We start from the raw sequence: 56607 nt of genomic DNA on the forward strand, positions 1-56607 counted from the left end.
CACCGGCTACCAGACCCCCGCCGCCCTGCGCCGCATCGGCGTCAGTCGGCTCACCACCTGGCTGCGCAACCGCAAGGTCCGCGGCGCCGAAAGCCTCGCCAAGGCCGCCGTCGAGGCCGCCGAGCGGCAGCACACCGCCGTGGCCGGCGAGAAGGCCATCGCGAAGATGGTGCACACCCTCGCCAGGGAGGTGATGGCCCTCAACGAGAAGATCGCCGAGATCGACAAACTCATCGAGGGCCGGTTTCGCGAGCACGAACTCGCCGAGGTGATCCTGAGCATGCCGGGCATGGGGCCCAAGCTCGGTGCCGAGTTCCTGGTCGCCGTCGGCGGCAGCCTGGCCGGCTTCCCCACCGCGGACCGCCTCGCGGCCTTCGGCGGCGTCGCTCCCGCCCCGCACGACTCCGGCAAGACCAGCGGAAACCTGCGGCGCCCGCAGCGCTACCACCGGCGCCTGCAACGCGTCTTCTACACCTCCGCGCTGGTCAGCTCCTGGAGCGATCCCAACTCCAAGCGGTTCTACGACCGCAAGAGAGCCGAGGGCAAGAGCCACGTCCAGGCCGTCCTCGCCCTCGCCCGCCGACGCGTCAACGTTCTGTGGGCCCTCATCCGTGACCGACGGTGCTACCAAGTCACACCGCCCGTCACGCTTGCCGCTTGACAACAGCATTAGGAAGCCCCCCTGACGTGCTCGACGACGGGCGCGCCCCGGTCCGGCAGCACCACGCCCACCAAGTCGATCCGCACGCCGTCCGGCGGCGCGCCGCCACGACGCTGCAGCCAGCACTCGGCCAGTCGTCGCAGCCGCTCCCTCTTGCCGTGGGTGAGGGCCTCCATCGGGTGCTCGTACCCGTGTGACCTGCGGGTCTTGACCTCACAGACGACGAGGGTGTCGCCCTCGCGGGCGACGATGTCCAGCTCGCCCTCCCGGCACCGCCAGTTGCGCGCCAGCACCGTCATCCCGGCCTCGGTCAGCCGTCGGGCGGCCAGGTCCTCCCCGTACCGCCCGAGCGCTCGACGGGCCGCGTCCCGGCCGGGCGCGGGCGGCCTCGCCGAGCCTGTCGACCCCACCGTCCCCGGGCCCCGCGTCTCCCCCGGGCCCACCGTCGTACCCGAGCCCTGAGTCGTCCTCCCCGGGCCCACCACCGCCCCCGAGCCCTGAGTCGTCCTCCTTGGGCCCGGGGTCGTCTCCGCTCCCGCGCACCGCCGCGTTCGCGACATCGGCACCACCTCCGGCACCGACTGTGACGCCCCCGCCCCACCTTGTTGGATCTTGGTGGACAACCGGGCGGATGTGGAAAACCCGGTCACTCGAACGGGTGGTCATACTCGGCGGCGGGGCCCGGGCGCGGGGCTTGACCGTGCGCCCCCGGACCGCGGGATCAGCCGCCCGGAAGGTCGAGGTCGCTCTTGTTCAGCTCCTCGATGTTCACGTCCTTGAAGGTGAGCACCCGCACCTGCTTGACGAAGCGGGCCGGCCGGTACATGTCCCAGACCCAGGCATCGGCCATCGACACCTCGAAGAACACCTCTCCCTGGACCGAGTGCACCTGCATCTCGTAGTCGTTGGTGAGGTAGAACCGCCGCTCGGTCTCGATCACGTATTTGAACAGTCCGACGACGTCGCGGTACTCCCGGTAGAGCTTCAGCTCCATCTCGGTCTCGTACTTTTCGAGGTCCTCGGCGCTCATGGCATGTTCCCCTTCAGCCGTGCGTCCCCCCATTGTGCGTCAGACACGCTCAGTCTCCAGGATCACCGGTGAGGCCGGGGGTCCCTCGTCCAGCAGCGTACGCAGGAGTCCGGCGAGCCTGGTCGGGTACACGGTCTCATGGGTGGCGGCCAGTTCCTCGTACGTCCACCATCGCAGCCCGGTGACGCTACGCCGCTCCAGGTCCGTATGGCCGCCCATCTCGGTGGCGGTCCGCTCGGTGCGCCCCAGGTAGTACCACTCGTCCTGATCCCAGCGCCGGCCGTCGAAGGGGAAGGAGCACACCCGCCGCCAGAGCACGGGCCCCAGCTCCACGTCCGTGATGCCCGTCTCCTCGGCCAGCTCCCGGCGCGCCGCCTGCTCCCGGCTCTCGTCGCCCTCCAGCCCGCCACCCGGCGTGAACCACCAGGTCGACGAGGGGTCGTCCGGCTCGAAGCCGTGCAGCAGCAGGATCCGGTCCTGCCGGTCCAACAGCACGACCCGAGCGACCCTGCGCAACTCCTGCCCGCCCCCGGCCATCGCCGGGGTCCCCGTGTCCGTGTCCGTGTCCGCGTTCGCGTCCGTGCTCGTGTCCGCGTCCGCGTCCGGCATCGTCTCAGCCACCGACCGTCGCCGCCTTTCGTTCGCCCTTCTCCCGACGCCGCGCCACGATCTTGGCGATCGGGCCGTACGCCGCACCTCCCAGGATGAGCACGGCGCCGATGGTGACGGCGTAGGTGAGCGGCGTGACCGGGCCCGGCTCGGAGATCCCGCCGGGGAGGGCGGCGAAACCGGTCGGCCGCTCCAGCATCCCCATGGCGTCCTGCGGCCAGACGACGGCGTCGACGCGGGCCTGCACCGTGTCCCGGGGCACCGTGCCGTGGGCGCCGTCGGCCAGGTGCTCGGGCGAGTCCACGGAGTCGACCCGGTGGTCGCCGAGCAGGAACAGCTCGTCCTTCGGCACGGTGGCGGAGAAGAAGCTGCTCGTGCTCGTGGCCTTGGTGTCGGGCAGATACGGTTCCTCGATCGGCTTGCCGTTGACCATCAGCCGGCCTCGCCGGTCGCAGCACTCGACCTTGTCGCCGTCGACGCCGACGACCCGCTTCACCATCGGCGTGTTGCCCCACACCTTGTCCTGGAAGACGACGACGTCGCCGCGGCGCACCTCGTCGCCGTCTATTCGCTCGGCCAGCACCCGCGCGCCCTGCTTGATCGACGGCGCCATCGAGTTGGTCGGGACGGTGTACGGCTTGTAGAGCAACGCTCCCCAGGCGAATCCGCCGAGGAACAGCACGCAGCCGAGGGCCACGGCCACACCGGAGAGCACGCTGCCCCGGGTGCGCCCGCCGCCATCCGTGCTTCTGGCCCCGCTCATGCCCACTCCCACCCCGCGGAGGCGATGCCACGTTCCGCGTAGAACATCCGGTTCCGTATGCCCTTCGGCATGGAATCGCACCCTACCCGGCAGTATCGACGGCCGTCAGCCGTCGTACCTGGACGCACCGGCCGTCACGCCCCGGCTTCGGCCATCGTGCCGCGCGCGGGTGCCGGCCGACGCCGCCCGCACGCCGGCCCGCGCTCCCGCGCGCCCCCCAACGCTTCTCAGGTGCCGACCGACCTCGTCCGCGCGTCGGCCGGCGCCCCGCGCGTCAGCCCTCGCGCCCGTGCCCGTCGCCGTTCCCTCCGCCGTCCTTGGCCAGGAGCCGGCGGCGGCGCCACAGCACGATCGGCAGCGCGCCCGCCAAACCGAGGGCGGAGGGGGCCGCCGCCATCGCGGTGCTCAGCGCCGGCTGGTCGAAGGTGTCCGGCACCGGCAGCGTGGACCAGCGGTTGATCGGCCAGGCGACGACGATCGCGCGGCCCACGACCCCGTCCACCGAGATCGTGCCCTTGTCCAGATCCTGGTGGTAGCGCGAGTCGAGCGAGTCCTGGCGGTGGTCGCCCATCACCCACAGCCGACCCTCCGGGACCTTCACCGGCCCGAACGGCTTGTCGTCGCAGGCGGTGTCGCCGGGGAAGATGTACGGCTCGTCGAGGGCCTTGCCGTTGACCTTGACCGGGCCGCCCTTCTTGCACTCCACCGTGTCGCCGCCGACCGCGATAACCCGCTTGATCAGGTCCTTCTCCTCAGCCGAAGGCATCAGCCCGATGAAGCTGAGCACCTTCTGGACGCCCTCCACGATCGGGCCCGAGTCCTGCGGCTCGGTCTCCCCGAGCCAGCCGCCCGGATCGTGGAAGACCACGACCTCGCCGCGCTCCGGCTCGGCCCCGAACCACGGGGTGAGCTTGTCCACCAGCACCCGGTCGCCGCGCTGGAGGGTGTTCTGCATCGAGTCGGACGGGATCGAGAACGCCTGCAGGAGGAAGGTCTTGATCAGGAGCGCCAGCAGCAGCGCGATACCGATCAGCAGCGGCAGCTCCTTCCAGAAGGAGCGCTGCTTCGGCTTCGGCTTCCTGTCGTCGGCGCCGTCGCCCCCGGGGGCCGTGCCGCTCCGGTCCTCGCCGTCACCATCGGAGCCGGCAGAGTCGGAGGAGTCAGCGGTACCGGCGGAGTCAGCAGTACCGGCAGAGTCGGCGGAGGATCCGGATGAACCGGCGGAGTCGGCAGAGCCCGCGCGGGCGTCACCGCCGCGGTCGTCACCCTCGCCTCGCCCGGCCGTGGGACCGCCCACGCCCTCGGCGTCCTCCCGGGCCGCCACCCCGGCCTGCGCTCCCTTACCCGTGGGCTGCATGCCCGCGGGCGTCGCTTCGATGCCGGCCGTCGCGCCGCCTCCCGCAAGCGCACCGCGCTCGGCCCGCGCGTCGTTCTCGTGCCGCGGGGAACGTTCGGATGAGGGTGGCACGGTCCCCGGAGCGCCGCCTGCCGGAGCCGCGGCGCCCGGAGGGACGGCCCCCGGTACCCCGGCCCGTTCAGCCGTCTCCTCGACGGACGCGCCCTCCGGCGGCCCGGGCTGCCGCTCGGGCTCCTCGTGACCGGATCGCGCGCCGACCGCCAAATCCCCCACATCCACTCCTCTTGCCGCACTGCCGCCTGAGCCACGAACGGCGCAGGCCCACCACTCCCATAACGAGCGGGAGTTCCGCAGGGGTCGGGAGCTGGACCATTCCGTGCTGGTCCATGGGGGCAAGCCTATGCTCCGAGCCGCCCTCCGCCCGTGTCGTGGCCGTCGGCGCGTCCCGCACGGAGGCGTATGTTTCGGGCTCCTCCAGTCGCCGCCAGTGTCCGAACGGCCACGCGATGACCATGGCCCGGCCGACCACCAGGTCCTCGGAGATCGTGCCCTGCCCCTCCTCGTCGAGGTGGTAGCGCGAGTCCGCGGAGTCCTCGCGGTGGTCACCCATCACGAAGAGCCGCCCCTTGGGCACGGTGACCTTGAACTTGACCTCCGAGGGCCGGTTGCCCGGATGCAGATAGGACTCGTTCAGGGGGGTTCCGTTGACGGTGACCCGACCGTCCTTGTCGCAGCACTCCACCGTGTCGCCACCGACGCCGATGACACGCTTGATGAGGTCCTGCTCGTCGTCGGAGGGCAGCAGCCCGATGAAGGTCAGGAACTGCTTGCCCTGCTTGATGACGACCGGATCCTCCTTGGGGGGCTTGCGCTCGTCTTTCAGCCAGTCGCCCGGATCCTTGAAGACCACCACGTCCCCGCGCTCCGGCTTGGCGCCGAACCACGGGGTCAGCTTGTCCACCAGCACCCGGTCGCCGATCCGGATCGTCTGCTCCATCGAGCCGGACGGGATCACGAACGCCTGCACCAGGAAGGTTTTGAGCACCAGCGCGATCAGCAGCGCCACGCCGACCAGGATCGGTATCTCCTTGACGGCCGAGCGGCGCCGCCGACGCTTGATACGGCGCAGAGTCTTCCGCCGCTCCGCGCGCCCGACCGGCGCACGCCTCGGCGCGCGCCCCGGCGGGCGCGCCTCCTCGCCCGCGCCCGTATCCGTGCCTGCATCCGCGCCCGTGCCCGTATCCGTGCCCGGAACCGCGCCCCGCGCGGGGCCCGATGCCCGGCGGCTGCCGTAGCGGGGGCGCCCACGGCTACCCATGCGCGCCTCCGGTCGCTCCGGCGCCCGCCCGCTCGCTCGGCGCGTCACCACCGCTCGCACCGCCATGGGTGCCCCCATGCGCCCCAATCGGCTCCGGCACCCGATCGAACGCCCGGGGCCGGTCCACCGACGTCCAGCGGCCGATCGGCCAGCCGATCCAGTCGACCCTGCCGATCACCTTGTCGAGCGGGACGCCGCCGCCGCCCGGCGCACCGAGGCGGTCGCGGGAGTCGCGGGAGTCCGAGCGGTGGTCGCCCATGACCCACAGCCGCCCGCGCGGCACCACGATGTCGAAACGCACCTGAGAGGGGGCGTCCCCCGGATACAGGTAGCCCTCCTCGTCCACGGATTCCCCGTTCACGCTGATTCTCCCCCGTCTGTCGCAGCAGGTGACGCGGTCACCGCCGACGCCGATCACGCGCTTGATGTAGTCGGTCTCGGCCGGCTCGGCCAGTCCGACGGCCGCCCCGACCTTGCGCAGGAGCCCGGTCACCGGATTCTCCTCGGGCCCCTCCGGCGCGAAGGAGCCCGCGCCGTCGAAGACCACCACATCGCCGCGACGCGGCTCATCCCCGAAACGGTACGCCAGCTTGTTGACCATTACACGGTCTCCGGGCCGGAAGGTGTTCTCCATCGAGCCGCTGGGGATCAGGAAGGGCTGCACGACAAAGCTGCTCAGCAGCAGCACCACGGTGCAGCAGACCGCCGTGATCAGGACGTACGTCCGCCAGCTCCGCCACCGGGAGCCGCCCTGGGACGGGTCGCCCGGGGCGGAGGCATCCGCCGAGTCGAGGGCGTCCCCCGGTTCGAAGGCGTCCCCCGACTCTGAGACGTCGCCCCCATGGCGACCGCCGTCTGGCGACTCGGCCGCGGTCACAGCCTCACGGCCACCCCGCGACTCGGCCGCGGTCACAGCCTCACGGTCACCCCGCGACTCGGCTGCGGTCACAGCCTCACGACCGTCTCCCGAGCCCGAGTCAGTCGCCGCGTCACGACCATCCCCCGAACCCGAGTCGGTCCCCGCGTCACGGCCGTCCCCCGAGCCGGAGTCAGTCGCTCTCTCCGAGACCTCCCGCTTGTCCGAGAGGGCCCGCGAACGCGAAGAGCGCGACCCCTCCTCCATCCCCTCATCGGGTGCGGAAGAGCGGTCGCGCTCTGAGCGCTTCGCGAGCTGTGCCTCGGTGCCGGTCTCGGTGTCCATCGGGCCCAGAGCCTATCCGGCCGGGCCCGCCGGACCCCCGGCGCCTGCTCAGTTCTCGCGCTTCTCCTTGATCTTCGCGGCCTTGCCGCGCAGCTCACGCAGGTAGTACAGCTTGGCGCGACGCACGTCACCGCGGGTCACGACCTCGATCTTCTCGACGATCGGGGTGTGCACCGGGAAGGTGCGCTCGACGCCGACGCTGAAGCTGACCTTGCGGACGGTGAAGGTCTCGCGGACGCCCGAGCCCTGGCGGCGGATCACGACGCCCTTGAACTGCTGCACACGGGAGCGGTTGCCCTCGATGACGCGGACGTGGACGTTGACCGTGTCACCGGGGCGGAAGCCCGGGATGTCGCTGCGCAGCGACGCGGAGTCGACGGTGTCGAGCACGTGAGACATGATCGTCTGCTTTCCTCGCTGATGCCACAGGTCATCAGCGGTACGTTGGGAGTTGTCAGTTGCCGCGCCCCGGGCCGAAGGGCCGTTCGCGGCTCTGTGCCCGGCGGCGTCGTGTCCCCCTGTGGCAGGGGCGCGCGCCGGACGCACAGCAGCTGCCTATTGTTCCACGGACTCGCCCGGGCGCCCAAATCGACCGTCCGGAAGCTGCTCCCAGCCCAGCTCGGCCAGCAGCCTGCGGTCGTGCTTGTCCAGCGCCGCCGGGTCGCACCGCTCGATCAGATCGGGCCGGTTGCGGCTGGTGCGGCGGAACGCCTCGTCCCGCCGCCAGCGGGCGATCTTCCCGTGGTGCCCGCTCACCAGCACCTCGGGGATGCCGCGGCCGCGCCACTCGGGCGGCTTGGTGTAGACGGGGCCCTCCAGCAGGTCCGCCATGGCACCGGGCGCGAAGGAGTCGTCGCGGTGGGACTCGGCGTTGCCCAGCACACCGGGCAGCAGCCGCGCCACCGCCTCGGTGATCACCAGGACCGCCGCCTCGCCGCCGGCCAGGACGTAGTCGCCGATGGAGACCTCGTAGACATCGAGGCTCTCGCCGTACGCCTCGATGACGCGTCGGTCGATGCCCTCGTAACGGGCGGGTGCGAAGATCAGCCACGGGCGCTCGGAGAGCTCGACGGCCAGCGTCTGGGTGAACGGGACGCCGCTGGGCGTGGGTACGACCAGCACCGGCTTCCCGGCCGCCGCGCCACCCCCGGCGGAGTCCTCCCGCTCCTCGCCGACGGAACCCGCGTCCGCGCCCGACGCGATGATCTCGTCCAGCGCCTCGCCCCACGGCTCGGGCTTCATCACCATGCCGGGGCCACCGCCGTACGGCGTGTCGTCGACCGTGTGGTGCCGGTCGTGGGTCCAGGCGCGCAGGTCGTGCACGCGCACGTCGAGCTGGCCGCGGGCGCGCGCCTTGCCGACCAGCGAGACGTTCAGCGGCTCCAGGTACTCGGGGAAGATCGTGACGACGTCGAGCCGCATCAGGACTCGTCCCGGTTGGAGGCGATCTCGGCCTGGGCCTCGTCCAGCAGTCCCGGCGGCGGGTCGATGACCGCCCGCTGCTCCTCCAGGTCGATCTCCGGCACGATCTCGGAGACGAAGGGCACCATGACCTCGCTGCCGTCGGGGCGCTCCACGACCAGCAGGTCCTGGTACGGCAGATGCGAGATCTCGGAGATCCGGCCGACCTCGGTGCCGTCCACGGTGACCACGTCCAGGTCGATCAGCTGGTGGTCGTAGAACTCCTCGGGGTCCTCCGGGGTCTCCTCGGGGTCGACGTCCGCGATCAGCAGCACGTTCCGCAGCGCCTCCGCGGCCGTACGGTCCGCGACCCCGGCGAAGCGCAGCAGCAGCCGTCCGCTGTGCACCCGGCCGGTCTCGATGGTCAGCGGGCCCACCGAGGCGGGCTCGGTGGCCAGCCGGGCGCCCGGCCCGAGCCGCTGCTCCGGCTCGTCCGTCCGCACCTCCACCGTGACCTCGCCCTTGATGCCGTGGGCGCGGCCGATCCGCGCGACTACCAACTGCACTTAGCTCAAGTCCTTCTGCACTCAGCTCACGTCCCTTCGCCCGCGCCGTCTCGCGCCAGCCGGGTCTGTCGCCCGCGCCGCGCCCCCCGAACGGGCCTGTCACCGCACCGTCGGCGCGGACCCGGGCCTGCCGCCCGTATCACGCACACGGGCCGGGAACGGCAACTGCCGCCCCCGGCCCGTGCCGGTACTCCTTGCCGCTGCTCAGCGGACCTGGTCCACGTCGACGAGGTCGACACGGATACCCCGGCCGCCGATCGCGCCCACGACGGTCCGCAGGGCGCGCGCGGTGCGGCCGTTACGGCCGATCACCTTGCCGAGGTCGTCGGGGTGCACCCGGACCTCCAGCACGCGCCCACGGCGCAGGTTGCGCGAGGCGACCTGCACGTCGTCGGGGTTGTCGACAATGCCCTTCACCAGATGCTCAAGGGCTTCCTCAAGCATGCTGCTCAGGCTTCGGTCGACTCGGTGGACTCGGCCTCGGCAGCCTCGTCCGCCTTCTTGTCAGCCTTCTTGGCCTTCGGGGTGATGGCCTCACCCTTGGCCTCGTCGCCCTCGAGCGCCTTGGCGAAGGCGTCGAAGGAGGCGCGCTTGTCTTCCTTGGTCGCCGGGGCCAGCAGCGGCTTCTCCGGGGCCGGCAGGCCCTTGTGCTTCTGCCAGTCGCCGGTGAGCTTCAGGATGGCCAGAACCGGCTCGGTCGGCTGGGCGCCGACGGACAGCCAGTACTGGGCACGCTCCGAGTTCACCTCGATGCGCGACGGGTTGTACGTCGGGTGGTACAGACCGATCTCCTCGATGGCCCGGCCGTCACGGCGGGTGCGGGAGTCGGCGACGACGATGCGGTAGTGAGGCGAACGGATCTTGCCCAGACGCTTCAGCTTGATCTTGACTGCCACGGGAGTGGTGTCTCCTGGTCTTGACGTGGTGGGGCACAACGAGATGCCACGTGGGGTTGCGGTACCCGAGATGCCCGATGGACGCGTCAGCCGGAGGAGAGAGGGGTCCTATGCGACTGTCGAGTACAGCTGACCATTGTGCCACACCGCGGCGGCGACACCGCACGCTGGTCGCGCCGCCGCGGTCGCCCGGACCCCCGCCCCGATGACCGCCGTGGCCTCATGGCCGGACACGGAGTCCGGCCGCTCAGGCGGCGGCGGCCTCGGGGATCCGGAACGGCTGGCCACACCCTCCGCACATGATCGGCGCCTGCGCCAGGACCGAGGGGACGACCCTGACGTTGCGCCCGCAGTCGCAGACTGCCTTCACCCGGACCCCTCCGCCGGAGGAGCCGTGCCGCGCGGCCGGACCCCGGAACGTCCGGGTGGTGTCGGCGGCGGTGGCGACGGTGTGCGCCTTGAGTGCGCGCTGCAACCGGTCGATCGTCGGCCGATACCGCTTTCTCGCCTCGGGGCTGAGGCTGACCAGGGAGAAGCCGCTACTGGGGTGTGGCTCCTCACCGTGCTCAAGCCCCAACTCCTCGGCGATCGCCAGGAACCGGCGATTGTGATAGCGGCCGGCGCGGGAGGTGTCCCGGATGCCGCGGGCGGCGGCGATGCCGTGGACTGCCTCGTGCAGCAGCCTCTCGAAGGAGAGCTCGGCTCCGCAGGCGGACGACGACTCTCCGATCAACGATTCGGGCGCGGCGAGATCCGGCAGCTCGGGGTGGTGCCGTTGAATGTCGGCCCACGCCTGCGCCAGCTCCGCGGCGAGAACAGGTGGTGTCGTGCTCACGTCGTGACAACGAGTCGGGACCGCCTGGTGTTCCGATTCCGGGCCATCCCAAATAATTTGCACGTACCAGTCAGTTCACGCTGATGCGACCCGACGAGGGCGGGTGCGCCAATGTGTGGACGAGCCCGCGCAGCTCCCACCAAGGCGGTACGTACCCGCGCGTACGCCCCGGCGCGTAGGCAATGCCCACGCGCCGGGACAACACCACGTCGTCGGACCACTTGTCCGTGACCGAGCGACCCCGATCAGTAAGCGCGCGCGACGATGGCGACGTTACCGGGTGCGTCATCGGCGTCCGGCACCGACCCGTCCTCGGCCACCAGGCAGCGCACCGACACCGCCTCGCCGGCCAGCACCGCCTCGCCCTCCGGGCCCAGGTCGACCCACGGGATGCGGGCCCAGCCGCCGGCGGCCGCCACCTCGGCGGCCTCCGCCACGGTGCGCACGTCCTTGGTGCGGGCCTCGCGGCGCTCGCGCGACTGGCGCAGCAGCGTCGCCTGGTCCTCCTCCAGGATCTTCGGCAGCAGGTCGGTCAGCGCCTCGATCTGCACCGGCTCCTTGCCGCCCGGGATCCGGCGGGCGACCATCGCGGTGCCGTTCTCCAGGTCGCGGGGGCCGACCTCGATGCGGACCGGGACGCCCTTGAGCTCCCAGTCGACGGCGCGCCGGCCGAACGGGGTGTCGGTGCGGTCGTCGACCTGCACCCGCACGCCCGCCGCGCGCAGCCGGTCGCCCAGCTCGCGGACCTTGGCGATCACCGCGTCATCGCCCTTGATCGCCAGCACGACGGCCTGCACCGGCGCCAGGCGCGGCGGCACACGCAGCCCGTTGTCGTCGCCGTGCGACATGATCAGACCGCCGACCATACGGGTCGACACGCCCCAGGAGGTCTGCCAGACCAGCTCCTGCTTGCCGTCCTTGGACAGGTAGGAGGTGTTGAACGCCTTGGCGAAGTTCTGGCCGAGCTCGTGGCTGGTGCCCATCTGCAGCGCCTTGCCGTCGCCCATCATGCCCTCGAGGGTGAGGGTGTTGATCGCGCCGGCGAAGCGCTCCTTGGGGGTCTTGCGGCCCAGCACCACGTCGATGCCCAGCACGTTGACCATGAAGTCGTAGTAGACGTCCCGGTGGATGCGGGCGGCGTAGTCGCGGGCGTCCTCGTACGAGGCGTGCGCGGTGTGACCCTCCTGCCAGAGGAACTCGCTGGTGCGCAGGAAGACGCGGGGGCGCATCTCCCAGCGGACCACGTTCGCCCACTGGTTGATCAGCAGGGGCAGGTCGCGGTAGCTCTGCACCCACTTCGAGAAGTACTCGTTGATGATCGTCTCGGAGGTGGGCCGGACCACGACCGGCTCTTCCAGCTCCTTGCCGCCGCCGTGCGTGACGACCGCCAGCTCGGGGGCGAAGCCCTCGACGTGCTCGGCTTCCCTCGTCAGGTACGACTGCGGGATGAACAGGGGGAAGTACGCGTTGGAGGCGCCCACGGCCTTGATGCGGGCGTCCATCTCCTGCTGCATCCGCTCCCAGAGCCCGTACCCGTACGGTCGGATGACCATGGTGCCGCGCACGGGGCCGTTGTCGGCCAGCTCGGCCTTGTTGATCAGATCCTGGTACCAGCGCGGGAAATCTTCCGCCTGGGGGGTGAGTACGGGAGCCTTTGCCATGCCGCAGATCGTACGGCGCTGGCGCGCGGAATCGTGAATCGGGCCGCGACCGCGACGGCCGCGCGACCTTCGCGCGGGGCGTGGCGGCGCGACGCGCACACGGGGGCGCATCGGGGCGTACCGAGGCGCACGTAGGGGGCATGCAAGCACGGCCGTCGCAACTCTGGACGCGCGCGCGGAAGCGCTGTTGGCTGGCATGAGGGGCCGCCGCGAGCTGAACCGGGCGGCGGTTCCGGCACGGCCGGGGGGCCACACATCACGGGCAGCACCACGCGCACACTTCACGGGCACGTACCTGGGGGGCGGACCTCGACACGGCACGCTCACGGCGGATTGAGGCGCTTTCGATGACACCGAGGACACCGACGCTCGCACAGCCGCACCACCGGAACCCGCACCCGTACGACTCCACCGACGCGACCGCGGTCGGCCCGGCCGAGGCGACCGGCGGGACGGGCCCGGCGGGCCGCCCGGCCGACGCCGGCTCCCTCGTCGGCCGCCCCACCGGCACCGGCTCGGGCACCCTGCGGCCCGCCGCGGACGCCCGCGGCCGCGCCGTCGACTGGGCCGAGATCCAGGAGAGGATGCTGGCCCCGCTCTACGAGGCGGTCTACGACCGGCTCTCGGTGGGTGCCGAAACGCATCTGCTGGCCCTGCGCTGCGGCGCCGGCCTGTCCCTGCTGATGGCCGCCGCCCGAGGTGCCGCGGTGTACGGGGTCGAGGCCGACCCGGAGCGGCGGGCGCTGGCCGGGGAGCGGCTGGCGCGGCGCACCGGCGAGATGCGGGAACCGGGGGCACGAGAGCCCGGTGGCGCAACGGAGCACGGCGGGCGCACCCCGCGGACGGCCCGCGCCCTGCCCGCCCCGGAGCCGGACGGCCCGCGCTTCTCGGTGGTGACCGCCTTCGAGGTGCCTCCGCCCTTGGGCGGCGACGCGACCGGGGCGCTGGTCGAGGAGGTGCGGTCGGCCGCCGCCCGCACCGAGCACGGCGGCGCCGTCGTCCTGGCCGGCTGGGGACCGCCCGAGCGGTGCGCGACCTCCGCGGTGCTGCGGGTGGCCGCGCGGCTGGCGGATCCGATGTGCGCCGCCGCGCGGTGGCGCCCCTGCGGCCGCGACGATCTGGAGCGCATCGCCGACCGCGCGGGCCTGCGCCCGGACGGCTCCGGCCGGGTGGCCTGCCCCTTCGGCTACGCCGACCCGGACAGCGCGGTCCGCGGCCTGCTGTCCACCGGGCTCTTCGACGCGGCGGAGCGGGCGACCGACCTCACCCAGGTGGCCAAGGAGATCGCGGAGGCGGTGCATCCACACCAGCGCCAGGACGGCACGGTGTGGATGCCCAACGTCTTCCGCTACCTCATCGCGCGGGTCTGAAGAGATACGCGCGACGCCGTAGCGCGTCGATCGCGCATGCGTCGTCCCTTGCGGCGCCCGGTCGTCTCGAGCTCTCCGCCCTCGCGGAGTCGGCCCGGGCTATCAGCGGAGCGGGAGCCCGCTGAAACGGTGCTCCCCGCATCCGCGCGGTTCACGGGGCGGTGCGTTTCGTGCGCCCGCCCCGAGGCCCGTTACTTGCCGCCCAGCATGTTCTTGAACTCTGCCGGCAGTTCGAAGTCCGCCGCGCTCTGGCCGGCGCCCGGCAGCCCGAACGCGCCGCCGTCCTCGCCCTCCGCCCTGCGCTGCGCGGCGGCGGCCTCCTCGGCCTTCCGCTTCATCGGGTTGCCGCTGCGCTGCTTCCCCTTGGCCTGCTTCTGCTTCTTCTTCTGCCGGCCCGGGCCGCCGCCCATGCCCGGCACGCCCGGCAGCCCCGGCATGCCGCCGCCCTGGGCCATCCGCGACATCATCTTGCGCGCCTCGAAGAAGCGCTCGACGAGGTTCTTCACCGCGCTCACGTCGACGCCGGAACCGCGGGCGATACGGGCGCGACGGGAGCCGTTGATGATGGTCGGGTCGTGGCGCTCGCCCGGCGTCATCGACTTGATGATCGCGGCGGTGCGGTCCACGTCCCGCTCGTCGAGGTTGTTGATCTGCTCCTTGATCTGCCCCATGCCGGGCAGCATGCCGAGCAGCTTGGAGATGGAGCCCATCTTCCGGACCTGCTCCATCTGGGCCAGGAAGTCGTCGAGCGTGAACTCCTTGGGGCCCTTCGCCAGCTTGGCCGCCATCTTCTCGGCCTCTTGCTGGCTGAAGGTCTGCTCGGCCTTCTCGATGAGCGAGAGCATGTCGCCCATGCCGAGGATGCGGGACGCCATGCGGTCCGGGTGGAACGCGTCGAAGTCGTCCAGCTTCTCGCCGTTGGAGGCGAACATGATCTGCTTGCCGGTGATGTGCGCGATGGAGAGCGCGGCACCACCGCGGGCGTCGCCGTCGAGCTTGGAGAGCACCACGCCGTCGAAGCCGACGCCGTCGCGGAACGCCTCGGCGGTGTTGACCGCGTCCTGACCGATCATGGCGTCGACGACGAAGAGGACCTCGTCGGGCTGGACCGCGTCGCGGATGTCCGCGGCCTGCTGCATCATCTCGGCGTCGATGCCGAGGCGGCCGGCGGTGTCGACGATGACGATGTCGTGGACCTTGGACTTCGCGTGGCCGATCGAGTCCTTGGCGACCTGGACCGGGTCGCCCACGCCGTTGCCCGGCTCCGGCGCGTACACCGCGACGCCGGCGCGCTCGGCGACGACGCTCAGCTGGTTGACGGCGTTCGGCCGCTGGAGGTCACAGGCGACCAGCAGCGGGCTGTGCCCCTGCCCCTTGAGCCACGAGGCCAGCTTTCCGGCGAGGGTGGTCTTACCGGCACCCTGCAGACCGGCGAGCATGATGACGGTCGGCGACTGCTTGGCGAAGCGGAGGCGCCGGGTCTCGCCGCCCAGGATCTTGATCAGCTCGTCGTTGACGATCTTGATGACCTGCTGCGCCGGGTTCAGCGCCTGGGAGACCTCGACGCCGAGGGCGCGCTCCTTGACCTGCTTGATGAAGGCCCGGACGACGGGGAGCGCGACATCCGCTTCCAGCAGGGCGATGCGGATCTCACGCGCCGTGGCGTCGATGTCCGCCTCGGAGAGGCGGCCCTTGCCCCGGAGGTTCTTGAACGTAGCTGCGAGGCGGTCGGAAAGGGTATCGAACACGGTGGTCGCGAATCCTTCTGGTCGGATGTCGGGTCGGTGGTCGGCCTCCAAGGGTATCCGCACGCTGCGGGAACGGTCTGCCCCCGTGCCGCCGGCAGCGACGGCGGAATCCGCGGCCGGGGCGCGTGCGGCGGCTCCGCCCCCGCTCCGCCGGTGCCCGCGAACCGGGACCGGCACCCAGCGTCCCTGGTCGGCGGGGGTGCGCTAGTCGGCGAGGGCCCGCTCGATCCTCCGGGCCAGCTCCGCGGCCTCCGCGTCCGGCAGCGGCGCCCCGGCCGGCCCCGTCACGTAGAACGCGTCCACCGCGTTGGATCCCAGCGTGCTCACGTGCGCGCTGCGCACCCGCGCCCCGGCGCCCTCCAGGGCCCGGCCGATGCGGTGCAGCAGACCGGGGGCGTCCTGGGCGCGCACCTCGATCACCGTGGCGTGCTGGGAGCCGCCGGGGGCGACGGTGACCCGCGGCGGCGGGGCCTGCGGCCCGCGGCGGCGCGGGTATCGCGCGTACGCGGCCTCCCGCTCGGCGAGCCGGGCGGCGATGTCGAGCGAGCCGTCGAGCGCCCGCAGCAGGTCCTTGCGCAGCCGTACGGGCTGCGGCAGCGAGCCGTACTCGGCGGCGACCCGCCAGCTCAGCACCAGCGCGCAGCCGGGCGCGGCCTCCGCGGACGCCGCGTCCGGAGCCGTCAGCTCGGCCGGCAGCTCCACGGAGCGCAGATCCGCCGCGCGAACCGTCAGCCGATGCAGGGCCAGCACCCCGGCGGCCGCCGGGAGCACCCCGGGCTGGTCCGGCACGGCGATGAGGAGCTCCACCCCGATCGGCTCGGTCCCGGTCGGCCCGGTTCCGGTCGGCTCGGTTCCGGTCGGCCCGACGTCCGTGGGCGGGTGGTGCGGCGGCTCCGCGGAGCCCGCGGACGCCGTAGCCCCCTCCGGGCAGGCGTGCAGGGCCAGCACCGGGCCGCCGGTGCGCCATGCCTCGACGGCGAGCCGTTCCTGCTGGGCGGTGGTCCGCGGCGCGGGCGCACGGGCCGGCTGCGGCTCGCCGTCGAGCCGCGCGGAGACGCGGCCGACCAGGTCGGCGACGAGGGAGGCACGCCAGGCGCTCCAGGCGGCGGGGCCGGTGGCGAGCGCGTCGGCCTCGGTCAGCGCGTGCAGCAGCTCCAGCGTGGAACGGCTGCCGACGGCCTCGGCGACCGTCCGTACGGTCGCCGGGTCGTCCAGGTCGCGCCGGGTGGCGGTCTCGACCAGAAGCAGGTGGTGGCGGGCGAGAGCGGCCAGGACGGCCGTGTCGGCGGCGTCGAAGCCGACCCGGGCGGCGATCTCGCGGACGACGGCCGCGCCGGCCTCCGAGTGGTCGCCCGGCCAGCCCTTGCCGATGTCGTGCAGCAGCGCCCCGACCAGCAGCAGGTCCGGGCGGTCCACCCGGCGGGTGAACGCGGTGGCCCGCACCGCCGTCTCGACCAGGTGCCGGTCCACGGTCCAGCGGTGCACGGGGTTGCGCTGCGGCCGGAAGCGGACCCGTTCCCACTGCGGCAGCAGCGCGGTGATCAGGCCCTCGGCCTCCAACGCCTCCCACACCGGCACCGTCGAGTCGCCCGCCCCCAGCAGGGTCACCAGCTGGTCGCGGGCCTCGGCGGGCCACGGCACCGGCAGCGGGTGCTCGGCGGCGACCGCGGCCAACCGACGGACCGCGTGCGGCGACAGCGGCAGCCCGGCCTGGGCCGCGGCCGCGGCGGCGCGCAGCGGGAGCACCGGGTCCCGCTCGGGGCGCGCGCTGCGGGCCAGCACCACCTCGCCGTCCTGCTCGACGACGCCCTCGGCCAGCGGGCGGCGGCCGACGGCCGCGTCACCGCCCGGCACCCGCCCGCCGCGCCCGGCCAGCAGTCCGCGCAGCCGCGGCCGGGCCGACCGCGCGCGCAGCACCCGACCGACCTCGCGCCAGGTGACGTCGGCGGCGTAGGCGACCGTACGCGCCGCCGCGTAGACCTGCCGCAGCAGCGCGTCGGCGTCCGCCAGCCCCAGACCGGCGGCCACCTGGGCCTGCTCCTGAAGCGCGAGCCGGTCGGTGGCCCGCCCGGTGGCCAGATGCAGCGCGTCGCGGGTGTCCAGGAGCCGCCCGCGCGCCTCCTCCAGCCCCTCGCGCGGGGCGTCGGCGAGCCAGGAGGCGGCGATGGCGCGCAGGGCGGTGGCGTCGCGCAGCCCGCCGCGCGCCTCCTTGAGATCGGGTTCGAGCAGGAAGGGGAGCTCACCGTGGCGGCGGGCGCGCTCCTGGCACATCTCCCGCAGCTCGGGCAGCCGCTTGGGGGCCCGGGCACGCCAGTCGGCGAGCAGGGTCGTGCGCAGCGCGGCGGTGAGTGCGGGGTCGCCCGCGATGTGCCGGGCGTCCAGCAGCCCCAGGTGGGCCTTGAGGTCCTCGGCCGCGGTTCTGCGGGCCTGGGCCGGGGTGCGCACCGAGTGGTCGAGGTCCAGGCCCATGTCCCACACCGGGTACCAGACGCGGTCGGCGAGCGCCGCGACGGCGGCCGGGTCCGCCCTGTCCTCGTGCAGCAGCAGCACATCGAGGTCGCTGCGCGGGGACAGCTCCCCGCGTCCGTAGCCGCCCACGGCGACCAGCGCCACGCCGGGCGCGTCCCCCAGCAGCGTGGCCAGCCAGGCGTCGGTCAGCCGGGCCAGCGCCGCACGGCGCGGGGCGCCCGTGCGCGGATCCTCCTGGAGGAGCCGCAGCCGGGCCCCCGCGTAGCCGCCGGGCACCGGGCCGCTGGTGTCGGTCATGGTGACCCTTTCCGTCAACTCGGGCTCCTTCGTGACGTCAGCTGTACGCCGGCGGGTCGGGCCCACCGGCTTTCGCACCGCCCTTCGGCGAGCGCCGAGCCGAACGGCTCGGACCCTCCGGGGCCACCGGCCCCCGGAAGGTGCCGGGGGCGCCGGAGACCACCGGACGGCGCCGGAGGGCGCCGGAGGGCGCCGGAGGGCGCCGGAGGGCGCCGGAGGGCGCCGGAGGGCGCCGGAGGGCGCCGGAGGGCGCCGGAGGGCGCCGGAGGGCGCCGGAGGGCGCCGGAGGGCGCCGCCCCGGCCCGGCGGGCCCGGGTCCGCCGGACCGTCCACCGGACGTCCCCCTCCTGAGCCGGCAGCCCGGGACACCCGGGCCCCGAACCACCGCCCCACCACGCCCCGAGGAGCGCCCGCCCCACCGCCTCGGGGAGCTCGGAACGACCGGCCCCCGGATCCCGCCAAGCCGAACCACTCAACCGACCCGGCTCCCTCGAACCGGACCGCCTTCGCCAGACACCGAGCCGAACGGGTCGGAACGTCCGGGTCCACCGGACCGCCCCGGAGGGCGCCGGAGACCACCGGACGGCGCGGAGGGCGCCGCCCCCGGCCCGGCGGGTCCGGGTCCGTCGGACCGTCCGCTGGACGTCCCCCTCCTGAGCCGGCAGCCCGGGACACCCGGGCCCCGAACCACCGCCCCACCACGCCCCGAGGAGCGCCCGCCCCACCGCCTCGGGGAGCTCGGAACGACCGGCCCCCCCCGGATCCCGCCAAGCCGAACCACTCAACCGACCCGGCTCCCTCGAACCGGACCGCCTTCGCCAGACACCGAGCCGAACGGGTCGGAACGTCCGGGTCCACCGGACCGCCCCGAAAGGCGCCGGAGGGCGCCGACCCCGACCCTGCGGGCCCGGCTCCGTCGGTCCGCACGGTCGCCCGCCTTCCCCGGGGTAGCCCCGGAGGACCGCGGCGCGCTGTCGGTGGCATCCGGCCCCTCCGGGCTCCCCCTCCTCTCCCGGATGCCCGGCGAGCCAAGGCACCTGGGCGGTGTGGGCGCCGTCCGGTGTCGACGCGTTCGCCGACGGCCGGCCGACGGCGAGGCACCGCCCCGCGCCACACGCGGTGTCCCGCGGTGTCCCGCGGTCCCGGTTGGCCGAGGCCCGCGACGCCTGCCGGCGGTGCGCACCGATGGCGGGCCCACGCTGGTTCCCCGACGGGGCCGCCGCTCCCCCGCGAGGCCAGGCCCGAGAGACCGTGTCCAAAAGCCCCCCATCCCCGGCGTGACGGCTCCCGGCGGGAAGCTGTCGCCGGCCATTCGCCCCCGGCCTCGGCTCGCCCTGTCGGCCGCCGCGCGGCCCGCCCGATGGCCGGACCCACGCGGCGGCCGGCGCCGGCGACCGGTGGTCCCGCCCCCCCCTGCCGGGACCTCCCACGAGCCGCCGGCCGTCCGGCCCCGGGTCGCCCGACCCCGACGGGCGATCCGACGGGCCGAGGTACAGGCCCCGTGGACCGGGGCCACTCGGCCGTCTGAGAGGGCCGGTCACGGTAGGCCCACGCACCGGCCCCGCGGGACCCCGACCGGGAGGCCGCCGACCGGAAGGCCGCACGCCCCGCCAGACCGATCACGGTAGGCGCCGCGCACCGGCCCCGCGGGACCCCGACCGGGAGGCCGCCGACCAGAGGGCGGCACGCCCCGCCAGACATCCACCACGGACCCCCGGCCCGCCGGAGCCCCTGCCACCGAGCCACCGGCCCTCCGGAACTCACGGGCGGCCGGACCGGGCCCGGTCGGCCCGGTCGGGCCCGCTCACGTGGGGCGGCTACAGGGCCTCGGGGCCGCGCTCGCCGGTGCGGACGCGGACCACCGTGTCCACGGGGATGCTCCACACCTTCCCGTCGCCGATCTTGCCGGTGTGGGCGGCCCGGACCAGGACGTCGATGACGTCGTCGGCGTCGTCGTCCTCGACGAGTACCTCTATGCGCACCTTCGGCACCAGGTCGATCTTGTACTCGGCGCCTCGGTAGACCTCGGTGTGGCCGCGCTGCCGTCCGTAGCCGCTGGCCTCACTGATGGTCAGGCCCTTGACCCCGAACGCCTGGAGGGCCTCCTTGATCTCGTCGGACTTGAACGGCTTCACAACCGCGGTGATGAGCTTCATGCGTCCACCTTCTTGCTGATCGGGGCGGCGACGGCCTCGGCCGGTCGGGGTGCCGCGGTGCGGCCGGTCGGCGCGCCGCCCACCGCGCTGAAGTCGTACGCCGTCTCGGCGTGGAACGCCTGGTCGACGCCGCCGACCTCGTCGTCCTCGCTGGCTCGGAAGCCGATGGTGGAGTCGACGAGCTTGGCCAGGAGGTAGGAGACGACGAAGGAGAACGCCATCACCGAGAAGGCACCGACCGCCTGCCTGCCCAGCTGCTCCAGGCCGCCGACACCGTCGATGGCGAGCACGCCGACCAGCAGCGTACCGATCACACCGCCGACCAGGTGGACGCCGACGACGTCCAGCGAGTCGTCGAAGCCCAGCTTGAACTTCCAGCTGACCGCCCAGGAGCAGGCGACGCCGGCGACCAGGCCGATGAGGATCGCGCCGAAGGCGTTGACCGCGGCGCCGGAGGGGGTGATGGCGACCAGGCCGGCGACCGCGCCGGAGGCCGCGCCCAGGGTGGTGAACGCGCCGTGCCGGATGCGCTCGTAGGCCAGCCAGCCGAGCATCGCGGCGCCGGTGGCGACCTGGGTGTTGAACGCCATGGTAGCGGCGGTGCCGTTGGCGGCCAGCGCGGAGCCGGCGTTGAAGCCGAACCAGCCGAACCACAGCAGCGCGGCGCCGAGCATCACCAGGGGCAGGCTGTGCGGTCGCATCGGGTCCTTCTTGAAACCGATCCGCTTGCCGACCACCAGCACCGCGGCGAGCGCGCCGACGCCGGCGTTGATGTGCACCGCCGTACCGCCCGCGAAGTCGATCACCTTGAGCTGGAACAGCCAGCCGTCGGCCTGCCAGACCCAGTGCGCGACCGGGAAGTAGACGACGCTCACCCACAGCGTGATGAACAGCGCCCAGGCGCTGAACTTCACCCGGTCCGCGAGCGCGCCGCTCATCAGGGCGGGCGTGATGATCGCGAACATCAGCTGGAAGAGCGCGAAGGCGAGGACCGGGATGCCCTCCTTGCCACCGGTCAGCGTCTCCGGGTCGATGCCCTTGAGGCCGATGTGGCTGAAGTCGCCCAGCAGCCCGCCCCCGATGTCGTCACCGAAGGTGAGCGAGTACCCGTACAGCACCCACAGCACGCTGACGATGCCGAGCGAGATGAAGGACATCATCAGCATGTTGAGGGCGCTTTTCACCCGCACCATGCCGCCGTAGAAGAAAGCCAGGCCGGGCGTCATCAGCATCACGAGCGCGGCACTGATCAAGACGAATGCCGTATCTGCACCATTCAATGTCGACGTCTCCCTCGAAGCGGCGGCCCGTGCGGGATGTGGAGAAAGGGATGGGCCGGTTTTCGCCATGAGGTTGGCGCAGGGCGGTTTCAGTCGATGCCCGACGGTGTTTCGCGGCAGTGACGAAGGCGCACGGCGTGTTACGCCCGCGTGAACCCGCCGTATGGCGGGCGGGCTCGCCCGGTGGCTGAAAGCGGTCGGTCAGACCGCGCGGGCCGCGCCCTCGCCGGAGTCGGGCAGCTGGACCATGAGCTGCTCGTGCAGCTGCGCCACCGCGGGCACGTCGCCGAAGTCCCGCACGGCGGTGTCCACCGTCTTGCGGAGCCGGTTGTTCACCCGCTCCGAGCGCACCCGCTTGGCGAAGGGCAGCGCCTTCTCGGCGAGCTGCGCGGACTGCTCCGGCTCGCGCTGGAGCAGATGGACGGTGGCCATGCCGATCAGATTGAGGGCGTACGACCGGGTGTGCCCGTCCTCCTGCTCGGCCTCCTTGGCGAACAGCTCCACGGCCCTGCGCATGTACGGGGTGGCGCGCTCGGCGTAGGTGGGGCTTCGCCCGGCCACATAGGCCAGGTCGCGGTAGGAGTGGGCGTTCTCCGCGTTGAGCTCGGCCTCGGAGAAGAACCGGATCCAGTCCGGGTCGCCGTCGCCCCGGGCGCAGTCGCTGAAGGCGTCCTCGGCCAGCCGCACCGCGCGGTGGCACTTGTTGGGCTGGCCCATATTGGCGTAGGCCCGCGCCTCCATCGCATACAGCATGGCCTGGGTGCGCGGGGTGGCGCTCTGCTGGCTGCCGTACTGCGCCAGGTGGATCAGCTCCAGGGCGTCGTCCGGGCGCCCCAGGTGGATCATCTGTCGGCTCATGCTGGAGAGGATGTACGACCCCAGGGGCCGATCACCGGCCTCCTTGGCGGCGTGCAGCGCGAGCACGAAGTACTTCTGGGCGGTGGGGTGCATCCCGATGTCGTAGCTCATCCACCCGGCCAGCTCGGCGAGCTCGGCGGCGACGGTGAACAGCCGCTTCCCGCTGGCCTCCGAGTGGTTCTCCTGGAGCAGGTCGGTGACCTCGTGCAGCTGGCCGACGACGGCCTTGCGGCGCAGCCCGCCGCCGCACTGGGCGTCCCACTTGCGGAACATGACCGCGGTGGCCTCCAACAGCTCGAGCTCCGGCCTGGAGAGCCGGGACGGCCGGCGCGAGCGGTCGCCGTCGGACTGCGGCGGCTGCCCGCCGGCCGGCAGCGGGGTGAGCCACCGCTGCATCGGCTCGATCAGGGCGGGGCCGGCGGCCAGCGCCAGCGAGGTGCCGAGGAAGCCCCGACGGGCGAGCATCAGATCGCTGCGCGAGAACTCGCTGAGCAGCGAGACCGTCTGCGGGCCGGCCCAGGGCAGGTCGACGCCGGAGACCGAGGGCGACTGGTGCACCGGGCGCAGTCCCAGGTCCTCGACGCCCACCACGCATCCGAAGCGCTCCGAGAAGAGCTCGGAGAGGATCCGCGGGATCGGCTCGCGCGGCTGCTCGCCGTCCAGCCAGCGCCGCACCCGGGAGGTGTCGGTGCTGATGTGGTGCGCGCCGATCTGCCGCGCCCTGCGGTTCACCTGGCGCGCCAGCTCGCCCTTGGACCAGCCGCTGCGCACGAACCACGATCCCAGCTGCTCGTTGGGGCGCTTGTCAGCGCTTCCGCCGGTGCCGCTCACAGGAAGGCCCCCATCCCACGAAACCTTTCGAACCGCCATCAGAATGCCGTCGTCGGAGCCCAGTCGGCCTCTTGGAGGAGGACCGTAACGCGCCGAACGAGCCACTCCGGACGGGCCGCCGTGTCATCGGCATACCCCGCGGCGGGCGAAGACACCCAGGGCTCATGCACCGAAAGTAATCCTACGATCACGCTCCTGGCGAGGCCGTTTACTTAAACGCCACCATTCGCCACCCCTTCGACTGAACTGCTGCGCGGCTTCGCGCGATTCACTTGACTCAGGACGATCAGGCAGTGGGTGCGACGGCGCACACAGGGGCGCAAGCGGCGCTGCACGCCACCGCGCCTCGCCTCCGTGCGCTGCCGCCACGCCCGACGGCGACACCATGTGAGCGCGAGACTCCGGGTCGTAACCATCGATGAGCGCGACCCGTTGGAGGGGGCATGGGCTTCACGATCGGCGGCATCCGGGACCACCGGAACAAGGGGGCCGGCCCACGGCGCCGCGGCCGCACGCCCGAGTGCACCACGGTGGCGGAGTACACCGGGCTGTGGGGCTGGGACGTGGTGCCCGGAGCCCGCGCGGCCGTCCGCGGCTCGGGCGGCAGGGCGGAGTGCTCCTGCGGCGCGGCCGGATGCCCGGCACCGGGCGCACACCCGCTCTCCTTCGCCCCGACGGTGCCCGCCGGGGCCACCCTCGACGACGCCGCGGCGGCATGGGGCGAGGTGCCCGGAGCCGCCGTGCTGCTCCCGGTGGGCGGCGCCTTCGACGTCCTGGACGTCGCCGAGCAGGCCGGCCAGCACGCCCTGGTACGACTCGAGCGGATGGGCCTGCCACTGGGCCCGGTGGCCGCCACCCCGCACGGGCGGGCGCAGTTCTTCGTCGCCCCGGGTGCCGCCGCCGAGTTGCCGCGGCTGCTCTACCGGATGGGTTGGGACGACGCGGACCTCGATCTGCGCTGCCTGGGCCCCGGCGACCACGTCACCGCCCCGCCCTCCGACCTCGGCGGGCTCGGCCCGGTCCGCTGGCTGCGCCCGCCGACGCTGGAGACGGCCGGCCGGCCGCCGGAGGCCCGGCTGCTGCTGGGGACGCTGGCGTACGCCTGCAACCGCGCCCCCTTCTGCGGCTGAGCGACCGGCCGCGGCCGAGCCGCCCCCGGGGGAACCACCCGCCCGGACCTCCTGGGCAGACGCCGCACGCCCGGGTCGGCACACACCCAGGACCCAGGGGAAGACGCGCGCGCCCAGAAGCCCTGGGGACTCGCTCGCCCACGGGACCGGGTAAGGCCACACGCCGGAGGCTGGGGAAGGGCCACACGCCCGGAAGGCTCGGGGGAAGGGCAGCAACACGCCCAGGGGATCGTGGCAGGCCACACGTCCGGGGCCCGGGGAACAAGGCCACACCCTGAGAGACGACGCCGGGAGAAACGGACGGGCCCGCCGACTCGCTGGAGTCGGCGGGCCCGTGGTGCGGACCGTGGCGCGGGCGCCGCGGCGTCGCTCGGTCGGATCAGTCCCCGTTGCCGATCAGGGCGTCGACGAACGCCTCCGGCTCGAAGGGGGCCAGGTCGTCCGCGCCCTCGCCCAGGCCGACCAGCTTGACCGGGACGCTCAGCTCACGCTGGACGGCGATCACGATGCCGCCCTTGGCGGTGCCGTCCAGCTTGGTGAGGACGATGCCGGTGATGTCCACGACCTCGGCGAAGACCCGCGCCTGCACCAGGCCGTTCTGACCCGTGGTGGCGTCGAGGACGAGCAGCACCTCGTCCACCTCGCCGTGCTTCTCCACGACCCGCTTGACCTTGCCCAGCTCGTCCATGAGCCCGGTCTTGGTGTGCAGTCGGCCGGCGGTGTCGACGAGGACGACGTCCGCGCCCTCGGCGATGCCCTCCTTGACCGCGTCGAAGGCGATGGACGCGGGGTCGCCGCCCTCGGGGCCGCGGACGGTGCGGGCACCGACCCGCTCGCCCCAGGTCTGCAGCTGGTCGGCGGCGGCGGCGCGGAAGGTGTCGGCGGCGCCGAGGACGACGGACTTGCCGTCGGCGACCAGCACCCGGGCCAGCTTGCCGGTGGTGGTGGTCTTGCCGGTGCCGTTGACGCCGACGACCAGGACGACGCCCGGCTTCTCCCGGCCGTCCTCGGTCATGCCGCTCTCGGTGTGCACGGAGCGATCGGCTTCGGTGCCGATGAGCAGCAGCAGCTCCTCGCGCAGCAGGCCGCGCAGCTCCTCGGGGGTGCGGGTGCCGAGCACCTTGACCCGCTCGCGCAGCCGGTCGACGAGCTCCTGAGTGGGCTTCACGCCGACGTCGGCGGTCAGCAGCGTGTCCTCGATCTCCTCCCAGGTGTCCTCGTCGAGGTGCTCACGGGACAGCAGCGTCAGCAGACCCTTGCCCAGGGAGTTCTGGGAGCGGGACAGCCGGGCGCGCAGCCGCACCAGGCGACCGGCGGTGGGCTCGGGGACCTCGATGGCGGGGGCGGCCGGCAGGGCCTCCTCCGGTGCGACCTCGGTCGGCGCCGGAGCCTCGGGCTCGGCGACCGGGAGGTCGACCTCCTCGATGGTGCGGCGCGGTTCGGCGCGTGGGGTTTCGGCCTCCTCGCCGACGTGCGGCTCGGCGGGCGGCGCGGTGACGGACGGGCTGCTCGGCGGGGCCGGGGGCAGCTGCCGCTTCTTGCGGCCGCTGACGACGAGCCCGCTGATCGCGGCGAGCGCGACCACAGCGATGACTACGGCAAGGATGACGAATTCCATAACGCACCCAGTATCAACCACGCCTCCCGCGGAACAGCCCCTGCCGTCGGGATCGAGGACCAAAGGCTCTAATCAGGCGAAGTCGGAGCAAACTACGATGGCGACGCGGGACGCGACGCGCGTAGAGTCCCTTGCGTCCCCCATCCATCTCGGCTTCCCGCCCCACGACCATCTCGTACGGAGCGCTCCAACCCCATGGAAAACATGGCTCATACGGACAGCCTGGACAACGACGTCACCGCGTCCTCCGCCACCGCGGAGGCGGGCGCCGTCGAGACCAGAGGCATCGAACCGGTGCCGGAGAGCGAGCGACAAGGCCGGGCGCGGGAGCTCTTCCCGACCTGGGTCGCGGCCAACATCAGCGTGCTGCTGCTCACCATGGGCGCCGGTCTGGTGGTCTTCAACGGTCTGAACATCTGGCAGGTGCTGATCGTCGGCGCCTGCGCCTCCGCCGTCTCGTACGGCATGGTCGGTCTGGTGTCGATCGCCGGCAAGTGGGGCGGCGCCCCCGGGCTGCTACTGTCGCGCGCCACCTTCGGCGTCCGGGGCAACTACTTCCCCGGCATGATCCTCTGGATAGCCCGCTTCGGCTGGGAGACGATCAACGCCGTCACCGGCGCGTACGCCCTGCTGACCGTCCTGCGGCTGCTGTTCGGCATCGAGTCCAGCACCCCGCTGATCGTCGTCACCCTCTTCGCCTTCGTCGCCTGCACCTTCCTGGTGAGCGGCATGGGCCGCAAGGTGCTGGCAGTGTGTAACACCTGGTCGACCTATCTCTTCGGCGCGTTCAGCGTGCTGGTCCTCGGCTATCTGGTCTGGAAGATCGACTGGGACCAGATCTTCTCCCGTCCGGCCGGCTCCACCGCCATGCTGATCGCGGGCATCGGCACCATCGCGGCCGGCGGCATCAGCTGGGTGCCCTCGGGTCCCGACTTCACCCGCTACCTGCCCGGCCGCACCTCCAGCCGGGCGATCGTCGGCACCACGGTGTCGGGCGCGGCCATCGTGGTCGTCCCGATGGTGCTGATGGGCGCGGTCATGGCCGCCGCCCAGCCGGACCTGGCCTCGGCGCCGGACCCGGTCTCCTTCCTGGGTGACGTGCTGCCGACCTGGCTGGCCGTGCCGTACCTGATCACCGCGCTGGTCGGCATGCTGCTGATCAACAGCCTGTCGATGTACTCCGCCGGGTTCACCGCCCAGACGATGGGCGTGAAGCTCCCGCGCGCCCTGGCCGTCAGCGTCAACGCCGTCATCAGCCTGGTCGGCGGTCTGATCCTGATGCTGGTCGCCAAGAGCTTCCTCTCCTCCTTCATCGCCTTCCTGACCCTGCTCGCGGTCTCCTTCTCCGCCTGGATCGGCGTCTTCGGCGTCGACATGCTGCGGCGCCGCGACCGCGCGGTGAAGTACGACCCGGAGGGTCTGATGGACACCGGGCGCGGCAGCCGCTACTGGTACGCGGGCGGCTTCTGCTGGCAGGCGATGACCGCCTGGGGGCTGGCCCTGGGCTTCGGCCTCTGCTTCACCAAGGTCGACTGGTTCACCGGGCCGCTGGCCACCACCTGGATCGGCCGCAACGGTCTGGGCTGGGCCGTGACGATCCTGGTCTCCGCGGCGCTCTACGCGGTGCTGCCGGCCGCCCGGGAGGGCGTGGACGCCCCGGAGCGGGCCGAGGCCGAGCGCGAGACGGTGTCCGCGGGCTGATCCCGTCTGCCGCGGGCCGGTCCGACCCGCGGGGACGAGAAAGCGGAACAAGCGACTGCCCCGGCTCACGGTGTGAGCCGGGGCAGTCGCTTGTGGAGATGAGGCTGGCGGGGGGGTTAGCCCATCTCCTCCAACGCCTTGCCCTTGGTCTCCGGCACCCACTTGAGGATGAACGGGACGGAGAGCGCGGCGAAGACCGTGTACATCACGTACGTGCCCGAGAGGTTCCACTCCGACAGGCTCGGGAAGCTGGCGGTGATGGCCCAGTTGGCGACCCACTGGGCGGAGGCGGCGACGCCCAGCGCGGCGGCGCGGATCTTGTTCGGGAACATCTCACCGAGCAGCACCCAGACCACCACACCCCAGGAGAGGGCGAAGAAGAGCACGAAGGCGTGCGCGGCGACCAGCGCGACGGTGCCCTCGGTGTCCGGCAGCACCACGTCGGCGCCGGCGCCGGTCTTGGCCGAGAAGGCCCAGGCGACCAGCGCGAGCGAGACCGCCATGCCGACCGAGCCGATCAGCGCCAGCGGCTTCCGGCCGATGCGGTCGACGAAGATCATCGCGATCACGGTGCCGAGGATGTTGATGATCGACGTGGTGAACGAGTAGAAGAACGAGCTGCTCGGGTCGACGCCGACCGACTGCCACAGCGTGGAGGAGTAGTAGAAGGCGACGTTGATGCCGACGAGCTGCTGGAAGACGGAGAGGCCGATGCCGATCCAGACCACCGGAAGCAGTCCGGCGCGGCCGCCCATCAGGTCCTTGAAGGTCGACTTCTGCTCGCTGTCCATCGCCTGCTCGATCTCGGCGACACGGGCGTCGAGGTCGGTGCCGGCGCCCTCGACCTCGGCGAGCACCTCCTTGGCGCGCTCGGTCTTGCCGACCGAGATCAGGAAGCGGGGCGACTCCGGGATGGCGAAGGACAGCAGGCCGTAGAGCGCGGCCGGGACGACCATCACGCCGAGCATCCACTGCCAGGCCTCGATACCGGCGATCTCACCGCGCTGGTCGCCGTCGGCGAGGTTGAGGATGCCCCAGTTGACGAGCTGGGAGATGGCGATGCCGATGACGATCGCCGCCTGCTGGAAGGAGGCCAGCCGGCCACGGTACGCGGGCGGGGCCACCTCGGCGATGTAGGCCGGGCCGATGACGGAGGCCATGCCGATGCCGATGCCCCCGAGCACCCGCCACATGGCCAGGTCCCACAGCGAGAACGGCAGCGCGGAGCCGACCGCGCTGACGGTGAACAGCGCCGCCGCGATCTGCATGACGCGGATCCGGCCAATCCGGTCGGCCATCCGGCCGGCGGTGGCGGCACCGACCGCGCAGCCGATCAGGGCGACGGCGATGACCTGGGCGAGCGCGGCGGAGCCGATCTCGTAGCGGTCACGGATCGCCTCGACCGCACCGTTGATCACGGCACTGTCGTAGCCGAAGAGGAAGCCACCCATCGCGGCGGCGGCGGTGATGAAGATGACATGGCCGAGGTGGTCCGGTTGGGCCTTGCGGCCCTCGGACGCCTGCGCCGTCGCGGTGCTGGTCAACGCTCACTCCTCTGGCCCGGCTGCGCTGCCGAACCTTGAAGGTAAAAACAACGTTGCAGAGACTATGCCTTCAAGTTTCGAAGTCAATAGCGCGTGGCTAAGAAGTTATGCCGCAGCGCTCCCCGGCTTGACTTCAAGAATTGAAGAGCTTTGGAAGATGATCTTCAGCGCAGCCGCTGACTGACGACCTTGGAGACCCCGTCACCCTGCATCGACACGCCGTACAGCGCGTCGGCGACCTCCATGGTCCGCTTCTGGTGGGTGATCACGATCAGCTGCGAGCTCTCCTGGAGCTCCACCATGATCCGGATCAGCCGCTGGAGGTTGGTGTCGTCCAGAGCCGCCTCGACCTCGTCCATCACATAGAACGGGCTGGGACGCGCCTTGAAGATCGAAACCAGCAGCGCCACGGCGGTCAGCGAGCGCTCGCCGCCGGACAGCAGGGACAGCCGCTTGACCTTCTTCCCCGGCGGCCGGGCCTCCACATCCACCCCGGTGGCCAGCATGTCCTCGGGGTCGGTGAGCACCAGCCGCCCCTCGCCACCGGGGAACAGCCGGGAGAAGACGCCCTCGAACTCGCGCGCCGTATCGCGGTATGCCTCGGTGAAGACCTGCTCGACCCGCTCGTCGACCTCCTTCACCACCTGGAGGAGGTCGGCGCGGGTCTTCTTCAGGTCCTCCAGCTGCTCGCTGAGGAACTTGTGCCGCTCCTCCAGCGCCGCGAACTCCTCCAGCGCCAGCGGGTTCACCTTGCCCAGCTGCTGGTACGCGCGCTCGGCTGCCTTGAGCCGCTTCTCCTGCCGGCCGCGGTGGAAGGCCACGGGCTGGTTCCGGGGATGCTCCGGATCCTCCGGAAGCACCTCGCCCTCGGCCGGTGGGGAGGGCGGAACCGGCTGGTCGGGGCCGTACTCGGCGATCAGCCCGGCCGGCTCGACACCGAGCTCCTCCAGCGCCTTGGCCTCCAGCTGCTCGATGCGCAGCCGCTTCTCCGCGCCCAGCACCTCGCCCCGGTGCACCGAATCGGTCAACTTGTCCAGCTCGCCCTTGAGCTCGCGCCCCCGGTTGCGCTCGGCGATCAGCTCCTGCTCGCGCTCGACCTTGGCCCGCTCGGCGGTGTCCCGCTCCGCCTCGGCCCGTACCAGCGACACCTCCACGTGCGCCAACAGCTGCCGGGCGCCGGCCGCGACGGCACCCGCCACCCGCGCCTCGTGCCGCAGCCGGTCCCGCCGCTGCTCGGCCCGCGCCCGCGCCTCCCGCTCGGCGCGCGCCCCCCTGTCCAGGGCGTCCGCCCGCCCCGCCAGCCCCTTGACCCGCTCCTCATGGGTGCGCACCTGGAGCCGCGCCTCCATCTCGGTCTGCCGGGCGTTGGCCCCGTCCGCCGCCAGCCGGTCCCGTACGGAGGTGTCCGGCTCCTCCTGTCCGGGCTCCTCCTCGGCCACCGCCAGCCGCGCGGCCAGCTCCTCGGCCTCCTCCTCGGCCCGCGCCAGCGCCTCCTCTGCCCTGGCGGCGGCGGCCGTCATCCGCTCGGCCTCCCCCGCGGCCGCCCGCGCCTGTCCGGCCAGTCGCCCCAGCGCCTGCGCGACCTGCGACTTCTCCCGGTCGGCGGCGCTGCGCCGGGTGGCGAGCTCGTCCACCAGCGCGGCGCCGGCCCTACGCCGCTCGGCCGCCCGCCGCTGCTCCTCGGCCAGCTCCTCGCAGCGCGTGCCCAGCTCGGTCAGCTCCGCGGCCGCCTCGTCGACCGACGCCTGCACCTCCAGCAGGCTCGGCGCCCCGGCGGACCCGCCCTGGGCGAAGTGCGCGCCCAGCAGATCGCCCTCGGCGGTCACGGCCGTCCACCGCGGATCGGTCCCGACCAGCTCTTCGGCGTCCTCCAGGGTGTCGACCACCACGACGCCGTCCAGCAGCCGCCGCACCGCGGGCAGCAGCCCGGCGGGGCCGCTCACCAGGTCCGCGACGGCGGCCCACCCGGCGGGGGCCGCCGCCGGCGCGGCCGGCTCGGCCGCGCGGGCCCCGGGCACCTGACCCGGCCGCACGGCCGCGGCGAGGGGTGCGGCCGCCGCCGGGCCGGCGCCGTAGGCGGCAGCGCCGGCACCCGCCTCTCCGGCCGCCGCGCCCGGGGCCGGCGCCGAGTCGTCGCCGTACGCCGCGGCCGACGGCGGTGGGCCGGGATCGTCGGGAACGGCCAGCAGCAGGGCCGCCCGGCCGGCGTCGTGCTTGCGCAGGAGACGCAGCGCGTCGGCCGCGGTGGCGGGGTCGGCGACGGCCAGCGCGTCGGCGGCCGCGCCGAGGGCGGCGGCGACGGGGATCTCGTAGCCGGGGGCGACGGTGAGCAGTTCGGCGGCGGGGCCGAGCAACCCGGTGAGCCGGTCGGTGGCGGCCAGCAGGGCGCCGGTGCCGTCCTTGCGGCGCAGCCCGAGGGCGAGCGCGTCATGTCGGGCGGAGGTCGCGGCGCGCTGGCGCTCGGCCGTGGTCAGGGCCTCGCGGGCGGCGGCGAGCGCGGTGTCGGCGTCGGCCAGCTCGCGCTTGGAGGCCTCGTGCCGCTCGGTCAACTCGGCGTCGCCGGCGTCGAGTCCGTCCACCTCCGTCTGGAGCTGCTGGTACTCCTCCTGCGCGGTGACCGCCCGCTGGCGCGCCTCGTCCCGTGCGGCGGCCAGCCGGTCGATCTCGGCCCGGGCGGAACCGGCCCGGCCCCGGGCGGCGTTCACCTGGCCGTGCAGCCGGGCCAGCCCCTCGCGGCGGTCGGCGACGGCACGCGCGGCGTCCCGGAGCCGGCGCTCCTCCTCGGCCAACCGCCGCTCCAGCTCGGCGCGGTGCGCGACGGTGTCCTCCAGCGCCCGGCTCGCCGCCTCCAGCGCGGCCTCCAGCTCCGCCTCCTGCTCACGGATGCGGGCGGCCTCGCGCTCCATGTCCTCCGGATCGCGGCCCCGCCGCTCCTCCACCGGCGCGGAGGTGGCACTGGTGACGCGGGCGTCGGCCAGGCTGACGGTGCCCCGGACCCGCTCCGCCAGCTGCGAGAGCTCGTACCAGGTCTGCTGGGCGCGCTGGAGCCGGGGGGCGAGCCGACGCACCTGCTCCTCCAGCGCGGCCTCACGCTGGAGCGCGCCGCGCAGCTGCTCCTCCGCCGCCTCCTTGCGCTCCTTGAGGGCGGCCTCATCGGCGATCTCGGCGCGCAGGGCCGAGCGCAGGGTCACCAGGTCGTCCGCGAGCAGCCGCAGCCGGGCGTCGCGCAGATCGGCCTGGATGACGGCGGCGCGCCGGGCCACCGCGGCCTGCCGGCCGAGCGGCTTGAGCTGGCGGCGCAGCTCGTCGGTGAGGTCCTGGACGCGGGCCAGGTTGGCCTGCATGGCGTCCAGCTTCCGCAGCGCCTTCTCCTTGCGCTTACGGTGTTTGAGGACGCCGGCGGCCTCCTCGATGAACGCGCGGCGGCCGGCCGGGTCGGCGTGCAGCACGGAGTCGAGCTGGCCCTGGCCGACGATGACGTGCATCTCCCGGCCGATGCCGGAGTCGGAGAGCAGTTCCTGGATGTCGAGGAGCCGGCAGGTGTCGCCGTTGATCTGGTATTCGCTGCCGCCGTTGCGGAACATGATCCGCGTGATGGTGACTTCCGAGTAGTCGATGGGCAGCGCGCCATCGGAGTTGTCGATGGTGAGGGAGACCTCGGCGCGGCCCAGCGGGGGCCGGCCGGTGGTCCCGGCGAAGATGACGTCCTCCATCTTTCCGCCGCGCAGCGACTTGGCACCCTGCTCCCCCATGACCCAGGAAAGCGCGTCCACCACATTGGACTTGCCCGAACCGTTGGGGCCGACGACACAGGTGATGCCGGGCTCGAACCGGAGCGTCGTCGCGGAGGCGAAGGATTTGAAGCCTCTGAGGGTCAGGCTCTTGAGGTGCACGCCGTTGGACTCTACCGTTCGTGTTCGGTTTCACCGGTGAACGTGCAGGGCACATCAGACGGTAAAGGAATCGCGGTGGCGACATCGCGGTGAAGAGAGACTCTCGTCAGCACGGCTTCGGGGGTGCCGCGAGGTCACGGCAGGGACTTCGCGCGGACGGCGCACACGCGGTGCACGGCGGACGACGACGATCCGCGGCGCTAGGGGGTACGGCCGCACGACAGGACGCGACGGGACGCGACACGACGCGGGGACGACGGACTGACGACACGGGCACGGGCACGACGCGTGGACGCGGCGGAGGCGAGACGGATACGACGAAGGGACGCCGAGGCGTCCCTTGCAAAATCTCCAAGCGGCTGACGATTCAGCCCGACCGGCCCGGGGGCTTGGGTCAGGCGAGCGCAGGCTCCGCCTTGGGTACGTCGATGCTGTCGAGCAGCGAGTCGCTCTGGTGCGCGGCGGCAGCAGACAGCGCGTCGTTCTCGGCCTGGATCCGGATGAGCTCGGATTCGAGGTCCTGGACGCGCTGCTGAAGCCGTCGCATCTCGGCGAGGACTCGGGGGTCGGAGCCGCCGACGTAACCGAGAAGCGCCTTTGCCATGATGGATGGTCCTCCACACTGAGTGACCGACCGAAGCGGTGTGGGTCGTGAGGGATTCGCACCCGCGGTGTCTGTCATCACTACCGTGCTCAATGCCAAACAGCTAAGGTGCGCGGGGCTTCCAGCGTCTCACCAAATGGTTTGACGGTCAACACGATCACACACCGCAACGACCACCGGGCCGGGGGCGTACGGCCGCCCGATCCGGCGGCTTCGCCTCTCCAAAGACCCCGCAGGGGTGTGGAGATCATCCTTAGCCCGCAGCCTTCCATGGAGCGGCCCGCTTGGCAACCACCTGCCGGTTTCTGCCCCGCGCGGCCCGCCGTAACACCATGAGACGGGTAAGGGGATGCGGCGGCGAGACCGGCCGGGGCGCCGGGCTCAGCGGATCTCGAAGGTCTCGTAGCCGCCGCGCGGTGTGCCCCAGATCTCGGTCACCCCGTCGACGCGCCCGGGCGTGTCGCCCGCGCGCAGCCAGTCGAGCAACTGTTCGCATTCGGTCCGCGGCCCCTCCGCGACCACCTGCACCCGCCCGTCGGCGAGGTTCGAGGCGAAGCCCACCAGGCCGCCGATGGCCAGCGCGTTGGCCCGCGTGAACCAGCGGAAACCGACTCCTTGCACCCTGCCGCGCACCCAGGCCGTCAGGCGGACATCGTCATTCATGCCTGCACGCTAACCGGCCAATTGCCTATGGAGCACCTCGACTCCAAGTCCCATGGCGTACAGTCCCGGCACACAAGTACTCACCCATATGAGTGATAGACGTTGACGCCGAGCACGCAAGGAAGGCGGGAGACAGCAGATGGGTCGCCATCGACGATCTGCCCCCGAAACCGAGGCAGCGCCCGAGCGGGTCACCACCCCGACGCGGGTCACCACGCCCGCTGCCCCCGCCCCCACCCCCGTGACCCCCTCGGACCCGGCCGCCGGACGGCATCGGAGCGGCCGCCGCGGTCGCCTCGACCCGGTGCGCACCGGCCTGCTGGGCGTGTCCGCCGCCGTCGCGCTGGGCGCGGTGGCGATGGCCTCCGGAGTGCTGCCGGGCGGTGACCACACCCTCGCCGGGGGGACCGACGACCACGGCACGGTCCGCGCCCACCAGCCGCCGGCGGGTGTCCCGGTGAGCGCGGGCGCCCCGTCCGGCGCCACGGAGGACCGCGAGGAGCCGGCCGCCAGCCGTGACGCGGACCGCTCCGCCAGCCCGTCGGCGACCCCCACGGCCTCGCCCTCCGCCTCGACCTCGCCCCGCTCCCCCCGCCCCGCGCCGTCGTCCTCGCCCCCGTCCTCGGCCCCGGCGGAGCGGGAGTCGGACCGCGCCGACGACAAGGGCCCGCGGCCCTCCCGCGGCGCGCCCGCGCCGCACAAGCCGAAGGCGCCGCAGCCGACCGGCGCGCCGGACTCCCCGTCGCACGGCCGCCACTCCGCAGTCGAGCGCGAGGTGCTCGCCCTGGTCAACCAGGAGCGGGTCGAGGCGGGCTGCTCCCCGGTGACCGCGGACCCGGAACTGGCGGACCTGGCCGGCGACTTCAGTCGGGACATGGACCAGAGGGACTTCTTCGACCACACGGACCCGGACGGCGCCACGCCCTGGGACCGGGCCAAGAAGCGGGGTATCGACGATCTGGGCGGGGAGAACATCGCACGCGGCCAGGAGGACGCGCCGGCGGTGATGGACACCTGGATGGGCAGCACCGGGCACCGTGCCAACATACTCAACTGCGAGTACAAGACCCTGGGCGTCGGCGCGCACTTCGCCGAGGGCGGTCCGTGGTGGACCCAGGAGTTCGGTTTCTGAGGAAGCCTCGACATGCGGCGATGCCCGCCTCTCGTCCCGACGAGAGGCGGGCATCGGCGCGTTCGGCGGCGTACCAGCCTGTAGGAGGCTTCGGGCGCACGGCGCGGCCGAGGCCGCGGGGCGCACGGAGGGGTCGTCAGACGGCGGCGACCGCGGCGCGTCCGGCGATCTGCACCCGGGCCTGCTCGGCGACCCGGCGGCCCAGGTGTTCGGCGGTGGCGACGTCGGCCTTGTGGACGCCCTCCGGGCCCTGGTCGTTGTTGCTCTGCGCGGCGGCGCCCAGGAAGAAGCCGAGGCGGTTGATGTCGTTCTCGGAGCCGGTGGAGGCGTTCCAGCCCGGGAGCAGGTTGAGGCTGACCCAGTGCATGCCGTGCTGGGCGGCGAGCACGGTGAAGAACTGCAGGGTGTGCAGCTTGTCGCCACTCTTGGAGGCGGAGTTGGTGAAGCCGGCGGCGATCTTGTCCTGCCAGGCCCGGGTGAACCAGCGCTTGCTGCTGGCCTCGGCGAAGACGTGGAAGGCGCCGGAGGCGGTGCCCATGTACGTCGGCGAGCCGAAGACGATCGCGTCGGAGGCGTCGAGGAGCTCCCACTCGGCCTCGGTGATCTCGTCGACCTTGACCAGGTGCACGGTGGCCCCGGCGGCGACCGCGCCGTCGCGAACGGCCTCGGCGAGGACGGCGGTGTGGCCGAAGCCGGAGTGGTAGGCGATGGAGACGACAGGGGTGGTCACGGCGGGACTCCTTGGACGGCGGGGCGCTCGGTGGCGGCGCCCCATCAGAGAAGCACTAACTTTTAGAAAGCGCAACCCGCAAGTTAGCGCTGTGCGCGAGTAGGGTGGCTCTATGGAGACTCAGAGCAGCACGGCGCCCGCGGGAGCGGCGGTGGCGGAGGCGGGCGAGACGGACGAGAACCTGCCGTTCGACGTCTTCGCCAAGTCCTGTCCCTCCCGGGCCACGCTGGAGCACGTCACCGGCCGCTGGGGCGCCCTCACGCTGACCGCCCTCCGCGAGGGCACGTTCCGCTTCAACGAGCTGCGGCGGCGGGTGGACGGCGTCAGCGAGAAGATGCTGTCCCAGACCCTGCACGCGCTCGAACGCGACGGGCTGGTCCGTCGCGAGGCCCAGCCGACCAACCCGCCGCGGGTGGACTACGAGCTCACCCCGCTCGGCCGAGAGGTCGCCGACCGGCTGCTGTCGCTCATCCACCTCCTCGAGGACCGGATGGCGGAGGTACTGACGGCCCAGGAGCGCTACGACACGGAACGGGGCTGAGCGCGGCAGGGCGGGGCTTGAGCGCGGCGGGGCGGGGCCTAGCGGGCGGCGGGGCGCGGGGCCCGCTGACAGCGCGGGCAGAAGTAGCTGGAGCGGTTCATCCACGGCCGGCGACGCATGGGCGTCCCGCAGCGGTTGCACGGCTCGTCCTCACGGCCGTAGGCGTCCAGGGAGCGCGAGAAGTAGCCCGACTCGCCGTTCACGTTGACGTAGAGGCTGTCGAAGCTGGTGCCGCCCACCGCCAGCGCGTCGTTCATCACATCCCGCACGTGCCCGAGCAGTTCGGTGCTGCGCGGGCGGGCGAGGGTCGCCGTCGGCCGCTCGTAGTGCAGTCGGGCGCGCCACAGCGCCTCGTCGGCGTAGATGTTGCCGACCCCGCTGATCAGCGACTGGTCCAACAGGGCCCGCTTGAGGGTGGTGCGGCGGCGGCGCAGCGCCGCGTGGAAGGCCGCCTCGTCGAAGGCCGGGTCGAGCGGGTCGCGGGCGATGTGCGCGATGACGTCCGGGAGGCCGTCGGGGGTGGTCTCGTGCAGCGAGAGCCCGCCGAAGGTCCGCTGGTCGACGAAGCGCAGCTCGGTGCCCTCGGAGTCGTCGAAGCGGACGCGGATGCGCAGGTGCCTCTCGTCGTCGGCGTCGTGCGGCTGGACCAGCAGCTGGCCGCTCATGCCCAGGTGGGCCAGGACCGAGCTCTGAGCGCCGTCGACCGGCAGCCACAGGTACTTCCCGCGGCGGTGCGCCTCCCCGATGCGCCGCCCGGTGAGCCGCGCGGCGAAGTCCGCCGGTCCCGCGGCGTGCCGCCGGATGGCCCGGGGGTGCAGCACCTCGACCGACGCCACCGTGCGGCCGCTCACCCAGCGGGCCAGTCCACGGCGTACGACCTCGACCTCGGGCAGCTCGGGCACGGGTTCTCCTCCCGAGGGGGTGGCTCGTCGTGGCTCGTCGTTGGTGCGGGCACCCCGCAGTATGCCTGGCCCCCTACGGGCCGGGCGCCTCGCCCCCTGCCTCTCCAGGGTCGCACCCGAGGAAGGGGCGTCCGCCCCTTCAGGCGTGGGCCCTTCAGGCGTGGGCCCTTGGGGCGTGGGCCGAGACCGTCGGTCATTCCGCCGGACCCGGGACGTTGTGATCGCTCGCCGTTGCGGCGGGAGGGGTGTGCGCCCTTCGCCATGGGATCGCCGGTGCGGCCGTACGGGCGTGCATCGCTCGCCGTGTGGGCGGGGCGGGTGTGCGCCCTTCGCAAGGGGTGCGGAAACGCCGCGCGCCGGTGGCGGTGAGGCGGGTGCCTCTCCACCACCGGCGCGCGGGGTGTCGATTCAGCAGACGGTCAGAGGGTGTCGCCGGCGGCCGCGGGGGCGGCCTTCGCCTCGTCCGCCGCCGCGCGGATCGCGCGCCAGGCGGCCTCGGCGGCCTGCTGCTCTGCTTCCTTCTTGCTGCGGCCGGTGCCGGTGCCGTACGCGACACCACCGACGCGGGCAGCAGCCGTGAAGGTCTTCTCGTGGTCGGGGCCCTCCTCCGTGACCAGGTACTCGGGCACGCCGAGTCCCTCCGTCGCGGTGAGCTCCTGGAGGCTGGTCTTCCAGTCCAGGCCGGCACCGAGATTCGAAGACTTCTCGATGAGCGGGTCGAAGAGCCGGTGCACCAGCTCGCCAGCGGCGTCCAGCCCCTGGTCCAGATAGACCGCGCCGATCACCGCTTCCAGGGTGTCGGCGAGGATGGACGCCTTGTCCCGGCCTCCGGTGCCCTCTTCGCCCCGGCCGAGCCGGATGAAGGCGCCGAGGTCGAGGCCGCGGCCCACCTCCGCCAACGCGCGCGAGTTGACCACCGCGGCCCGCAGCTTGGCGAGCTGACCCTCGGGCAGGTCCGGGTGGACGCGGTACAGCGTGTCGGTGACCACCAGGCCGAGCACGGAGTCCCCGAGGAACTCCAGCCGCTCGTTGGTGGGCAGCCCGCCGTTCTCGTACGCGTAGGAGCGATGGGTCAGCGCACGCACCAGAAGGGCGGACTCAACCTGATAGCCGAGCCGCCCTTCCAGAATCGTGTGGGACGAGGCTGTGTCCGCCGGCGTCGATTCACCCCCGCGCTTGCGGGGAGACGTATGGGCGTCTGACATGGAGCCGTATCCCCCAGCCGATCAGACCGCGAGGACCTGACGCTTGTTGTAGGTGCCGCAGCTCGGGCACGCGATGTGCTGCTGCTTCGGCTCGTGGCAGCGCTCGCACGCCACCAGGGTGGGGACCGCAGCCTTCCACTGCGACCGGCGGTGGCGCGTGTTGCTGCGCGACATCTTCCGCTTCGGAACAGCCACGGCTACTTCTCCTGCTTCTCGTCGACGCCCGCTTCGGCGCCGCCCATGTTGTCCTTCTCGCCGTCCTTGATGGTGTCGGCGAGTCCCTGCAGTGCCGCCCAACGGATGTCGACGGCGTCGTGGTGGTGGTCCGGGTCGTCCGTCAGCCGCATCCCGCAGTCGGGACACAGGCCGAGGCAGTCCTCCCGGCACACCGGCTGCAGCGGCAGTGACAGCACCACCGCGTCCCGCAGCACGGGTTCGAGGTCGAGCAAGTCGTCCTCGAGGAAGAGCCTGTCCTCCTCCTCGGCGTCGTCGTCCGAGTCCGCATCGCGGCCCCAGGCGTCGGCGTCGGGGTAGGAGTACATCTCCTGGAAGTCCGCTTCGAGCTCACGCTCCAGCGGCTCCAGACACCTTACGCACTCCCCTGTGAGCGGTGCACGGGCGGTGCCTGTGACAAGCACCCCTTCCATGACCGACTCCAGGCGGAGGTCCAGCTCCACCGTCGCGCCCTCCCGCACCCCGATGACCTCGATACCGAGGTCCTTGGGGGCGGGCACGGAGCGGGAGAGCCGCTTGAGCGCACCAGGACGCCGCCCGAGCTCGCGTGTGTCGAACACGAGCGGGGCACGGTGGTCGAGGCGGGCGTTCAGGGCTTCCTGCTTTCTACGTGTTCGACGCTTTACGCTGCGGAACGGCTCACCCTGCCACGGCGTGTCGACGCGAAGCGGGCAGCCTAGATCGCGGACGTAGGCGCGACCGAAGAGCCAGGATACTGGACGGGCCGCTCTCGTCCCAATCCACGGCCCCCGGCGACCGCCCGGCGTCGGTTTCGGCGCCGCCCGGCAGGGGTGCGGCGGCCACCCGGCGCACCCCCGCCGGCCCGTCCTGCGGGCTCAGCGACCTTGCTCGTACTGCCGCAGCTGATCGAGGTTGATCATGCTGGTGTCGAAGAGGCTGGTCTCGTCGAGCGCCGCGCCCTGCGTCCCGTGCTGCGCCGGCTGCGCCGGGTGCCCGTGCCCGCCGTAGCCACCGCCCGTCGCGTAACCGTCGTAGCCCTCGTAGCCGGACGCCTGGGGCTGCTGCCAGCCGTACGGGTCCTGCTGCGGGTAGCCGGCGGTCGCGGGCTGCGCGGCGTACGGGTCGTGGCCCTGGGCGTACGACTCCGGATAGCCGTAGCCGCCCTGCTGCTGGTAGTCCGCGGTCGCCGCGTAGTAGTCCTGCTGGGCCGCCGGGGCGGGGATCCGCGGGGGCATGGTGGGGGCGGCCGGGATGTCCGGCTGTGCCGAGGGGACCGGGGGAACCGGGTCGTGGGTCGGCGGCTGGGGCACCGCGGGGGCCTGGGGGGCGGCGTGGCCCGCGAGGCCGGCCAGGAAGTCGGCGTCGCTGGTGTGGTGCAGCGCGGCGGGGTCCTGGGCGGCGTCCTGCGCGGCCATGTGGGCGCCCAGTTCGTCGATGGGGCGCGCGCCCAACAGCTTCTGTCGACCGCGGCCGGCGGCCTCCAGGGTCTTGGCCAGTACGGCGGACACGGCGCCCAGCTTGGCGTCCACGTACTCGTCGGCGCGGCGCCGCAGGGTCTCCGGGTCGGCGCTGCGCTCGGGGGCGTCGTCCGGCCGGCCGTCGGGGGTCATCCCGTCGCCCCCCGGGACCCGGCCCAGCAGCTTCTCGCGGCCGCGGTCGACGGCGCCGATGGTCTTGGTGAGCACGACCTCGAAGTTGGCGAGCTTGCTGTCGACGTAGTCGTCGGCCTCGGTGCGGATCTCCTCCGCCTCCCGGCGGGCCTCGGTCAGGATGCGGTCGGCCTCCTCCCGGGACTGCCGCGCGACCTCGGTGTCGGAGATCAGCGAACCGCGCTGGGCGTGCGCGGACTCGATGATCCGGTCGGCCTCCTGGCGGGCCTGCTCGACCATCTGCGCGCGGCCGCCGAGCACCTCCTGCGCCTGGGCGAGGGAGCCGGGCAGGGCGGCGCGCACCTCTTCGAGCATGGCGAGCAGCTCGGCGCGGTTGACCACGCACGAGGCCGACATGGGCATGGACCGGGCGCCGGCGACGGCGTCGACGATCTCGTCGAGCTTCTTCGATACGTCCACCTGGGGCTCGCCACTCTCTCTGACGGATGGGAGGGAACACGAACAGACGCCGACGACTGTACGGCCAGTGCACCCCGCCCGACACCTACTGACGGGCCGTCACCGGGTCAGCGCTCGCCGAGCCGCTCGGTGAGTGCCCGGAGCACCGTCGGAGGCACCAGGTGGGAGACGTCGCCGCCCCAGGCGGCGACCTCCTTGACCAGGCTGGAGGAGAGGAAGCTGTAGGTGGGGTTGGTCGGCACGAACAGCGTCTCCACGCCGGACAGGCCGTTGTTCATCTGGGCCATCTGGAGCTCGTAGTCGAAGTCGCTGACCGCCCGCAGCCCCTTGACGATGGCGGGGATGTCGCGCTCCTTGCAGAAGTCGACCAGCAGCCCGTGGAAGGCCTCGACCTCCACGTTGCCGAACTCGGCCGTCACCTCACGCAGCAGCGCTATGCGCTCCTCGACGGTGAACAGGCCCTTCTTGGACTTGTTGATCATCACCGCGACGTGCACGACGTCGTACAGCTTCGACGCTCGGGCGATGATGTCCAGGTGTCCGTTGGTGACGGGGTCGAAGGACCCCGGACAGACTGCGCGGCGCAACAGTGGTTCCTCGCTCTCCAGGCCGGTCATGACGCGTTGTCGCACGTAGAGGCGGCGCGACCGTACCAAAGCGTGCCCTCGCCGTAGCGACGGGCCCGCAGCCCGTCGAAACCGGCGGGCCACCGGAACTCCCCGCCTCTGGTGCTGCGCTCCACGGTGGCCAGCGCATCCTCCGTCAGCCACCCGTTACGGAGGAGTGTGAGCAGGATCTCCCGGAGATCGTCGTCGCTCACGGCGTAGGGCGGGTCCAGGAAGACCACGTCGTACGGGCGGTCCGGGGCGGGGGCGGCGGTGATCTGCTCCGCCTTCGCGGTGCGCACCTCGGCGCCGGGCAGCCCGATCGCGCGCACGTTCTCGCGGATGGTGCGGGCGGCTCGGGTGTCCGCCTCCACCAGCAGCACGTGCTCGGCGCCGCGCGACAGGGCCTCCAGGCCGACCGCGCCGGAGCCGCCGTACAGGTCGAGCACGCGGGTCCCGTGCAACGAGCCGAGCAGGGACTCCCAGGTGGAGAAGAGGCCCTCGCGCGCCCGGTCCGAGGTGGGTCGGGTGCCGTTGCCTGGCGGCACCGCGAGGCGGCGCCCCCCTGCCGCACCGGCGATCACGCGGGTCATGTAGGTGGGCCGCCCTTCGGTTCGGTCCGCGGCTCGGGCCGCGGCTTCGGTCCGCGGCTTCGGTCGGAGTGTCGGTCCGCGGTTTCGGTATGCGCTCGCTGCGCATCCATTATTGGCGCATTCCCGACCGGTCCGGACCCGGGCTCAGCCCTTGTCCAGGTACTCTTCCCGCTCCGCGGACAGCAGGGCGTCCAGGACGGTGCGCAGCTCGGGCTGGCCGGCCAGCTCGGGATCGGCCGCCACCAGCGCCTGGGCCTCCTCGCGGGCCGCGGCGATGACCTCCTCGTCGTCGATGACGGTGAGCATCCGCAGCGAGGAGCGGGCGCCCGACTGGGCCTGGCCCAGCACATCGCCCTCGCGGCGCTGCTCCAGGTCGATGCGGGACAGTTCGAAGCCGTCCAGGGTGGCGGCGACCGCGTTCAGCCGGGTGCGCGCCTGGCTGGCCTCGGGCATCTCGGTGACCAGCAGACACAGCCCGGGGGCCGAGCCGCGGCCCACCCGGCCACGCAGCTGGTGCAGCTGGGAGACGCCGAAACGGTCCGCGTCCATGATCACCATGACGGTGGCGTTGGGGACGTTCACACCGACCTCGATGACGGTGGTGGCCACCAGCACGTCCACCTCGCCGGCGGAGAACCGGCGCATCACGTCGTCTTTGGCCTCCGGCTGCATCCGGCCGTGCAGCACCTCCACCCGCAGCCCACGCAGCGGGCCGGCGCCGAGCTGCTCGGCGATGTCCAACACGGCCAGCGGCGGGCGCTTCTCCGCCTCGTCCTCCGGCGACTGGTCCTCGCCCTCGTCGGCCCTGCCGGCCTTGCCCTTCTTCAGCTCGGCCGCCTCGTCGACGTCGTCGCCGATGCGCGGACACACCACGTACGCCTGGTGGCCGCCCTCGACCTCCTCGCGGACCCGCTCCCAGGCGCGGGTCAGGAAGTGCGGCTTGTCCTGCGCGGGCACCACATGGGAGGCGATCGGGGAGCGGCCGGCCGGGAGCTGGTCCAGGACGGAGGTCTCCAGGTCGCCGAAGACGGTCATGGCGACCGTGCGTGGGATGGGGGTCGCCGTCATGACCAGCAGGTGAGGCGTTCGCCGCTCGCCCTGGGAGTCTCCCTTGGCCCGCAGCGCGTCGCGCTGCTCGACGCCGAACCGGTGCTGCTCGTCGACCACGACCAGGCCCAGGTCGTGGAACTTCACCTTGTCCTCGATCAGCGCGTGGGTGCCGACCACGATCCCGGCCTCGCCGGTGACCAGGTCCAACAGCGCCTGGCGGCGGGCGGCGGCGCCCATGGAGCCGGTGAGCAGCACCACCTTGGTGCCCTGCTCGGCGCCGCCGAGCGTCCCGCCCTCCCGTCGCCCACCACCGCCCTCAGCGGATGGCGCTTCGCGCCACAGCCCCCACCGCTCGGCCAGGTCGCCCATCATCTCCGTGATGGAGCGGTGGTGCTGCTGGGCGAGCACCTCGGTGGGGGCGAGCATGGCGGCCTGGCCGCCGGCGTCGACCACGCCGAGCATGGCGCGCAGCGCGACCATGGTCTTTCCGGATCCGACCTCGCCCTGGAGCAGCCGGTGCATGGGATGTTCGGCCGCGAGGTCGGTGAAGATCTCGGCGCTGACCCGGCGCTGGCCCTCGGTGAGCTCGAAGGGCAACCGGGCGTCGAAGGCGTCCAGGAGGCCGCCGGAGGAGGGTTTGCGGGCGACCGCGGGCGCCTGCGTGTCGGCGTACCGGCGCCGGGCGAGGGCGACCTGGAGCACGAACGCCTCGTCCCACTTGAGCCGCTCGCGGGCGTCGTGGATATCGGCCTTGGTGCGCGGCCGGTGGACCTTGAGCAGGGCCTCGGGGAGCGGAACCAGGCCGCGGCCCTCGCGTAGCGCGGGCGGCAGCGGGTCGACGGCGTCCCCCGCGCTCGGGAGCACCGCGTCGACGGCCTTGGCCAGCTTCCAGGAGGCCATCTGCTGGCAGGCCGGGTAGATCGGGATCAGCTGGTTGGCGAAGGCGTCGACCGCGTCCTCGCCGCTGTCCTTGTCCAGCAGCTGGTACTCCGGGTGGGCCAGCTGGAGTTTGCGGTTGAAGACGGAGACCTTGCCGGCGAACATCGCGCGGCGACCGGGCAGCAGCTCCTTGTGCGGCTTGTGGATGCCCTTGCCGAAGAAGACCAGCTGGAGCCGGCCGCTGCCGTCGGTCAGGGTGACCTCCAGCCGCTGCCCCCGGCCCCGGTTGAAGGTCAGCACGCGGGCGTCGGCGACCTGCGCGACGACGGTGACGTGCTCGTCCAACGGCAGGTCGGCGAGGCGCGTCAGCTCGCCGCGCTCGGCGTACCGCCGCGGGTAGTGGTGCAGCAGGTCGCCGACCGTGCGCAGGTCGAGGTGGTCGGCCAGCACCTTCGCGGTGGTGCCGCCGAGGATCTTCTTCAGGGGTTCTTGCAGCGCGGGCACGTCATCCATTGCACACCACACCGGTGACAACGGGGGCCGAACCGCGCACCGCGCCGCTGACAACCGGCCCGCCCCGCGCCAGCCGTGCGGTGCCGATTGCCTACGCTCCCGCCCCGCACGGGGGCGAGTGAACCGAAGGGCGCGCGACCGCCGAAACGGAGAGCGCCGCCACCTCACGGCCACGAACGCACTCCCGCCCCGCACGCACCGGCGAGTGAGCCGAAGGGCGCGCGGCTGCCGAAAGGGAGAGCGCGCGGAGCCTGTGAGGAACGAGCAGGCGAGCACGGTCGACCGTCGGCAGTCGCTTACAGCGCCCGGAGGCGAACCGAGCCTCAAAAAAAGGGGGGCGCACGGTCGACCGTCGGCAGTCGCTTGAAGCGCCCGGAGGCGAACCGAGCCCTCAAAAAAGGCGGCGCCTATTCGATGCCGATGATCAACGGCACGGCCTGCTGCTCGCCTCGGTACGCGACCGTGTCGACGGCCAGGTGCCCCTCGCGTACGTGCCCCGTCAGGAGCTCGGAGACGGTGTCGGGGACGCCCTCGCCCAGGACCAGGGTGACCAGTTCGCCGCCGGCGGCCAGCATCCGGTCCAGCACCGTGCGGGCGGTGGCGACCAGGTCGCGGCCGATGACCGCGACATCGCCGTCGATCAGCCCGAGCACGTCTCCGGCCTGGCACACCCCGGCCATGGTCCAGGACTGGTGCTCGGCCACCACCAGCTCGGCGTGGCGGGTGGCCCCGGCGGCGGCGGTCATGGCGACGACGTCCTCGTCGAAGCGGCGGCCGGGTTCGTGGACGGCGAGCGCGGCGATGCCCTGGACGGCGGAACGGGTGGGGATGAGGGCGACGCGCACCCCTTCGGTGCGGGCCTGTTCGGCGGCGGCCGCGGCGGTGTGCTGGAGCGTCGCGTCGTTGGGCAGCACCACCACCTCGTGGGCGTGGGCGCGTCGGATGGCCTCCACCAGCTCCCCGCTGACCGGCGGCTCCCCGGGCCGGGTGGCGACGACGACGGCGCCCGCCTCCCGGTGGAGCGCGGCCAGTCCGGCGCCCGGCACCACCGCGACGACCGCGCGGGGGGCGCGTTCGCGGCGCGGGCGCGGACCCTCGCCGCGCGGGGCGTCCTCGGCGGTCGCCGCGCCCGGGGCGCCGTGGCCCCGTCCGGCGGCGGCCGCGGCGCCGAAGTGGGTGATGCGGATGCGGTACGGGCGGCCCGCCTGGACGCCGGCCTCGACGGCGGCGCCCGCGTCGTCCACGTGCACATGGACGTTCCACAGCCCGTCGCCGCCGACGACGACCAGGCAGTCGCCCAGCGCGTCCAGCCGGGCCCGCAGTCGGTCGACCGTGGCCTCCTCGGCCTCCAGCAGATAGATCACCTCGAAGGCGGGGCCACCGGCGTGTGCGGCGGCCGCGGCCGCCGCGTCGACCACGCAGCTCGTCACGGGCCCCGCTTCCGGGCTCCTTCCCGATCCCGGGGCCTTCCCCGGCCCGCCGCCGGCCTCGCGTCCGGCGTCGGCCCGCGATCCCGGTGCGGCGGTGCGCGGCGGCGCCGCGGTCGCGCCCGTAAGGGCCTGGGCCAGCGCGCCGAGGACCGCCACCAGGCCGGAGCCACCGGCGTCGACGACGCCCGCGCGGGCGAGCACCTCCAGCTGGTCGGGGGTGGCGTCCAGCGCTCCACGCGCGCCCTCGTGGGCCGCGCGGGCCACGGCGGCGGTGTCCCCCTCGGCCCGCTCGGCCGCGTCGGCGGCGGCCGCCGCCACGGTGAGCACGGTGCCCTCCACGGGGTGTGCGACGGCCGCGTAGGCCGACTCCGCGGCGTGCCGCAGCGCGCGCTTGAGCGCCCCGGGGTCCGCCGTGCGGGGAGCACCGGCGGCCGCCAGCACGTCGGCCATGCCGCGCAGCAGCTGCGCCAGGATGGTGCCCGAGTTGCCGCGGGCGCCGATGAGCGCGCCGTGGGCCATGGCCCGTACGGCGTCCGCCAGGGTGGGGTGGGAGGGCGCGCCGGTGGCGGCGGCGTGGCCGTCGAAGGCCGCCTCGACGGCCTGGGCGGCCGACTCGGCGGTCAGATAGAGGTTGGTGCCGGTGTCCCCGTCGGCGACCGGGTAGACGTTGATCGCGTCGATGTCCGCACGGGCTCGTCCCAGCGCCTCCAGCGCCAGCCCGCACCATTCGCGTACCGCCTCGGCGTCGAGCGTGTGCGGCACGGACGTCCTCCTCGGGGGAGACTCTCGGGGGAGACTGGCTGGCGGATCGGCTTCGCAGCGTAGTCCTGGTGCCAGGGCCCGCGCGGCCCGGGTCGCGCAGGTCATGGTAGTTTCGTTGTACGGGAGCGGTCGTTGTATGCTGCTCCGGTTGCCTGATGCGAATCGGGCCTTTTTTCCCCTGGCTCTTCCCGCCGGGGCACCTACCGTAAGTGTCTGTCTCCTCGCGAATGCGGGGCTGACCCGTCTTTGGAGTAACCCGTGGCTGCCAACTGCGACGTCTGCGGCAAGGGGCCGGGCTTCGGCAACAACATCTCGCACTCGCACCGCCGCACCCCTCGTCGTTGGAACCCCAACATCCAGACGGTGCGCGCTGTGATCGGTCGGACGCCGAAGAAGCTCAACGTCTGCACCTCTTGCATCAAGGCCGGCAAGGTCTCGCGCTAACGCTGAACTGTCAAGCCGGTCCACCCTGCGGGTGGGCCGGCTTTTCGCATGCCCGGAAACCCCATGGGGCTTCCCTCGGAGCCTCCCCGACCGGCGCCCTCCGGTCAGCCCGTCCGCCAGCGCCAGCCGTGGTCGACCGGGCCGATGCCGGCGCCCAGGGCGAAGCCGGCCGCGATGGCGCCGGTGACGTAGTCCTTGGCGGCGGCGACGGCCGCCGGCACCGGGAGCCCCCGGCCGAGCCCCGCCGCGATCGCGCTGGCGAGGGTGCAGCCGGTGCCGTGGGTGTGCCGGTTGTCGTGGCGGGGAGCGCGCAGCCAGTGCTCCTCGGTGCCGTCCGTCAGCAGGTCGACGGCGTCCGCAGTGCCGCCGTCGAGGTGTCCGCCCTTGATCAGCGCCCAGCGGGGCCCGAACTCCAGCACCGCGTCGGCCGCTCGCCGCATGTCGGACTCGTCCGCGACCCGCACGCCGGTCAGCTGGGCCACCTCGTCGAGGTTGGGGGTGGCCACGGTGGCGGTCGGCAGCAGCCTGGTCCGCATCGCCCCGAGGGCGCTGGTGGCCAGCAGCGCGTCGCCGTGCTTGGAGACTCCGACCGGATCCACCACCACCGGCGCCCCGACGTCCGTGAGCAGTTCGGCCACGGTCTCCACCAGTTCGGCGGAGGCGAGCATCCCGGTCTTGACCGCCTGGACGCCGATGTCGTCGACGACGCTGCGGAACTGCGCCCGTACGGCGGCCGCCGGCAGCTCCCAGGCGCCCTGCACGCCCACCGAGTTCTGGGCCGTCACCGCCGTGAGCACGCTCATGCCGTGCACGCCCAGCGCCAGCATCGTCTTCAGGTCGGCCTGGACGCCCGCACCGCCGCCGGAGTCGGAGCCGGCGACGGTGAGGACACGGGGCGGTATCGGGGCGGGTGTCTGCGGCATGCCGCAGAATCTACTCGGCCTCCGGCTCGTCGCCGAAGTGGTCCCAGCCGCCGTGCGGCCAGGGCGCGCCGTCGACCGTCACCTGCGGCAGCGCCGAGGGGTTGAGCACCTCGCCGATGACCTTCCAGCGGGCCGGCAGCTTGGCGTCCGGCGGGAAGGTGGCCACGATCGCGTGGTCCTCTCCCCCGTTGAGGACCCACTGGAGCGGGTCCACGCCGACCGCCTGGGCGATGTCGGACATCTGCGAGGGAACGTCGATGTCGCCGGAGCGCAGATCGATGCGCACCTTGCTGGCTTCGGCGATGTGCCCCAGGTCGGCCACCAGCCCGTCGCTGACGTCCGTCATCGCGGTGGCGCCGAGCCCGGCGGCCGCGGGGCCGGCGTGGTACGGCGGCTCCGGCCGGCGGTGCGCCTCGACGAAGGCGCGCGGGGAGCGGAAGCCGCGGGAGAGCACCGCGTGCCCCGCGGCCGACCATCCCAACCAGCCGGTGACCGCGACCACGTCGCCCGGTTGAGCACCGGATCGAGTGACCGGGTCATGGTTACGGAGGTCCCCCAGCGCGGTGATGGCGACGGTGATCGTGTCACCGCGCACCACGTCGCCGCCGACCACGGCGGCACCGGCGACCTGGCACTCGTCGCGCAGCCCGTCCATCAGCTCGGTCGCCCAGGTGGTCGGGAGTTCGGCGGGGACGACCAGGCCGAGCAGCAGCGCCGTGGGCACCGCGCCCATCGCCGCGATGTCGGCGAGGTTCTGCGCGGCCGCCTTGCGGCCCACGTCGTAGGCGGTGGACCAGTCCCGGCGGAAGTGCCGCCCTTCGAGCAGCACGTCCGTGCTCGCCACCACCCGACGGTCGGGGGCCGCGACCACCGCCGCGTCGTCCCCGGGGCCCAGCCGTACCGCCGATGTGGTGGTGAGCCGGGCGGTGAGCTCTCTGATGAGCCCGAACTCACCCAGCTCCCCCACGGTGCCTTTCACTGCGCTTCTCCTCACGGTGTCACGGTGTTGGTGTCCACGGGCGTCCACGGCCTCGCCACGCCGGGGACGCCGCGCGGGTCTCCCCTCGCCACTCGGCGACGCGGTACCGTGGCGTCCCTTCTCCCCACATGATCCTCGAAGCCGCCCTGGAGGTTCCGTGGTACAGGCGTACATCCTGATCCAGACCGAGGTCGGCAAAGCGTCGACCGTGGCCAATGTGATCAGCAAGATTCCCGGTGTCATCCAGGCCGAGGATGTCACCGGTCCCTACGACGTGATTGTGCGCGCCGAGGCCGAGACGGTGGACGAGCTCGGACGGATGGTGGTGGCCAGGGTGCAACAGGTGGACGGCATCACCCGCACTCTGACCTGCCCGGTCGTCCATCTCTAGTCCCCCGTCCCCGGCCGCCCCCGTACGGACGGTCGCCTGCGGCCCCCGTATGCTCGGCCGGTGACTCCAGCACGTCCCCGGTCGCCCCGGCGCTCCGCCCTCGTCACGATGGCGGCCCTGTTCGCGGCGACCGGTTGTTCCTTCGCTGACGACTCCGACGCCGCCCCCTCGCCCGCGGTTCCCACCCCGCCCGCGAGGGAGGCGGCGCTCTGCCGTGCCCTGCACCGGGCGCTGCCCGAGCGGGTGGACGGGTTGGCGCGACGGGACACCGCACCGGCGTCGGATCTCACCGCAGCCTGGGGCGTTCCGGCCGTGGAGCTGCGCTGCGGCGTACCCAAGCCTGACGTGCTCACGCCCGGGACGGAACACTACAACCCGAAGCACCCCGCCGTGGAGATCAACGGTGTGGAGTGGCTGCTGGAGGAGTCGGACGAGGGCTATCGCTTCACCACCGTGCTGCGGAAGACCTTTGTCGAGGTCTGGGTCCCCGCGGCGCACGCCCCCGAGGTCAACGTGCTCACCGACCTCGCGAAGCCGGTGCGGAAGACCATCCCGTTCGGCATCTGAACCTTCGGATACGCCTTCACGACAACGAGCTCGGGCGGCTTCGCGACACGAGCTTCGCGACACCGGCTTCGAGGTACGGCCTTCGAGGGACGGGCTTCGGGGCGAGGGCGCGCACGGCACCGGGGCGGAGGGAGACCCCGCCCCGGCGGCACGCACGTCGGCGGCTAGCGCAGTCCGGTGGAGCGGCGCAGCGCGGCCTGGATCAGGCGGTCCACCAGCTCCGGGTAGCTCACGCCGGACTCCTGCCACATCCGCGGGTACATGGAGATCGGGGTGAAGCCGGGCATCGTGTTGATCTCGTTGATCACGAACTCTCCGCTGTCCAGCAGGAAGAAGTCCGCCCGCACCAGGCCCTCGCAGGACGCCGCGTCGAAGGCGCGCACGGCGAGCTCCCGCACCCGCGCGGTCTGCTCCTCGGTCAGCGGGGCGGGCACGATGCCGGAGGCGGAGTCGATGTACTTCGCCTCGAAGTCGTAGAAGTCGTGGGCGGTGACCGGCGGGATCTCGGCCGGCACGCTGGCCCGCGGCCCGTCCTCGAACTCCAGCACGCCGCACTCGATCTCGCGGCCGCGCAGCAGCGCCTCCACGATGATCTTCGGGTCGTGGCGCCGGGCCTCCTCGATCGCCTCGTCCAGCCCCGCGGGGTCGTCGACCTTGCTGATGCCGAAGGAGGAGCCGGCCCGCGCGGGCTTCACGAACAGCGGCCAGCCGTGCTCGGCGGCGAACTCCACGACCTTCTTGCGGGCCGCGGCCGGGTCGTTCTCCCACTCGCGGGGGCGGATCACCTCGTACGGGCCGACCGGCAGCCCGAAGGAGGTGAAGACCCGCTTCATGTACTCCTTGTCCATGCCGACCGCGGAGGCGAGCACGCCGGAACCCACATAGGGCACACCGGAGAGCTCCAGCAGACCCTGCAGGGTGCCGTCCTCGCCGTAGGGGCCGTGCAGCATGGGGAAGACGACGTCCACGTCGCCCAGCGCCTTGGGCACCGCGCCCGGCTCGGTGTAGACCACCTCGCGGCTGGTCGGGTCGACGGGCAGCAGCACCCCGCCGTCCGCCGACTCCGCCAGGTCGTCGACGCTCGGCAGCCGCCGCTCGGCGATGGCCATCCGTTCGGGGTCGTCGGCGGTCAGCGCCCAACGGCCGTCCGCGGTGATGCCGATCGGCAGCACGTCGTACTTGGTCCGGTCGATGGCGCTCAGCACGGCGCCGGCGGTGACCACGGAGATGGCGTGCTCGGAGCTGCGGCCGCCGAAGACGACGGCGACGCGCGGCTTACGGCCGCCTGCAGGGCTGGGGGTGGAGGTCTCGCTGCTCATATCGCGATGAGGTTACCTTGCGGTCGCGTCCACGTCAGTGCCGCTCCGGCTTGGCGCTCCGCGACATCAGCTCCTTCAGTGCCACCAGCGGTGGCTTGCCCTCGTGCACGATCCCCACCACGGTCTCGGTGATCGGCATGTCGACGTCGTGCCGGCGGGCCAGATCCAGCACCGACTCGCACGACTTGACTCCCTCGGCGGTCTGCTTGGTGACCGCGATGGTCTGCTCCAGCGTCATGCCGCGGCCCAGGTTGGTGCCGAAGGTGTGGTTGCGGGAGAGCGGCGAGGAGCAGGTGGCGACCAGGTCGCCCATGCCCGCCAGGCCCGCGAAGGTGTGCGCGTCGGCCCCCATGGCCAGGCCCAGCCGGGTGGTCTCGGCCAGGCCCCGGGTGATCAGGGACGCCTTGGCGTTGTCGCCGAGCCCCATGCCGTCGGCGATGCCGACGGCGAGCGCGATGACGTTCTTCACCGCGCCGCCGAGCTCGCAGCCGACCACGTCGGTGTTGGTGTACGGGCGGAAGTACGGGGTGTGGCAGGCGGCCTGGAGGCGCCGGGCCACGTCCTCGTCGCGGCAGGCCACCACGGCGGCGGCGGGCTGCCGGGCGGCGATCTCCCGGGCCAGGTTGGGGCCGGTGAGCACCGCGACCCGCTCCGCCGGGGCCTTGGCGACCTCCTCGATGACCTCGCTCATGCGCTTGGCGGTGCCGAGTTCGACGCCCTTCATCAGGGAGACCAGCACGGTGTCGGAGGGCAGCAGCGGCGCCCACGCGGCGAGGTTGCCGCGCAGCGTCTGGGAGGGCACGGCGAGCACCGCGAACCGCGCGTCCCGTGCCGCCTCGGCGGGGTCGGTGGTGGCCCGTACCGTCCGCGGGAGCTCGACGCCCGGCAGGTAGTCGGGGTTGGTGCGCCCGGTGTTGATGGCCTCGACCAGGCCCGCCCGGCGCCCCCACAGGGTCACCTCGCAGCCGGCGTCGGCGAGCACCATCGCGAAGGCGGTGCCCCAGGAGCCGGTGCCGTAGACCGCGCAGCGCGTCACTTGCGTTCCTCCTCGGCCTCGCGGGCCTGCCGGGCCTCGGGGGCCTTGTCCGTCCCGGGGGTCCGCGCGGCCCCCGAGTCGCTCTCCGTCTCGCCGGTCCGCTCCGCCGGGACGCTCCGCTCCGCCGCGCGGGCCTTGCGCTGCACGGGGGGCCGGTCGGGAACGGGCTCCCCGCGCACCTCGGCGAGGAGTTCGGTGATGGCGGCCATGATGGCGTCGGTGGCGCCGCGCAGCACCTCGACGGTCGGCTCCTGGCCGTAGAACGCGCTCAGGTCCACCGGCGGGCCGGCCTGCACCCGCAGCGTCTTGCGGGGGAAGAGCCGCAGCCGCTTCTCCTTCGCGTACGGGGGCATCGCCTCGTTGGCGCCCCACTGTGCGACGGGGATGACCGGGGCCTTGGTCAGCAGCGCCACCCGGGCGGCGCCCGTCTTGCCGCGCATCGGCCACTGGTCGGGGTCGCGGGTGAGGGTGCCCTCCGGGTAGAAGGCCACACACTCGCCCTTGTTGATGGCGTCCACGGCGGCCCGGAAGGCGTTCGCGGCGTCGGTGGACTCCCGGTAGACGGGGATCTGGCCGGTGCCGCGCAGGAAGGTTCCGACAAAGCTGCCCTTGAAGAGCCCCGCCTTGGCGAGGAACCGCGGCACACGTCCGGTGTTGTACTGAAAGTGCGCGTAGGAGAGCGGGTCGAGATACGAGTTGTGATTGATCGCGGTGATAAATCCACCCTCAGCAGGAATGTGCTCCATTCCTCGCCAGTCCCGCTTGAACAGAACCACTAGCGGCGGTTTTACCAAGACCGCTGCTGCGCGGTACCAGAAGCCGATTCTGCGGCCGGACACTCGGAACACCTCTCTTGGACCCTGCTGACCTGCTGGCTTGCTGCCGTCCGGGCAGCCGCACAAGTGTCGCCCCAGGTACCCGGTCTGTCGAGAACACCGTAACCCCGCCTGGTCCCGGCGGGTCGCGGCAGCAGGCGAGAATGGCACTCGTGCGAGGAATGGGAGCGGCCCCGGCGGCGGGTACGACATGGACCCTGGTGGTCCCGCTCAAGCCCTTGTCCCGGGCCAAGAGCAGGCTCGCCGACGCGGTTCCGCGAGACCGCCGGCCGCGGCTGGCGCTGGCCTTCGCGCAGGACACTGTCGCCGCGGCACTGGCCTGTGAGGCGGTACGAGATGTGGTGGTCGTCACCGACGACCCGCGCGCGGCGCGCGAACTGTCGGCCCTCGGCGCGCATGTGGTGCCCGATGCGCCGGGGCGACCCGCGCCCGGCCTGAACGCCGCACTCGCCCAGGGAGCGCGGGCCGTTCGCGCGCGCCGTCCGCACGCCCCCGTGGCGGCCCTCAACGCCGACCTCCCGGCGCTGCGCCCCATCGAGCTCGCTCAGGTGCTCGAGACCGCCGCCGGCCACGCACGCGCCTTCCTGGCCGACGCCGCGGGCGTCGGCACCACGCTGCTCAGCGCGGTCGGCGGAGTGGAGCTGGCCCCGGCGTACGGCGGCCCGTCCCGCGCCCGACACCGGGCGTCCGGTGCCTGGGAGCTCGCGCTGACCGGTGTCGACAGCGTCCGCCAGGACGTGGACACGGCGGAGGACCTGCGGTCGGCGCTACGGCTGGGCGTGGGCCCCCGGACGGCGTCCCTGCTCGCCGAGGGGTCATCGGAGACGGAGGGGCTGCCGGCGGCGGAACCGCTGCGGTGAAAAGCCCCCCACGGGAGGGGTCACAAGGTCTGCAATGTCACAAAGGTGACGCGCCGCGCCTCGCCCTCCCCCTCGACCTCGATGCGCACCCGCTGACCGGGGCGCAGCAGCCGCAGGCCGCCGGCGTCGAAGGCCGCGGCGTCGAACGGCAGCGGAGTGCCGTCGTCGAGCAGCACACTGCCGGCCCGGGTGTCGGAATCGTAGGTGAACGCGGTTGCCTGCATGCCCAGAGCGTAACTCCGACGGGCTCACCCCCTGCCCGTCGGCCGTCCCCACCTCCGGCTTCCCCCGAAACCGGGCTCCCCCGAGCCCGGACTCGCCCGGACCGGCCGACGCCGGGCACACCGCGGGCCGGGCTCCCCACAGGAGCCCGGCCCGGCGCGTGACGCTGCCGACGGCCGCGGTTACTTCTTCCGGGCGGTGGTCTTCTTCGCCGTGGTCTTCCGGGCGGTGGTCTTCTTCGCCGGGGCCTTCTTGGCGACGGCCTTCTTCGCCGGAGCGGTCTTCTTGGCGGCGGCCGTGGTGGTCTTCTTCGCCGCCGTCGTGGTCTTCTTGGCGGCGGCCGTGGTGGTCTTCTTCGCCGGCGCCTTCTTGGCGGTGACCTTCTTCGCGGCGGCGGTGGTCGTGGCCTTCTTCGCCGGGGCCGCCTTCTTGGCGACAGCCGTGGTCTTCTTGGCGGCGGCCTTCTTCGCGGTCGCCTTCTTGGCGGCGGCCTTCTTCGCGGCGGCACCGACCTGGAGGCTGCCCTTCGGCGCCTTCTTGACGGAGACCTCACCGCCCTTGGGCAGCTTCTTGGAGCCGCTCACCAGGTCCTTGAAGCCCTGACCGGCGCGGAAACGGGGGACCGAGGTCTTCTTGACCCGGACCCGCTCGCCGGTCTGCGGGTTACGGGCGTAGCGAGCCGGACGCTCCACCTTCTCGAACGAGCCGAAACCGGTGACCGAAACCCGATCCCCGCCGACGACCGCGCGGACGATTGCGTCCAGGACCGCGTCGACAGCGTCGGCGGCGTTCTGACGCCCGCCGAGCTTGTCCTGAATCGCCTCTACTAGCTGCGCCTTGTTCACGTCTTCCCCTTCGGAGACATTGCTGAAACCAATGTGTTCAAGCTTTTTCGCACGTTAGGCAGATATATACCGCAAATCAAACACGAAACGGGCTAATCACCCTTGTGCCGCAACGATCTGGACCGTCACGGAGTTCGGTCGTCGTTGGGGTCTTGGGGAAAACGACCCTTGTCGAGGTCGTCCATCAACCGGTCCAGACGCCGCGCCGCGTCTGCCAGATCGTGTTTCGCCGCGGCCGTGATGACCAGCAGCTTCCGGGTCAGCGCCATCCGTACGCCCTCCGGGACTTGCAGTGCGCGCACCATGGAGTGCGCTCGCTTGAGTCGGTCGGCGACAACCCGGTAGAGCTCGAGTTGGGTGTCGCGTTCCATGCGCTGATTGTGCCATCTGCGGCGAGTTGTCGCCTCATGGGGCCTCAACATGCCGATGCGCCGCCGGTCGGTGGACCGGCGACGCATCGTGTCAAACGCGCTCTGCGCAGGGAGAACCGGGGTGGCTCAGAGCTCAACCGTGCTGGGCTTGAAGGAGGGTCGCCGGGCCTCGTAGGCGGCGATGTCGGCCTCCTCCCGGAGGGTCAGGCTGATGTCGTCCAACCCCTCCAGCAGCCTCCAGCGGGCGTTCTCGTCAAGCTCAAATTCAGCCGTGATGCCCTCGGCTCGAACCTGTCGGTCGACCAGGTCGACGGTGACCTCGGCGGCGGGGTCGGCCTCGGTCAGCTCCCACAGCCGGTCCACGGTCTCCTGCGGCAGCACCACGGTCAGCAGACCGTTCTTGAGGGAGTTGCCACGGAAGATGTCGGCGAACCGCGCGGAGATCACGGCCTTGAAGCCGTAGTTCTGCAGCGCCCATACGGCGTGCTCGCGCGAGGAGCCGGTGCCGAAGTCGGGGCCGGCGACCAGCACCGTGGCGCCCTGGCGCTCGGGGCGGTTCAGCACGAAGTCCGGGTCCTTGCGCCACGCCTCGAACAGCCCGTCCTCGAAGCCGTCGCGGGTGACCTTCTTCAGCCAGTGGGCGGGAATGATCTGGTCGGTGTCGACGTTGCTGCGGCGCAGCGGGACGGCCCGGCCGGTGTGGGTGGTGAAAGCTTCCATGGTTCTCAGACTCCGGCGGGCGTGCGGG

At 72.7% G+C, this 56607-nt stretch carries 54 protein-coding genes (2 of these 54 running past the window's edge); 10 read left to right on the top strand and 44 right to left on the bottom strand.

Annotated elements, in window-relative coordinates; genetic code table 11:
* Positions 1-661: the 3' portion of an IS110 family transposase gene (locus tag LRS74_RS08995; RefSeq protein WP_277740518.1), read on the top strand. It extends 536 nt beyond the left edge of the window; only the last 661 of its 1197 coding nucleotides appear in the window; the start codon falls outside the window, past its left edge; its stop codon occupies positions 659-661.
* Positions 662-669: 8 nt separating this feature from the next.
* Here LRS74_RS08995 and LRS74_RS09000 read toward each other — a convergent pair whose 3' ends face one another.
* The 14 genes from LRS74_RS09000 to proS form a co-directional block, all read right to left on the bottom strand.
* Positions 670-1071: a YraN family protein gene (locus LRS74_RS09000; RefSeq protein ID WP_277740519.1), complete on the bottom strand. Its 402-nt coding sequence runs from the start codon at positions 1069-1071 to the stop codon at positions 670-672.
* Positions 1072-1382: 311 nt separating this feature from the next.
* Complete coding sequence (locus LRS74_RS09005) at positions 1383-1691, bottom strand: DUF2469 domain-containing protein (RefSeq protein WP_009714730.1); 309 nt, start codon at positions 1689-1691, stop codon at positions 1383-1385.
* A 39-nt stretch (positions 1692-1730) separates the two neighbouring features.
* Complete coding sequence (locus LRS74_RS09010) at positions 1731-2228, bottom strand: NUDIX hydrolase (RefSeq protein WP_277744667.1); 498 nt, start codon at positions 2226-2228, stop codon at positions 1731-1733.
* 76 nt (positions 2229-2304) lie between these two features.
* Positions 2305-3063 carry a signal peptidase I gene (gene lepB / locus LRS74_RS09015; protein ID WP_277740520.1) on the bottom strand — a complete coding sequence of 253 codons (759 nt, stop codon included), beginning with the start codon at positions 3061-3063 and terminating at the stop codon, positions 2305-2307.
* 274 nt (positions 3064-3337) lie between these two features.
* Entirely contained in the window at positions 3338-4420 is a 1083-nt protein-coding gene (gene lepB, locus LRS74_RS09020; protein WP_277740521.1) for a signal peptidase I, read from the bottom strand.
* 178 nt (positions 4421-4598) lie between these two features.
* Positions 4599-5738: a signal peptidase I gene (gene lepB / locus LRS74_RS09025; RefSeq protein ID WP_277740522.1), complete on the bottom strand. Its 1140-nt coding sequence runs from the start codon at positions 5736-5738 to the stop codon at positions 4599-4601.
* The gene (gene lepB / locus LRS74_RS09030) at positions 5731-6453 is read right to left on the bottom strand and encodes a signal peptidase I (RefSeq protein ID WP_277744668.1); all 723 of its coding nucleotides are present in this window, start codon (positions 6451-6453) and stop codon (positions 5731-5733) included. The genes lepB (LRS74_RS09025) and lepB (LRS74_RS09030) overlap by 8 nt, the downstream gene beginning before the upstream one ends.
* 534 nt (positions 6454-6987) lie before the next feature.
* On the bottom strand, positions 6988-7338 hold the full coding sequence (gene rplS / locus LRS74_RS09035) for a 50S ribosomal protein L19 (RefSeq protein WP_144381725.1): 351 nt from the start codon (positions 7336-7338) through the stop codon (positions 6988-6990).
* Positions 7339-7494: 156 nt separating this feature from the next.
* A complete protein-coding gene (gene trmD / locus LRS74_RS09040; protein WP_277740523.1) occupies positions 7495-8361 on the bottom strand; it encodes a tRNA (guanosine(37)-N1)-methyltransferase TrmD in 867 nt (288 codons plus the stop codon).
* Positions 8361-8906 carry a ribosome maturation factor RimM gene (rimM, locus tag LRS74_RS09045; RefSeq protein WP_277740524.1) on the bottom strand — a complete coding sequence of 182 codons (546 nt, stop codon included), beginning with the start codon at positions 8904-8906 and terminating at the stop codon, positions 8361-8363. The genes trmD and rimM overlap by 1 nt, the downstream gene beginning before the upstream one ends.
* 204 nt (positions 8907-9110) lie before the next feature.
* A complete protein-coding gene (locus tag LRS74_RS09050; protein ID WP_005311361.1) occupies positions 9111-9350 on the bottom strand; it encodes an RNA-binding protein in 240 nt (79 codons plus the stop codon).
* A 5-nt stretch (positions 9351-9355) separates the two neighbouring features.
* Positions 9356-9802, bottom strand: a complete 447-nt coding sequence (gene rpsP, locus LRS74_RS09055; protein WP_144381722.1) for a 30S ribosomal protein S16 — start codon at positions 9800-9802, stop codon at positions 9356-9358.
* A gap of 247 nt (positions 9803-10049) precedes the next feature.
* Positions 10050-10637 (bottom strand): hypothetical protein, encoded by a 588-nt coding sequence (locus LRS74_RS09060; RefSeq protein ID WP_277740525.1) that lies wholly within the window; start codon positions 10635-10637, stop codon positions 10050-10052.
* Between the two features lie 245 nt (positions 10638-10882).
* A complete protein-coding gene (gene proS / locus LRS74_RS09065; RefSeq protein ID WP_277740526.1) occupies positions 10883-12298 on the bottom strand; it encodes a proline--tRNA ligase in 1416 nt (471 codons plus the stop codon).
* A 584-nt stretch (positions 12299-12882) separates the two neighbouring features.
* Here proS and LRS74_RS09070 point away from each other — a divergent pair.
* Entirely contained in the window at positions 12883-13668 is a 786-nt protein-coding gene (locus tag LRS74_RS09070) for an SAM-dependent methyltransferase (protein ID WP_277744669.1), read from the top strand.
* A gap of 191 nt (positions 13669-13859) precedes the next feature.
* Here the strand turns inward: LRS74_RS09070 and ffh are convergent, their stop codons facing one another.
* The 5 genes from ffh to LRS74_RS09095 form a co-directional block, all read right to left on the bottom strand.
* A complete protein-coding gene (gene ffh, locus LRS74_RS09075; protein ID WP_277740527.1) occupies positions 13860-15416 on the bottom strand; it encodes a signal recognition particle protein in 1557 nt (518 codons plus the stop codon).
* A gap of 204 nt (positions 15417-15620) precedes the next feature.
* Entirely contained in the window at positions 15621-18182 is a 2562-nt protein-coding gene (locus LRS74_RS09080) for a [protein-PII] uridylyltransferase (RefSeq protein WP_277744670.1), read from the bottom strand.
* Positions 18183-19999: 1817 nt separating this feature from the next.
* Positions 20000-20338, bottom strand: a complete 339-nt coding sequence (locus LRS74_RS09085; protein WP_144381718.1) for a P-II family nitrogen regulator — start codon at positions 20336-20338, stop codon at positions 20000-20002.
* Positions 20335-21618 carry an ammonium transporter gene (locus tag LRS74_RS09090; protein WP_277740528.1) on the bottom strand — a complete coding sequence of 428 codons (1284 nt, stop codon included), beginning with the start codon at positions 21616-21618 and terminating at the stop codon, positions 20335-20337. The genes LRS74_RS09085 and LRS74_RS09090 overlap by 4 nt, the downstream gene beginning before the upstream one ends.
* A gap of 201 nt (positions 21619-21819) precedes the next feature.
* Positions 21820-23307 (bottom strand): hypothetical protein, encoded by a 1488-nt coding sequence (locus tag LRS74_RS09095; RefSeq protein WP_277740529.1) that lies wholly within the window; start codon positions 23305-23307, stop codon positions 21820-21822.
* A gap of 443 nt (positions 23308-23750) precedes the next feature.
* Between LRS74_RS09095 and LRS74_RS09100 the strand changes: the two genes are divergently transcribed.
* Positions 23751-24437, top strand: coding sequence for a bifunctional DNA primase/polymerase (locus LRS74_RS09100; protein ID WP_277740530.1), 687 nt, complete (start codon positions 23751-23753; stop codon positions 24435-24437).
* A 379-nt stretch (positions 24438-24816) separates the two neighbouring features.
* Here LRS74_RS09100 and ftsY read toward each other — a convergent pair whose 3' ends face one another.
* Positions 24817-26055 carry a signal recognition particle-docking protein FtsY gene (gene ftsY, locus LRS74_RS09105; RefSeq protein WP_277740532.1) on the bottom strand — a complete coding sequence of 413 codons (1239 nt, stop codon included), beginning with the start codon at positions 26053-26055 and terminating at the stop codon, positions 24817-24819.
* Positions 26056-26259: 204 nt separating this feature from the next.
* On the opposite strand from ftsY, the gene LRS74_RS09110 reads away from it, so the two are divergent.
* A complete protein-coding gene (locus LRS74_RS09110; protein ID WP_277740533.1) occupies positions 26260-27756 on the top strand; it encodes a cytosine permease in 1497 nt (498 codons plus the stop codon).
* A gap of 116 nt (positions 27757-27872) precedes the next feature.
* Here the strand turns inward: LRS74_RS09110 and LRS74_RS09115 are convergent, their stop codons facing one another.
* The 4 genes from LRS74_RS09115 to LRS74_RS09130 all read right to left on the bottom strand — a co-directional run bounded on the left by LRS74_RS09115 (position 27873) and on the right by LRS74_RS09130 (position 34460).
* Positions 27873-29300: a sugar porter family MFS transporter gene (locus LRS74_RS09115; protein WP_277740534.1), complete on the bottom strand. Its 1428-nt coding sequence runs from the start codon at positions 29298-29300 to the stop codon at positions 27873-27875.
* 164 nt (positions 29301-29464) lie between these two features.
* Positions 29465-33193 (bottom strand): AAA family ATPase, encoded by a 3729-nt coding sequence (locus tag LRS74_RS09120; RefSeq protein ID WP_277740535.1) that lies wholly within the window; start codon positions 33191-33193, stop codon positions 29465-29467.
* A 394-nt stretch (positions 33194-33587) separates the two neighbouring features.
* Complete coding sequence (locus LRS74_RS09125) at positions 33588-33797, bottom strand: hypothetical protein (RefSeq protein ID WP_144381710.1); 210 nt, start codon at positions 33795-33797, stop codon at positions 33588-33590.
* A 381-nt stretch (positions 33798-34178) separates the two neighbouring features.
* Positions 34179-34460, bottom strand: coding sequence for an acylphosphatase (locus LRS74_RS09130; RefSeq protein WP_277740536.1), 282 nt, complete (start codon positions 34458-34460; stop codon positions 34179-34181).
* Between the two features lie 139 nt (positions 34461-34599).
* Here LRS74_RS09130 and LRS74_RS09135 point away from each other — a divergent pair, with 139 nt between their 5' ends.
* Complete coding sequence (locus LRS74_RS09135) at positions 34600-35592, top strand: CAP domain-containing protein (protein WP_277740537.1); 993 nt, start codon at positions 34600-34602, stop codon at positions 35590-35592.
* A gap of 136 nt (positions 35593-35728) precedes the next feature.
* On the opposite strand, the gene LRS74_RS09140 is transcribed toward LRS74_RS09135, so the two are convergent.
* Positions 35729-36322 (bottom strand): flavodoxin family protein, encoded by a 594-nt coding sequence (locus tag LRS74_RS09140; RefSeq protein WP_277740538.1) that lies wholly within the window; start codon positions 36320-36322, stop codon positions 35729-35731.
* A gap of 112 nt (positions 36323-36434) precedes the next feature.
* Here LRS74_RS09140 and LRS74_RS09145 point away from each other — a divergent pair, with 112 nt between their 5' ends.
* Positions 36435-36863: a helix-turn-helix domain-containing protein gene (locus tag LRS74_RS09145; RefSeq protein WP_277740539.1), complete on the top strand. Its 429-nt coding sequence runs from the start codon at positions 36435-36437 to the stop codon at positions 36861-36863.
* A gap of 38 nt (positions 36864-36901) precedes the next feature.
* Here LRS74_RS09145 and mutM read toward each other — a convergent pair whose 3' ends face one another.
* The 9 genes from mutM to LRS74_RS09190 all read right to left on the bottom strand — a co-directional run bounded on the left by mutM (position 36902) and on the right by LRS74_RS09190 (position 47066).
* Complete coding sequence (gene mutM, locus LRS74_RS09150) at positions 36902-37765, bottom strand: bifunctional DNA-formamidopyrimidine glycosylase/DNA-(apurinic or apyrimidinic site) lyase (RefSeq protein ID WP_277740540.1); 864 nt, start codon at positions 37763-37765, stop codon at positions 36902-36904.
* A gap of 419 nt (positions 37766-38184) precedes the next feature.
* Positions 38185-38970 carry a ribonuclease III gene (gene rnc, locus LRS74_RS09155; RefSeq protein WP_277740541.1) on the bottom strand — a complete coding sequence of 262 codons (786 nt, stop codon included), beginning with the start codon at positions 38968-38970 and terminating at the stop codon, positions 38185-38187.
* A gap of 21 nt (positions 38971-38991) precedes the next feature.
* Complete coding sequence (gene rpmF / locus LRS74_RS09160) at positions 38992-39165, bottom strand: 50S ribosomal protein L32 (protein ID WP_099201005.1); 174 nt, start codon at positions 39163-39165, stop codon at positions 38992-38994.
* 2 nt (positions 39166-39167) lie between these two features.
* Entirely contained in the window at positions 39168-39764 is a 597-nt protein-coding gene (locus LRS74_RS09165; RefSeq protein WP_277740542.1) for a YceD family protein, read from the bottom strand.
* 276 nt (positions 39765-40040) lie between these two features.
* On the bottom strand, positions 40041-41234 hold the full coding sequence (locus LRS74_RS09170) for an ATP synthase F0 subunit B (protein WP_277740543.1): 1194 nt from the start codon (positions 41232-41234) through the stop codon (positions 40041-40043).
* A gap of 107 nt (positions 41235-41341) precedes the next feature.
* Positions 41342-41821 carry a pantetheine-phosphate adenylyltransferase gene (gene coaD, locus LRS74_RS09175; protein WP_277740544.1) on the bottom strand — a complete coding sequence of 160 codons (480 nt, stop codon included), beginning with the start codon at positions 41819-41821 and terminating at the stop codon, positions 41342-41344.
* 26 nt (positions 41822-41847) lie between these two features.
* A complete protein-coding gene (gene rsmD, locus LRS74_RS09180) occupies positions 41848-42432 on the bottom strand; it encodes a 16S rRNA (guanine(966)-N(2))-methyltransferase RsmD (protein ID WP_277740545.1) in 585 nt (194 codons plus the stop codon).
* Between the two features lie 144 nt (positions 42433-42576).
* Positions 42577-44874 (bottom strand): ATP-dependent DNA helicase RecG, encoded by a 2298-nt coding sequence (gene recG / locus LRS74_RS09185; RefSeq protein WP_277740546.1) that lies wholly within the window; start codon positions 44872-44874, stop codon positions 42577-42579.
* A 407-nt stretch (positions 44875-45281) separates the two neighbouring features.
* Complete coding sequence (locus LRS74_RS09190) at positions 45282-47066, bottom strand: DAK2 domain-containing protein (RefSeq protein ID WP_277740547.1); 1785 nt, start codon at positions 47064-47066, stop codon at positions 45282-45284.
* Between the two features lie 258 nt (positions 47067-47324).
* On the opposite strand from LRS74_RS09190, the gene rpmB reads away from it, so the two are divergent.
* Entirely contained in the window at positions 47325-47510 is a 186-nt protein-coding gene (gene rpmB / locus LRS74_RS09195) for a 50S ribosomal protein L28 (protein WP_144381697.1), read from the top strand.
* Positions 47511-47614: 104 nt separating this feature from the next.
* On the opposite strand, the gene thiD is transcribed toward rpmB, so the two are convergent.
* Together thiD and LRS74_RS09205 are read right to left on the bottom strand one after the other, a co-directional pair.
* Positions 47615-48433 (bottom strand): bifunctional hydroxymethylpyrimidine kinase/phosphomethylpyrimidine kinase, encoded by an 819-nt coding sequence (gene thiD / locus LRS74_RS09200; protein WP_277740548.1) that lies wholly within the window; start codon positions 48431-48433, stop codon positions 47615-47617.
* A 10-nt stretch (positions 48434-48443) separates the two neighbouring features.
* A complete protein-coding gene (locus tag LRS74_RS09205; protein ID WP_144381695.1) occupies positions 48444-49412 on the bottom strand; it encodes a thiamine-phosphate kinase in 969 nt (322 codons plus the stop codon).
* Between the two features lie 157 nt (positions 49413-49569).
* On the opposite strand from LRS74_RS09205, the gene LRS74_RS09210 reads away from it, so the two are divergent.
* Both LRS74_RS09210 and LRS74_RS09215 read left to right on the top strand, forming a co-directional pair.
* Complete coding sequence (locus LRS74_RS09210) at positions 49570-49803, top strand: Lrp/AsnC ligand binding domain-containing protein (RefSeq protein WP_277740549.1); 234 nt, start codon at positions 49570-49572, stop codon at positions 49801-49803.
* Between the two features lie 60 nt (positions 49804-49863).
* Positions 49864-50370 carry a DUF3515 domain-containing protein gene (locus tag LRS74_RS09215; protein ID WP_277740550.1) on the top strand — a complete coding sequence of 169 codons (507 nt, stop codon included), beginning with the start codon at positions 49864-49866 and terminating at the stop codon, positions 50368-50370.
* 164 nt (positions 50371-50534) lie between these two features.
* On the opposite strand, the gene LRS74_RS09220 is transcribed toward LRS74_RS09215, so the two are convergent.
* The 3 genes from LRS74_RS09220 to LRS74_RS09230 are packed head-to-tail and all read right to left on the bottom strand — an operon-like array spanning position 50535 to position 53564.
* Complete coding sequence (locus tag LRS74_RS09220) at positions 50535-51689, bottom strand: D-alanine--D-alanine ligase family protein (RefSeq protein WP_277740551.1); 1155 nt, start codon at positions 51687-51689, stop codon at positions 50535-50537.
* A 34-nt stretch (positions 51690-51723) separates the two neighbouring features.
* Positions 51724-52725 (bottom strand): NAD(P)H-dependent glycerol-3-phosphate dehydrogenase, encoded by a 1002-nt coding sequence (locus tag LRS74_RS09225; RefSeq protein WP_277740552.1) that lies wholly within the window; start codon positions 52723-52725, stop codon positions 51724-51726.
* Positions 52722-53564 carry a lysophospholipid acyltransferase family protein gene (locus LRS74_RS09230; RefSeq protein WP_277740553.1) on the bottom strand — a complete coding sequence of 281 codons (843 nt, stop codon included), beginning with the start codon at positions 53562-53564 and terminating at the stop codon, positions 52722-52724. The genes LRS74_RS09225 and LRS74_RS09230 overlap by 4 nt, the downstream gene beginning before the upstream one ends.
* A gap of 158 nt (positions 53565-53722) precedes the next feature.
* Between LRS74_RS09230 and cofC the strand changes: the two genes are divergently transcribed.
* Positions 53723-54421: a 2-phospho-L-lactate guanylyltransferase gene (cofC, locus tag LRS74_RS09235; protein ID WP_277744671.1), complete on the top strand. Its 699-nt coding sequence runs from the start codon at positions 53723-53725 to the stop codon at positions 54419-54421.
* 20 nt (positions 54422-54441) lie between these two features.
* On the opposite strand, the gene LRS74_RS09240 is transcribed toward cofC, so the two are convergent.
* The 5 genes from LRS74_RS09240 to leuC all read right to left on the bottom strand — a co-directional run.
* Positions 54442-54645 (bottom strand): hypothetical protein, encoded by a 204-nt coding sequence (locus LRS74_RS09240; protein WP_277740554.1) that lies wholly within the window; start codon positions 54643-54645, stop codon positions 54442-54444.
* Between the two features lie 180 nt (positions 54646-54825).
* On the bottom strand, positions 54826-55488 hold the full coding sequence (locus tag LRS74_RS09245) for an HU family DNA-binding protein (RefSeq protein ID WP_277740555.1): 663 nt from the start codon (positions 55486-55488) through the stop codon (positions 54826-54828).
* 125 nt (positions 55489-55613) lie between these two features.
* Entirely contained in the window at positions 55614-55859 is a 246-nt protein-coding gene (locus LRS74_RS09250) for a hypothetical protein (RefSeq protein ID WP_144381688.1), read from the bottom strand.
* Between the two features lie 126 nt (positions 55860-55985).
* Positions 55986-56579: a 3-isopropylmalate dehydratase small subunit gene (gene leuD, locus LRS74_RS09255; protein ID WP_277740556.1), complete on the bottom strand. Its 594-nt coding sequence runs from the start codon at positions 56577-56579 to the stop codon at positions 55986-55988.
* Positions 56580-56584: 5 nt separating this feature from the next.
* On the bottom strand, positions 56585-56607 hold the 3' end of the coding sequence (gene leuC, locus LRS74_RS09260; RefSeq protein WP_277740557.1) for a 3-isopropylmalate dehydratase large subunit. The gene runs 1411 nt beyond the window's last position; the window shows 23 of its 1434 coding nt (coding positions 1412-1434); its start codon lies beyond the right edge, outside the window; the stop codon is at positions 56585-56587.

Source organism: Streptomyces sp. LX-29 (assembly GCF_029541745.1).
Classification (GTDB): Bacteria; Actinomycetota; Actinomycetes; order Streptomycetales; family Streptomycetaceae; genus Streptomyces.

What these genes read in the sequence shown, in the direction of transcription:
- proS (WP_277740526.1), bottom strand. Translation starts at nt 12,298, where the DNA reads ATGGCAAAGGCTCCCGTACTCACCCCCCAGGCGGAAGATTTCCCGCGC.
- thiD (WP_277740548.1), bottom strand. Translation starts at nt 48,433, where the DNA reads ATGCCGCAGACACCCGCCCCGATACCGCCCCGTGTCCTCACCGTCGCC.
- cofC (WP_277744671.1), top strand. Translation starts at nt 53,723, where the DNA reads ATGGGAGCGGCCCCGGCGGCGGGTACGACATGGACCCTGGTGGTCCCG.
- LRS74_RS09135 (WP_277740537.1), top strand. Translation starts at nt 34,600, where the DNA reads ATGGGTCGCCATCGACGATCTGCCCCCGAAACCGAGGCAGCGCCCGAG.
- LRS74_RS09080 (WP_277744670.1), bottom strand. Translation starts at nt 18,182, where the DNA reads ATGACCGACACCAGCGGCCCGGTGCCCGGCGGCTACGCGGGGGCCCGG.
- ftsY (WP_277740532.1), bottom strand. Translation starts at nt 26,055, where the DNA reads ATGGAATTCGTCATCCTTGCCGTAGTCATCGCTGTGGTCGCGCTCGCC.
- LRS74_RS09050 (WP_005311361.1), bottom strand. Translation starts at nt 9,350, where the DNA reads ATGCTTGAGGAAGCCCTTGAGCATCTGGTGAAGGGCATTGTCGACAAC.
- LRS74_RS09110 (WP_277740533.1), top strand. Translation starts at nt 26,260, where the DNA reads ATGGCTCATACGGACAGCCTGGACAACGACGTCACCGCGTCCTCCGCC.
- rplS (WP_144381725.1), bottom strand. Translation starts at nt 7,338, where the DNA reads ATGTCTCACGTGCTCGACACCGTCGACTCCGCGTCGCTGCGCAGCGAC.
- recG (WP_277740546.1), bottom strand. Translation starts at nt 44,874, where the DNA reads ATGGATGACGTGCCCGCGCTGCAAGAACCCCTGAAGAAGATCCTCGGC.
- LRS74_RS09005 (WP_009714730.1), bottom strand. Translation starts at nt 1,691, where the DNA reads ATGAGCGCCGAGGACCTCGAAAAGTACGAGACCGAGATGGAGCTGAAG.
- LRS74_RS09130 (WP_277740536.1), bottom strand. Translation starts at nt 34,460, where the DNA reads ATGAATGACGATGTCCGCCTGACGGCCTGGGTGCGCGGCAGGGTGCAA.
- trmD (WP_277740523.1), bottom strand. Translation starts at nt 8,361, where the DNA reads ATGCGGCTCGACGTCGTCACGATCTTCCCCGAGTACCTGGAGCCGCTG.
- lepB (WP_277740521.1), bottom strand. Translation starts at nt 4,420, where the DNA reads ATGCAGCCCACGGGTAAGGGAGCGCAGGCCGGGGTGGCGGCCCGGGAG.
- LRS74_RS09125 (WP_144381710.1), bottom strand. Translation starts at nt 33,797, where the DNA reads ATGGCAAAGGCGCTTCTCGGTTACGTCGGCGGCTCCGACCCCCGAGTC.
- LRS74_RS09220 (WP_277740551.1), bottom strand. Translation starts at nt 51,689, where the DNA reads ATGAGCAGCGAGACCTCCACCCCCAGCCCTGCAGGCGGCCGTAAGCCG.
- lepB (WP_277740522.1), bottom strand. Translation starts at nt 5,738, where the DNA reads ATGGGTAGCCGTGGGCGCCCCCGCTACGGCAGCCGCCGGGCATCGGGC.
- lepB (WP_277740520.1), bottom strand. Translation starts at nt 3,063, where the DNA reads ATGAGCGGGGCCAGAAGCACGGATGGCGGCGGGCGCACCCGGGGCAGC.
- LRS74_RS09070 (WP_277744669.1), top strand. Translation starts at nt 12,883, where the DNA reads ATGCTGGCCCCGCTCTACGAGGCGGTCTACGACCGGCTCTCGGTGGGT.
- LRS74_RS09010 (WP_277744667.1), bottom strand. Translation starts at nt 2,228, where the DNA reads ATGGCCGGGGGCGGGCAGGAGTTGCGCAGGGTCGCTCGGGTCGTGCTG.
- rsmD (WP_277740545.1), bottom strand. Translation starts at nt 42,432, where the DNA reads ATGACCCGCGTGATCGCCGGTGCGGCAGGGGGGCGCCGCCTCGCGGTG.
- LRS74_RS09250 (WP_144381688.1), bottom strand. Translation starts at nt 55,859, where the DNA reads ATGGAACGCGACACCCAACTCGAGCTCTACCGGGTTGTCGCCGACCGA.
- LRS74_RS09100 (WP_277740530.1), top strand. Translation starts at nt 23,751, where the DNA reads ATGGGCTTCACGATCGGCGGCATCCGGGACCACCGGAACAAGGGGGCC.
- LRS74_RS09085 (WP_144381718.1), bottom strand. Translation starts at nt 20,338, where the DNA reads ATGAAGCTCATCACCGCGGTTGTGAAGCCGTTCAAGTCCGACGAGATC.
- leuD (WP_277740556.1), bottom strand. Translation starts at nt 56,579, where the DNA reads ATGGAAGCTTTCACCACCCACACCGGCCGGGCCGTCCCGCTGCGCCGC.
- LRS74_RS09240 (WP_277740554.1), bottom strand. Translation starts at nt 54,645, where the DNA reads ATGCAGGCAACCGCGTTCACCTACGATTCCGACACCCGGGCCGGCAGT.
- LRS74_RS09145 (WP_277740539.1), top strand. Translation starts at nt 36,435, where the DNA reads ATGGAGACTCAGAGCAGCACGGCGCCCGCGGGAGCGGCGGTGGCGGAG.
- rnc (WP_277740541.1), bottom strand. Translation starts at nt 38,970, where the DNA reads ATGTCAGACGCCCATACGTCTCCCCGCAAGCGCGGGGGTGAATCGACG.